General features: G+C 68.3%; 47 protein-coding genes (1 of these 47 only partly in view). 27 read left to right on the top strand and 20 right to left on the bottom strand.

Features of this window, described 5'->3' with window-relative positions; genetic code table 11:
• The 9 genes from H9Q09_RS09265 to H9Q09_RS09230 all read left to right on the top strand — a co-directional run.
• A protein-coding gene (locus H9Q09_RS09265; protein WP_244495409.1) for a formate dehydrogenase subunit alpha crosses the window boundary here: on the top strand, positions 1–185 show its final stretch. It extends 2,764 nt beyond the left edge of the window; the window shows 185 of its 2,949 coding nt (coding positions 2,765–2,949); its start codon lies off the left edge, out of view; the stop codon is at positions 183–185.
• A 15-nt stretch (positions 186–200) separates the two neighbouring features.
• Positions 201–797, top strand: coding sequence for a formate dehydrogenase FDH3 subunit beta (fdh3B, locus tag H9Q09_RS09260; RefSeq protein ID WP_009210417.1), 597 nt, complete (start codon positions 201–203; stop codon positions 795–797).
• Positions 798–915: 118 nt separating this feature from the next.
• Positions 916–2,091 carry a formate dehydrogenase subunit gamma gene (locus tag H9Q09_RS09255; RefSeq protein WP_246716076.1) on the top strand — a complete coding sequence of 392 codons (1,176 nt, stop codon included), beginning with the start codon at positions 916–918 and terminating at the stop codon, positions 2,089–2,091.
• A gap of 19 nt (positions 2,092–2,110) precedes the next feature.
• Positions 2,111–3,514 carry a c-type cytochrome gene (locus H9Q09_RS09250; RefSeq protein ID WP_246716075.1) on the top strand — a complete coding sequence of 468 codons (1,404 nt, stop codon included), beginning with the start codon at positions 2,111–2,113 and terminating at the stop codon, positions 3,512–3,514.
• A complete protein-coding gene (locus H9Q09_RS22665; protein WP_280137472.1) occupies positions 3,511–3,639 on the top strand; it encodes a hypothetical protein in 129 nt (42 codons plus the stop codon). Before H9Q09_RS09250 ends, H9Q09_RS22665 begins: the two co-directional genes overlap by 4 nt.
• 125 nt (positions 3,640–3,764) lie before the next feature.
• Positions 3,765–3,956: a DUF6494 family protein gene (locus H9Q09_RS09245; protein ID WP_187390801.1), complete on the top strand. Its 192-nt coding sequence runs from the start codon at positions 3,765–3,767 to the stop codon at positions 3,954–3,956.
• Entirely contained in the window at positions 3,953–4,720 is a 768-nt protein-coding gene (locus H9Q09_RS09240) for a biotin/lipoate--protein ligase family protein (RefSeq protein ID WP_024350242.1), read from the top strand. Before H9Q09_RS09245 ends, H9Q09_RS09240 begins: the two co-directional genes overlap by 4 nt.
• Entirely contained in the window at positions 4,720–5,769 is a 1,050-nt protein-coding gene (locus H9Q09_RS09235) for a DUF6352 family protein (RefSeq protein WP_187390800.1), read from the top strand. Before H9Q09_RS09240 ends, H9Q09_RS09235 begins: the two co-directional genes overlap by 1 nt.
• A 13-nt stretch (positions 5,770–5,782) precedes the next feature.
• Entirely contained in the window at positions 5,783–6,082 is a 300-nt protein-coding gene (locus tag H9Q09_RS09230; protein WP_155898444.1) for a hypothetical protein, read from the top strand.
• 3 nt (positions 6,083–6,085) lie between these two features.
• Here the strand turns inward: H9Q09_RS09230 and H9Q09_RS09225 are convergent, their stop codons facing one another.
• Positions 6,086–8,128, bottom strand: a complete 2,043-nt coding sequence (locus H9Q09_RS09225) for a 4Fe-4S binding protein (protein ID WP_024350239.1) — start codon at positions 8,126–8,128, stop codon at positions 6,086–6,088.
• Between the two features lie 89 nt (positions 8,129–8,217).
• On the opposite strand from H9Q09_RS09225, the gene H9Q09_RS09220 reads away from it, so the two are divergent.
• A complete protein-coding gene (locus H9Q09_RS09220; protein WP_024350238.1) occupies positions 8,218–8,766 on the top strand; it encodes a DUF3305 domain-containing protein in 549 nt (182 codons plus the stop codon).
• Positions 8,759–9,508 (top strand): DUF3306 domain-containing protein, encoded by a 750-nt coding sequence (locus H9Q09_RS09215; RefSeq protein ID WP_051141561.1) that lies wholly within the window; start codon positions 8,759–8,761, stop codon positions 9,506–9,508. The genes H9Q09_RS09220 and H9Q09_RS09215 overlap by 8 nt, the downstream gene beginning before the upstream one ends.
• 12 nt (positions 9,509–9,520) lie before the next feature.
• On the opposite strand, the gene H9Q09_RS09210 is transcribed toward H9Q09_RS09215, so the two are convergent.
• On the bottom strand, positions 9,521–9,811 hold the full coding sequence (locus tag H9Q09_RS09210; protein ID WP_024350236.1) for a DUF3144 domain-containing protein: 291 nt from the start codon (positions 9,809–9,811) through the stop codon (positions 9,521–9,523).
• 120 nt (positions 9,812–9,931) lie between these two features.
• On the opposite strand from H9Q09_RS09210, the gene H9Q09_RS09205 reads away from it, so the two are divergent.
• Positions 9,932–11,092 carry an Mrp/NBP35 family ATP-binding protein gene (locus H9Q09_RS09205; protein ID WP_024350235.1) on the top strand — a complete coding sequence of 387 codons (1,161 nt, stop codon included), beginning with the start codon at positions 9,932–9,934 and terminating at the stop codon, positions 11,090–11,092.
• A 73-nt stretch (positions 11,093–11,165) separates the two neighbouring features.
• On the opposite strand, the gene glp is transcribed toward H9Q09_RS09205, so the two are convergent.
• Positions 11,166–12,422, bottom strand: coding sequence for a gephyrin-like molybdotransferase Glp (gene glp, locus H9Q09_RS09200; protein ID WP_187390799.1), 1,257 nt, complete (start codon positions 12,420–12,422; stop codon positions 11,166–11,168).
• A 156-nt stretch (positions 12,423–12,578) separates the two neighbouring features.
• On the opposite strand from glp, the gene H9Q09_RS09195 reads away from it, so the two are divergent.
• On the top strand, positions 12,579–13,472 hold the full coding sequence (locus H9Q09_RS09195; protein ID WP_187390798.1) for a formate dehydrogenase accessory sulfurtransferase FdhD: 894 nt from the start codon (positions 12,579–12,581) through the stop codon (positions 13,470–13,472).
• Positions 13,462–14,091: a molybdenum cofactor guanylyltransferase MobA gene (mobA, locus tag H9Q09_RS09190; protein ID WP_187390797.1), complete on the top strand. Its 630-nt coding sequence runs from the start codon at positions 13,462–13,464 to the stop codon at positions 14,089–14,091. Before H9Q09_RS09195 ends, mobA begins: the two co-directional genes overlap by 11 nt.
• A 3-nt stretch (positions 14,092–14,094) precedes the next feature.
• Here mobA and H9Q09_RS09185 read toward each other — a convergent pair whose 3' ends face one another.
• Complete coding sequence (locus H9Q09_RS09185; RefSeq protein WP_187390796.1) at positions 14,095–16,056, bottom strand: molybdopterin biosynthesis protein; 1,962 nt, start codon at positions 16,054–16,056, stop codon at positions 14,095–14,097.
• Positions 16,053–17,171: a molybdopterin-binding protein gene (locus H9Q09_RS09180; protein ID WP_187390795.1), complete on the bottom strand. Its 1,119-nt coding sequence runs from the start codon at positions 17,169–17,171 to the stop codon at positions 16,053–16,055. Before H9Q09_RS09180 ends, H9Q09_RS09185 begins: the two co-directional genes overlap by 4 nt.
• A 352-nt stretch (positions 17,172–17,523) precedes the next feature.
• Here H9Q09_RS09180 and putA point away from each other — a divergent pair, with 352 nt between their 5' ends.
• Both putA and H9Q09_RS09170 read left to right on the top strand, forming a co-directional pair.
• Positions 17,524–21,186: a bifunctional proline dehydrogenase/L-glutamate gamma-semialdehyde dehydrogenase PutA gene (putA, locus tag H9Q09_RS09175; RefSeq protein ID WP_187390794.1), complete on the top strand. Its 3,663-nt coding sequence runs from the start codon at positions 17,524–17,526 to the stop codon at positions 21,184–21,186.
• A gap of 129 nt (positions 21,187–21,315) precedes the next feature.
• Positions 21,316–22,641, top strand: a complete 1,326-nt coding sequence (locus H9Q09_RS09170) for an amidase (RefSeq protein WP_187390793.1) — start codon at positions 21,316–21,318, stop codon at positions 22,639–22,641.
• A 43-nt stretch (positions 22,642–22,684) separates the two neighbouring features.
• Here H9Q09_RS09170 and H9Q09_RS09165 read toward each other — a convergent pair whose 3' ends face one another.
• The 11 genes from H9Q09_RS09165 to H9Q09_RS09115 form a co-directional block, all read right to left on the bottom strand.
• Positions 22,685–23,851 carry an amidohydrolase gene (locus H9Q09_RS09165; protein WP_187390792.1) on the bottom strand — a complete coding sequence of 389 codons (1,167 nt, stop codon included), beginning with the start codon at positions 23,849–23,851 and terminating at the stop codon, positions 22,685–22,687.
• A gap of 10 nt (positions 23,852–23,861) precedes the next feature.
• On the bottom strand, positions 23,862–24,704 hold the full coding sequence (locus tag H9Q09_RS09160; protein ID WP_246716074.1) for an SDR family oxidoreductase: 843 nt from the start codon (positions 24,702–24,704) through the stop codon (positions 23,862–23,864).
• A 94-nt stretch (positions 24,705–24,798) separates the two neighbouring features.
• The gene (locus tag H9Q09_RS09155; protein WP_187390790.1) at positions 24,799–24,981 is read right to left on the bottom strand and encodes a hypothetical protein; all 183 of its coding nucleotides are present in this window, start codon (positions 24,979–24,981) and stop codon (positions 24,799–24,801) included.
• A 143-nt stretch (positions 24,982–25,124) separates the two neighbouring features.
• Complete coding sequence (gene ggt / locus H9Q09_RS09150; protein ID WP_187390789.1) at positions 25,125–26,744, bottom strand: gamma-glutamyltransferase; 1,620 nt, start codon at positions 26,742–26,744, stop codon at positions 25,125–25,127.
• 29 nt (positions 26,745–26,773) lie between these two features.
• On the bottom strand, positions 26,774–28,801 hold the full coding sequence (locus tag H9Q09_RS09145; protein WP_187390788.1) for an alpha/beta hydrolase domain-containing protein: 2,028 nt from the start codon (positions 28,799–28,801) through the stop codon (positions 26,774–26,776).
• An 11-nt stretch (positions 28,802–28,812) separates the two neighbouring features.
• Positions 28,813–29,799, bottom strand: a complete 987-nt coding sequence (locus H9Q09_RS09140; RefSeq protein ID WP_187390787.1) for an oligopeptide/dipeptide ABC transporter ATP-binding protein — start codon at positions 29,797–29,799, stop codon at positions 28,813–28,815.
• Positions 29,796–30,827, bottom strand: a complete 1,032-nt coding sequence (locus tag H9Q09_RS09135) for an ABC transporter ATP-binding protein (protein ID WP_187390786.1) — start codon at positions 30,825–30,827, stop codon at positions 29,796–29,798. Before H9Q09_RS09135 ends, H9Q09_RS09140 begins: the two co-directional genes overlap by 4 nt.
• Positions 30,824–31,720 carry an ABC transporter permease gene (locus H9Q09_RS09130; RefSeq protein WP_187390785.1) on the bottom strand — a complete coding sequence of 299 codons (897 nt, stop codon included), beginning with the start codon at positions 31,718–31,720 and terminating at the stop codon, positions 30,824–30,826. Before H9Q09_RS09130 ends, H9Q09_RS09135 begins: the two co-directional genes overlap by 4 nt.
• Positions 31,721–31,725: 5 nt before the next feature.
• On the bottom strand, positions 31,726–32,643 hold the full coding sequence (locus H9Q09_RS09125) for an ABC transporter permease (protein WP_024350219.1): 918 nt from the start codon (positions 32,641–32,643) through the stop codon (positions 31,726–31,728).
• 51 nt (positions 32,644–32,694) lie between these two features.
• Positions 32,695–34,239, bottom strand: coding sequence for an ABC transporter substrate-binding protein (locus H9Q09_RS09120; protein ID WP_187390784.1), 1,545 nt, complete (start codon positions 34,237–34,239; stop codon positions 32,695–32,697).
• 23 nt (positions 34,240–34,262) lie between these two features.
• Positions 34,263–36,104, bottom strand: a complete 1,842-nt coding sequence (locus tag H9Q09_RS09115) for a CocE/NonD family hydrolase (RefSeq protein WP_187390783.1) — start codon at positions 36,102–36,104, stop codon at positions 34,263–34,265.
• 106 nt (positions 36,105–36,210) lie between these two features.
• On the opposite strand from H9Q09_RS09115, the gene H9Q09_RS09110 reads away from it, so the two are divergent.
• Together H9Q09_RS09110 and H9Q09_RS09105 are read left to right on the top strand one after the other, a co-directional pair.
• Complete coding sequence (locus tag H9Q09_RS09110) at positions 36,211–37,143, top strand: LysR family transcriptional regulator (RefSeq protein ID WP_187390782.1); 933 nt, start codon at positions 36,211–36,213, stop codon at positions 37,141–37,143.
• A 101-nt stretch (positions 37,144–37,244) separates the two neighbouring features.
• The gene (locus tag H9Q09_RS09105) at positions 37,245–38,636 is read left to right on the top strand and encodes a M20 family metallopeptidase (RefSeq protein WP_187390781.1); all 1,392 of its coding nucleotides are present in this window, start codon (positions 37,245–37,247) and stop codon (positions 38,634–38,636) included.
• Positions 38,637–38,710: 74 nt separating this feature from the next.
• Here the strand turns inward: H9Q09_RS09105 and oiaX are convergent, their stop codons facing one another.
• A complete protein-coding gene (gene oiaX, locus H9Q09_RS09100; protein ID WP_187390780.1) occupies positions 38,711–39,958 on the bottom strand; it encodes a 3-oxo-isoapionate-4-phosphate decarboxylase OiaX in 1,248 nt (415 codons plus the stop codon).
• 141 nt (positions 39,959–40,099) lie between these two features.
• On the opposite strand from oiaX, the gene H9Q09_RS09095 reads away from it, so the two are divergent.
• The 7 genes from H9Q09_RS09095 to nanR all read left to right on the top strand — a co-directional run bounded on the left by H9Q09_RS09095 (position 40,100) and on the right by nanR (position 47,971).
• Positions 40,100–41,044 carry a D-ribose ABC transporter substrate-binding protein gene (locus H9Q09_RS09095; protein ID WP_024350213.1) on the top strand — a complete coding sequence of 315 codons (945 nt, stop codon included), beginning with the start codon at positions 40,100–40,102 and terminating at the stop codon, positions 41,042–41,044.
• A 75-nt stretch (positions 41,045–41,119) separates the two neighbouring features.
• Positions 41,120–41,764 carry a DUF2291 domain-containing protein gene (locus H9Q09_RS09090; RefSeq protein WP_210315284.1) on the top strand — a complete coding sequence of 215 codons (645 nt, stop codon included), beginning with the start codon at positions 41,120–41,122 and terminating at the stop codon, positions 41,762–41,764.
• 1 nt (position 41,765) lies between these two features.
• Positions 41,766–43,325: a sugar ABC transporter ATP-binding protein gene (locus tag H9Q09_RS09085; protein ID WP_187390778.1), complete on the top strand. Its 1,560-nt coding sequence runs from the start codon at positions 41,766–41,768 to the stop codon at positions 43,323–43,325.
• Positions 43,325–44,395 carry an ABC transporter permease gene (locus H9Q09_RS09080; protein ID WP_187390777.1) on the top strand — a complete coding sequence of 357 codons (1,071 nt, stop codon included), beginning with the start codon at positions 43,325–43,327 and terminating at the stop codon, positions 44,393–44,395. Before H9Q09_RS09085 ends, H9Q09_RS09080 begins: the two co-directional genes overlap by 1 nt.
• 12 nt (positions 44,396–44,407) lie before the next feature.
• Entirely contained in the window at positions 44,408–45,427 is a 1,020-nt protein-coding gene (locus tag H9Q09_RS09075; protein ID WP_187390776.1) for a Gfo/Idh/MocA family oxidoreductase, read from the top strand.
• Positions 45,424–47,220, top strand: a complete 1,797-nt coding sequence (locus tag H9Q09_RS09070) for a hypothetical protein (RefSeq protein WP_187390775.1) — start codon at positions 45,424–45,426, stop codon at positions 47,218–47,220. Before H9Q09_RS09075 ends, H9Q09_RS09070 begins: the two co-directional genes overlap by 4 nt.
• Positions 47,221–47,224: 4 nt before the next feature.
• Positions 47,225–47,971: a transcriptional regulator NanR gene (nanR, locus tag H9Q09_RS09065; RefSeq protein WP_187390774.1), complete on the top strand. Its 747-nt coding sequence runs from the start codon at positions 47,225–47,227 to the stop codon at positions 47,969–47,971.
• A gap of 24 nt (positions 47,972–47,995) precedes the next feature.
• On the opposite strand, the gene H9Q09_RS09060 is transcribed toward nanR, so the two are convergent.
• Positions 47,996–49,366 carry a four-carbon acid sugar kinase family protein gene (locus H9Q09_RS09060; protein ID WP_246716073.1) on the bottom strand — a complete coding sequence of 457 codons (1,371 nt, stop codon included), beginning with the start codon at positions 49,364–49,366 and terminating at the stop codon, positions 47,996–47,998.
• A 106-nt stretch (positions 49,367–49,472) separates the two neighbouring features.
• Between H9Q09_RS09060 and H9Q09_RS09055 the strand changes: the two genes are divergently transcribed.
• Both H9Q09_RS09055 and H9Q09_RS09050 read left to right on the top strand, forming a co-directional pair.
• Entirely contained in the window at positions 49,473–50,300 is an 828-nt protein-coding gene (locus H9Q09_RS09055) for a phosphogluconate dehydrogenase C-terminal domain-containing protein (RefSeq protein ID WP_024350205.1), read from the top strand.
• 398 nt (positions 50,301–50,698) lie between these two features.
• Positions 50,699–53,104 (top strand): ATP-binding protein, encoded by a 2,406-nt coding sequence (locus tag H9Q09_RS09050; protein ID WP_187390772.1) that lies wholly within the window; start codon positions 50,699–50,701, stop codon positions 53,102–53,104.
• A gap of 42 nt (positions 53,105–53,146) precedes the next feature.
• Here H9Q09_RS09050 and H9Q09_RS09045 read toward each other — a convergent pair whose 3' ends face one another.
• Both H9Q09_RS09045 and H9Q09_RS09040 read right to left on the bottom strand, forming a co-directional pair.
• Positions 53,147–57,037, bottom strand: a complete 3,891-nt coding sequence (locus H9Q09_RS09045; protein WP_187390771.1) for a PAS domain S-box protein — start codon at positions 57,035–57,037, stop codon at positions 53,147–53,149.
• Positions 57,038–57,208: 171 nt separating this feature from the next.
• Complete coding sequence (locus H9Q09_RS09040) at positions 57,209–57,583, bottom strand: response regulator (protein ID WP_187390770.1); 375 nt, start codon at positions 57,581–57,583, stop codon at positions 57,209–57,211.
• Positions 57,584–57,671: the final 88 nt, after the last annotated feature.

Below are 57,671 nucleotides of genomic sequence, written 5' to 3'. Positions count from 1 at the left end.
TGGTGTTCACGCCCTTCCACTTCGGCGGCTATTTCCAGGGCAACGATCTGCGCGGGAAATATCCCGATGGCGCCGACCCTTACGTGCTCGGCGAAGCCTGCAACACGGCACAGACATACGGCTACGATTCGGTGACGCAGATGCAGGAAACCAAGACCACGCTCTGCCGGATCGAACGGGCGTAAGGGAGGATCAGACCAATGGCACGAATGAAGTTCCTCTGCGACGCCGAGCGCTGCATCGAATGCAACGCCTGCGTGACCGCCTGCAAGAACGAGCACGAGGTTCCGTGGGGCGTGAACCGCCGGCGCGTCGTCACCATCAATGACGGCAAGCCGGGCGAGCGGTCGATCTCGGTCGCCTGCATGCACTGCTCCGACGCGCCCTGCATGGCGGTCTGCCCGGTGGACTGCTTCTACCAGACCTCCGACGGCGTGGTTCTCCACTCCAAGGACCTGTGCATCGGCTGCGGCTATTGCTTCTACGCCTGCCCCTTCGGCGCGCCGCAATATCCGCAGGCGTCGAATTTCGGTTCGCGCGGCAAGATGGACAAGTGCACCTTCTGCGCCGGCGGTCCGGAAGAGGACAATTCGGCGGTGGAGTTCCAGAAATACGGTCGCAACCGTCTGGCCGAGGGCAAGCTGCCGCTGTGCGCCGAGATGTGCTCGACCAAGGCGCTTCTCGCCGGCGACGGCGACACGGTGTCGTCGATCTACCGCGAGCGTGTCGTGGCCCGCGGCTTCGGCGCCGGCGCCTGGGGCTGGGGCACCGCCTACGACCAGAAGCTGGGCGGCTGACCCAGCCGCATATGCACTTTTGGCGGACGGCTCCGGCCGTCCGCCGCCCGACCATGACCGGTGGCGCTCCGCGTTGCCCATTCCCGCCGCATCTTTCACCCGAACGGGGATAGAGGACATGCCTAGCCTCAGAGCGTCTCTCGCTGTCTTGTCACGCTCCGCCCCGCTACGGCGTCTCGCAGCTCTCGTGCCGGTCCTCGCCATCGCCGTCCTGATGCTGTTCGCCGCAGCCGGCACCGGCCAGGCCCAGAGCTCGGTCCGGCCGCCGGACAACGCCTCGCCGACCGGCGGCGCCGTCCCGGGCGACGCGCTCGGCACCACCTCCGACGCCGAAATCTGGAGGTCGGTGCGCCAGGGCATTTCTGGGGGCGTCTCGATCCCCGACAAGAAGGCCTCGGTGCTGGTGCAGTCCGAGGGCGAATCCTGGCGCCTCCTGCGCAACGGCCCGATGTTCGACTATCTCGGACTGGCGATGATCGGCATGCTGGTCCTGCTCGCCGTCTTCTTCGCCGTTCGCGGCCGCATCCGCGTCCAGCACGGCCTAGCCGGCGTGACCATCAAGCGCTTCGGCCTGATCGAGCGCACCGCCCATTGGGTGATGGCGCTGTCCTTCATCATCCTCGCCATCAGCGGGCTGAACATCTCCTATGGCCGCGAGCTGATCATGCCGCTGATCGGCAAGGAGCTCTTCGGCCCGATGTCCGGCTTCCTAAAGATGTCGCACAACTACGTCGCCTTCGCCTTCATGGCGGGGCTGGTGGTCGCCTTCGTCCTGTGGATCGTCCACAACCTTCCCTCGCGCGCCGACTTCGTCTGGCTGATGAAGGGTGGCGGCTTCTTCTCCAAGGGCGCGCATCCGCCGGCCTGGAAGTTCAACGCCGGACAGAAGGTCATCTTCTGGCTGGTGATGATCGGCGGCCTGTCGCTCAGCGTCTCGGGCTGGGCCCTGCTGTTCCCGTTCGAGCACGGCTTCTTCGGCGACACCTTCACCGCCCTTGCCGGCATCGGCCTCGACGTGCCGGCCTGGCTCGGCCTGCCGCAGCCGCCCTATTCGGTGATCCAGGAGCAGCAGTTCAACACCATCTGGCACGCCGTCATGGCGGTGTTCATGGTCTGCGTGATCTTCGGCCACATCTATATCGGCACGATCGGCATGGAAGGCGCCTTCGATGCCATGGGCAGCGGCGACGTCGACCTGAACTGGGCGCGCGAGCATCATGCGCTCTGGGTGGACGAGGTCCTGAAGAAGGACGGCCGCCCCGAGGCCGGGGCGCATCCCGCACCTGCGGAATAGCGGCCGGCGTGACGCGATCATGCGCCCCGCTTTGAGACTGGCGGCGGTTGCCGCCGCGGCCATCCTCGCGATGCTGTCGAACCCGGCCGGCGCGGACGCGCTGCCGGAGCGGCTGATCGGGCACGGCGGCCCGGTGAAGGCGGTCGCGCTGTCCGACGACGGCACGCGCGCGCTGACCGCCTCTTTCGACTATTCGATCATTCTCTGGGACATGACCGGCCCGGACGGCACCGTCGCCGCCCGGCTCGCCGGCCACGATGCGGCGGTCAACGACGTCGCCTTCGTCCCCGGCACGGACAAGGCGGTCTCGGTCTCCGACGACGGCTCCTTCGCCATCTGGGATCTTGCGATCGGCGAGCTCGAACAGCGGATCACCGATACGCCGGTCAAGGTGCTCGACGTCGCCGTCAGCCCGGACGGCCGCTTCGCCGCCGCCGCGCGCTGGGATGGCACGGCGCGGATCTTCGACATTGCGGAGGGCCGCGAGATCGCGCGCGCCGAAGGCCATCAGGGCAATGTCAACGCGGTCGCCTTTGCGCTGGACGGACGGCAATTGTTCACCGCCGGCTATGACGGCGCGATCCGCGCATGGCCGCTCGAAGACGGCCGCATCGCCGGTTCGTCGCGGGTGCTCTACACCCATGGCTGGGGCGTCAACGTCATCACCCCCCTGCCCGGAGGTACCCTGCTCGCCTTCGGCAGCCAGAACGGCGTGACCGGTCTCGTCGACCTGCCGACGCTGGAAACCGTGGAACTGGCTGCCAAGGAGAACCCGGTGCTGTCGATCGCCGCGTCACCGCGGGCCGGATGGTTCGCGACCGGCAGCGCCGACGGGCGCATCCGGGTCTTCGACATCGAGACCGGCACGCTGGTCGAGGAATATGGCGACGTCTACGGCCCGGTCTGGGGCCTGTCCTTCACGCCGGACGGCAAGGAGCTCTACCGGGTCGGGCTCGACGATTTCGCCATCCTCTGGCAGGTCTCGCCGCGCCAGCGCATGGAGGCGATCCAGTCGGTCTATCCGCGGCGGTTCCAGGCGCATGGCACGGACGATCCCGGCGAAAGCGAGTTTCTGCGCAAATGCTCGGTCTGCCATACGCTGACGCCGGATGACGGCAACCGCGCCGGGCCGACGCTGTTCGGCCTGTTCGGACGCAAGGCCGGCACCGTCGAAGGCTATGCCTATTCGGAAGCGTTGACGGAATCGGATATCGTCTGGACCGAGGACACGGTATCACAGCTGTTCGACCATGGACCCGACGTCGTCACGCCGGGCACGAAGATGCCGGTGCAGCGGCTGAAGAGCGTCGAACGGCGCGATGCGCTGATCGCCTATCTGAAGCGGGCGACCGCAACCGACGCCGAAACGCCGCCGCCGAGCGGGCGACCGGCACCAGAACCGGGGGAGACCACACCACAATGAAGGCATTCCTGCTAAGCGTGGCCATCGTGCTGCTCATCGGGCTGGGCGTCGGCCTCCTGCTCAACACCGAGCTGGAACAATCGGCCAGCGAAGCCTATTCGACCGAGAACGTCCGGCTGCAATAGGCCCGATCGACCGCGCACGCACGCGTCGCGGGACGCGGCGGCACGGTGCCTTCACACGCCCGGTGAGAGACCGATCATCACGCGGAGCGCCGCCGGCGGCACCGCGACAGCAAGGAACAGGACCGATGAGCGAAGAAGCCTTCAACATGTCACTGCGCAAGTTTCTCAAGCAGGTCGGCGTGACCTCGCAGCGCGAGATCGAGGAACTGGTGCACTCCGGCAAGGCCGGCTCGGGCCCCTTGAAGGTGCGCATGCATCTGACCGCCGAGGGTGAGCCGTTGGACCATGTCGTTGAGGGTGAAATCCAGCTGCCGTGACGCTCAGCCAGATCGACATCGCGCCCCTGGCGGACCCTGAATTCCCCCCCGCCTTCACCGGCCACCCGGTGGCTGCGGGCGTCGACCCCTTCGCGGCGGCGATCGATGCCGCGCGCGCGCAATCCCATGGCGCGGGCGATCTGTTCTGGAGCCGCGACACGGACTGTGCGGCGGCCGCGCTGATCCTGGAGCCGGACGTCGCGCTCGCCAAGGCCGCGCAGATGCTGCCGCTCCTGATGGTGGCGATCGGCGACGCGCTGGGCGGCATCGGACCGCCGAATCTGGCGCTGACCTTCCGCTGGCCCGGCACGATCCTGGCCAATGGCGCGACCGTCGGCGCCGCGCGCCTGCATGTTCCAGAACCGCGCGATCCAGACGGGATCCCCGACCACATGGTCGTCGGCTACGCGCTGACCATCGAGGCGTCGCGGAACGGCCCTGCCGAGCCGGGCCACGATCTGGCCGCGACCGCCCTGATGGAAGAAGGCTGCGGCGAACTCGACCGCACCCTCATCGTCGAGGCGGTGGCGCGGCATTTCCTGTCGTGGATCGACGGATGGACCCATGACGGGTTCCGTGCCGCGCATCAGAGCTGGACGTCCCGCGCCGATGCGATGGGCGAGACCGTGGACATCGTCCTCGGCGGCGTCCGGCATTCCGGCACCATGATCGGCCTCGACGACGCCGGCGGGGCCCTGTTGAAGACCGATGGGCGCACGGTGCTGCTGCCCCTGACCGATGCCGCAAGCGGAGCCGATTCCTGATGCAGATGCCTGCGAAACCCCTCGCGCCACAGGGCCGTGTCGTCTGGAAATCCGCCGGCCTGCATCTGACCCACAAGCTGGACAATGGCTGGCTCGCGGTCACACCGGATTTCCTGCGCGCCTACTACACCCGGCCGGAAATCCACCCGATCGAGGAAAGCTGCGACAACGAGCATCGCCTGTTCGAGCGGCTGATGGAGACGCCCGACGCGACGGTCACCGAGGCCGATCTGGCGGCGCTCGCCGATGCCGACACGGCCGACAATTACCGCATGCTGCTGGCCTATCGCGACCATCTCCTGCGGCACGGTTCCATCGAGGCCGGCTATCTCGCCCTGTTCCGTCCGGAGGCACCGCGCGTGCCGCCGGTCTTCATCGAACAGCTGGTGCACCTGATCCTCGGCGGGCTTCTGGCCGAGGAAACCGACCCCTTCGTTCTGCGCGCCGCCGAACTGTTCTTCCGCGACCAGATGGCGACGACGGGCGACGGCCAGCTGACGCTCGCCGACGCCGAAGTGGTCGAGATGTATTCCGAATCCGGTGGCCTTGGCGGGCTGGGCTCGCTTCTGGCCGAAGCCGGCACGCCGATGCGCGAAGTCTCGCTCGACGTGCTGAGCGAGGAGAATTGCGAGACCTATTGGGGCCGGGCCGACCAGTTCAATTTCGCCCTCGATTTCCGCTTCACCCAGCCGGGGCAGGATGCGCTGGCGCGGGTGATCGAGCGCTGGGTTGCGCATTTCCTGCACCTGCCGGTGCGGGTCCAGGCGATGCAGTCGATCACCGACCAGCACTGGTCCTGGCATGTCGGGCTTGATGCCGAGGCAACGCAGACCCTGAACGGGCTCTACGAGGGCGAAACGGTCGACGAGGACCGCATCGGCCGGATCGCCGCGCTGTTCCGCATGGAATTCAAGGACGACGACCGGATCCTGCCGACCATGCGGGGCAAGCCGGCCTATCTCGGCGTGGCGGTGAACCCCACCGGTCTCATCCGGCTGAAGCCCCAGAACCTTCTGACCAATCTGCCCCTCACCTCCGGCGTCCAATGATCAAGGAATCGACATGACGACTTCATCACACAGCGTCGCGAACTCGCCCTGGATGCGCCTCGTGGCGCTGGTCTTCGCGATCGCCCTCGCCGCCCTCGCCTTCCTCGTCTACATCCAGACCGAAGAATGGGTGGCCGGTGTCGAGGAGCGGGGCGAGGAGCTCGGCACGCTGCGGGTCGATCCCGACGTCGCGGCCTGCGTGGACAAGCGCTTCGCCGACATCGACGTCATGGTCCAGCAGGATCTGATCACCGCCGAAGCCGCCGAGAAGTCGCGCGCCGATGCGCGCTCCCTCTGCTACCAGCGCAACTGATCCTCAGTCGGTGGTGAGGAAGTCGTCGACCGTCAGGCCGCGTCGGCCGGCTTCCAGATAATCATCGGTGGTGCGGACCTTGGGCCGCTGGGCGATGGCGAAGGGGTCGCCGCCGTCGGCCGCCAGGGCTTCCAGCCGGCAGCTCTCGCACATGCTCAGAAGCGCCACCCGCTCCTCGGTCTGGAACATCCAGTGCTTGCCGCCGAGCGTTTCCCTGACCCGGTCGAGCATGCCGCGCGCGGCGAAGGGCTTGCCGCAACAGGTGCATTCGGCCGGTTCGTCCTCGTTCAGCGTCACCGGCTGCATCACCGTCGGCGCCAGATTGTAGCGCGGATCGAGCGTGATCGCGATTTCCGGACAGGTCGCGGCACAGATGCCGCACTGGACGCAGGCCGCCTCCACGAAGCGCAGTTCCGGCTTGCCCGGCGTGTCGCGCAGGGCGTCGGCCGGACAGGCCGAGACGCAGGCCATGCAGAGCGTGCAGCGTTCCTTGTCGACGAGAATATTGCCGTAGGGCGCCGATGACGGCAGGCGGATCAGATCGTCGGCCGGGCCTGAACCGGCGGCTGCGGCGATCGCGATGCCGGCGCGCGCCACCTCGCGCTTGCCGCCGACCGGCGCGAACGCCGTGCGGGCGATCTCGGCAGCCTCCTGCCGGTCATACAGCAGCGCCTCGACGATTTCCGGATCGCGCTCGGCGACGATCCGCACCCGGTCGGGCGCATGGCCGAGCCCGGCGAGCAGCGCCTCGGTCAGCGCGATTTCCTCGTGCAGCGCGTGCAGTTCGCCCGATTTGCGCGGATCGACCAGGACCGCCAGCGAGCGGAAGCCGGCGGCCAGCGCCGCGACGATCAGGTCGTGGCCCAGCGCCGTCGTCGAATGCATCTCCAGCGGAATGACGTTGGCCGGCAGGCCGCGACCGAAACGCGCCATGGCGTTGATCAGCGATGCGCCATGCTCGCGCTCATGCACCATCAGCACGGGCGCCTCGCCGCCGGCGGCCAGATAGGTGCGGGCCAGCGTCTGCACCCGTTCGATCGACTGGGCACGCGCCGGATAGTCGTAGGAGACCGCGCCGGTCGGGCAATGGGCGGCGCAATTGCCGCAGCCACCGCAGATCGCCGTGTCGATCAGGATGTTGTCGCCGTCGGGCGAGATCGCGCTGGGCGGGCAATTGTCGATGCACTTCGTGCAGCCGGTCTTCTTCGACCGCTCATGGGCGCAGATCGACGCGTCGTAGCTGACATAGATCGGCTTCTCGAACTCGCCCTCGTAGCCGCTGGCGTCGAAGACGCTCCGCATGACCGCCGCCGGATCGGCGGGATCGGCGCGGAAATAGCCGTCGCGACCGGTCGGGCGGGCAAAGAGCGGCGCGTTGCCGCTCATGTCGAAGAGGACGCTGCAGGACGATTTTGCGCCATTGCGCGGCAGGGCGAATTGCGGCTCGCCGCGCGACGACGGCAGCATGGCGGCGTAATCGTCGACGACGATGTCGAAACCGCCGAGCGTGCCGGTGGCCGAAACCACCCGGCCGCGGAAGACCGGGAAGTCGAGCACTTCGGGCAGCAGGATGTCGTCGGCATCGGTCAAGAGCAGCGTGACCGACAGCGTGCGGTTGAGCAGCGTCGCGGCGTCCAGGGCCGCCTGCCCCCGGCCGGTCACCAGGCACAACCCGTCACTTTCGATGGCCCGCAGGCGCGCCGGCGCCACCGGCAGCGAGGCCGCGCCGATCAGCGCCGCCATCTTCGGCGCGATCGACGCCTTGTCGGCGGTCCATCCGGCCATTTCGCGAATGTTGACGAAGGCGGAAACCTCGCGCCCCTTCTCCTCGGCGATCTCGGCGAAGAGCGGGCTCTCCTGGGTACAGGCGACGACCACGGGCGCATCGCCCTCCATGGCGCCCTCGAAGGTGCCGATCTGGCTGCGGCACAGATGCGTGTGAACCGGCAGGTCCACGCCACCGAGGGCACGGCCGATCGCCCTGCCGTCCACCTGCATGGTCTTCTCGCAGTTGCAGACCAGAATCCGTTGGCTCGTCGCTCTCATGACTTCTCCCTTTGTCGATGAGGAATAACACGTTACGCTGTTTATGGCGGGTGAAAAACGAGCTCGCGGACTGCGAAAGGTGCGCCAATTTGGCCCGTGAACTGACGATCATGCTGGGTGTTCTGGCCGAGCGGCGCCGATCCGTCTCGCGCTGGGCGAAGGAGTACTGGATCCCGGTGGGAATCGCCCCGGCATCCGGCGGCCTGACCACCGGCGACGTGATGCTCAGCGACGACGAGCGGACGCGCTATTTCATGGGCGTGCATGCGCTCACCTGCCATGCGGCCGATACCGAGGCGTATGTGCACAATTTCAACAGCCAGGTGCCGGCGCTGTTCATCGTGCTGCGCCGCTCCCCGTCGGAAGATGGCCACCCGCTGCCGTGGTTCGTCCACAGCGTCACCGCCTCACCCTATCTCGCGCAGGATTACGACGACAGCGGCGAGGACATCGTCGAGCGCGTCCCGATGCCGCCGGACATCACCGAGACGCTCAAGGACTTCGTGAACCGCTATCACCAGGAAGAGGAGTTCAAGAAGCGCCAGCGCGACAAGCTGGATCTCGAGGACCACAAATTCGGCAAGGACCCGATCTTCCTGCAGCGCGAGAAGCCGGCCGGAGGCAATCTCGATGGCTGATGGCACGGGCGAAAACGACAGCTTCCTGTCGCGCTGGTCGCGCCGCAAGCGCGAGGTCGAGGCGGCCGAAGCCGCCGAGGCGGCGGACGCTCAGACGCCCGATGTCGTCGATCCCGAGGCCGTTGCCCGCGAGGCCGAGGAGCTGGAGCAGAACCGGCTCGCGGCGGAAGCGGTCGACATCGATTCCATGAAGGCCGGCGACGATTTCGGCCTGTTCATGAAGCGCGGCGTGCCGGAGCTTCTGCGCCGCAAGGCTTTGCGCAAGCTGTGGCGCTCCAATCCGGTCTTCGCCAATCTCGACGGTCTGAACGATTACGACGAGGATTTCCGCAATCCCGCGCACAATCGCTACACCTCGCTGTGGCAGCTCGGACGCGGCTTCCTGAGCACCGAGGAGCAGAGCACCCAACAGGCGACCGGCCGCCTGACCCGGCCCGAGCCCGAAGCGGATTCCGTGGCGGCGGAGGCGGAGGATCAGGGCGACGCGGACGCGGTCGCAGACAGTGCGGCAGATGCGCCCGTAGACGCCGCCGTCGACGAAGACTTGGGGGCCGAGCCGCAGACCGCCGTCGCCGAAGCGGGCCCGCAGGCTGCCGGCAACGACGGGCGGCTGATCACGGAGGAGACGGGCGTGTCGATCGCCGCCGTGCCGGAGCCCGAACCGGTCGAGCGAATCGAGAGCCGGGCACAGCCACAGCCGCAAGCGCGGCGCGTGTCGATCCGCCAGCGCCTGCAGGGTTAGGCCGGCGGCGAATCAGAGGTTCGGATCGGCCAGATGGTTGCGGAGCATCTCCTTGTAGGTGGCCGCCATCTCTTCGATGTAGACCTCGTGATCCTCCACTTCCCGCACCTTGTTGCCGACAAAGGCGTTGTAGCGGGCCGCGGCGTAGAGAAACGCCATGTGGATGTCAGTCGCCAGAACCTTCTGGTTGGCGCGGTTGGCCACGTCGATGAAGCGGTCCGCCAGCTTCAGGAAGGCGTCCGGATCGAGCGTCGGCGGCGTGCCTGCGGCGCGGCGCTGCTTGCGGTTTCCCTGGGATTCCAAGTCTTCGGGCCTCCGTTCGCGCTGTGAGGTCCGCGCCGATCCGCCCCGGGATCGCGATTGGCCAGGAGCGGCATTTGCCGTAAGAGACGCGGGACCCAATTCATAGCAGCGAGAGACCCTTTGGCAATCGACAAGGCAGACATCCTGGAGCAGCTCAAGCGGGTGAAGGGACCGGATCTCACCGGCAACATCGTCGATCTCGGGCTGGTCTCCGACATCTTCGTCGCCGACGGCAAGGTGTTCTTCTCTCTCACCATTCCGGCCGACCGCGCGGAAGAGCTGGAGCCGCTGCGCGCCGCCGCCGAGAAGGCCGCGTCCGGCGTTCCGGGCGTCGAGAAGGCAACCGTCGCGCTGACCGCTGAAGCGACCAAATCCTCGGCCCGTCCGGTCCGTCCGGCCCCGAGCCCGGCGCAGGCCGCTTCGGTGCCGCCGCCGATGGCTGCACGCGCACCGCAGCCTCCCAAAGCGCCCGAGAAGGCCGGCGTTCCGGGCATCGGCGCGATCATCGCGGTCGCCTCGGGCAAGGGCGGCGTCGGCAAGTCGACCACCTCCGTCAATCTCGCCCTCGGCCTGCAGGCGAACGGCCTGAAGGTCGGCATCATGGACGCCGACATCTACGGCCCGTCCATGCCGCGGCTCCTGCACATCTCCGGCCGTCCGCAGAACGTCTCGGGCCGGATCATCCGGCCGATGGAAGGCTACGGCCTGAAGGTCATGTCGATGGGCTTCCTCGTCGACGAGGAAACCCCGATGATCTGGCGCGGGCCAATGGTCATCTCGGCGCTAACGCAGATGCTGCGCGAGGTCGAATGGGGCGAACTCGACGTGCTCGTCGTCGACATGCCGCCGGGCACCGGCGACGCCCAGCTCACCATGGCGCAGAACGTGCCGCTGGCCGGTGCGGTCATCGTCTCGACGCCGCAGGACCTGGCGCTGATCGACGCCCGCAAGGGCCTCGCCATGTTCCGCAAGGTGGACGTGCCGATCCTCGGCATCGTCGAGAACATGAGCTATTTCGTCTGCCCCGATTGCGGCGGCCGGCACGACATCTTCGGCCATGGCGGCGCCCGCAAGGAAGCCGAGCGCATCGGCGTGCCCTTCCTCGGCGAAGTGCCGCTGGACATGCAGATCCGCTCGACCTCGGATGGCGGCACGCCCATCGTCATGTCCGAGCCGGACAGCGTGCACGCGAAGACCTATCGGGAGATCGCCCGGACCGCCTGGGAGCGGGTCGGCGAGGAACGCCGGATGGTCAGCGCGCCGTCGATCGTCTTCGAATAGGCGGCCGGTTCAGCAAGCGGCAGCCCGGTGATCAGCGCTCCGGGCCGCCGCCGATTGCCCAATCCCTGCCGGTTCAGAACAGGCTGGCATAGGGGATGAAACCGACCGTCTCGCCCGGCGCGACGGCGACGACATCCTCGCCCAGTTCGACCAGGCCGTCGGTGTCGACCAGCGAGGACAGGAGGCCCGCCCCCTCGCGCGGGAACTTCTGCACCTCCAGCGTGCCGTCGGCGGCGCAGCGGAGGCTCGCGCGGACATATTCGCGCCGGCCGAGCTTCTTCCTGTACGCAAAGGCCGCGCGCACCGGCGTTGCCACCGTCGCTTCGGGCTCCGCCCCGGCCAGCGCCAGGATCGCCGGGCGGGCAACATGGGCAAAGGTCACGAAGCTGGCCACCGGATTGCCCGGCAGGCCGATCAGCGGCGTGCCGTCGATCACCCCCATCGCCACCGGACGCCCCGGCTTGATGGCGATACGCCAGAACACCATCCGGCCCGTGCCCTCGACCGCGTCCTTGACGAAATCCGCCTCGCCCGTCGAGACGCCGCCCGAGGTCAGGACCAGATCGTGGTCCCTTGCCGCCGCGCGCAAGGTCGCAGAGATCACTTCGCGGTCGTCCGGCAGGATGTTGAGGTCCGAGACCGCGCAGCCGAGGCGCCGCAGCATCGCCATCAGCATGAAGCGGTTGGAATCGAAGAGCTGCGACGCGGCGCGTTCGGCGCCCGGCGCGACGATCTCGTTGCCTGTGGAAAAGATCGCCACCCGCACGGGGCGGCGAACCGTCAGCTCCACCTGCCCCAGCGCCGCAGCCATGGCGATGTCCTGCGGCCGCAGCCGGCGCCCCGAGCACAGCACAATGGCGCCCGTTGTCACATCCTCGCCGGCCGGCCGCATATTGGCCCCCGGCTTCAGGCCGGCAGGCAGCAGCACCGCCCCGTCGGGCTCGACGCGCACATCCTCCTGCATGAAGACGGTATCGGCGCCGCCCGGCATCGGCGCGCCGGTAAAGATGCGCGCGGCTTCGCCCGGCTGGACGGCCTCGGCGGAACGCGAGCCCGCCTGGACGCGGCCGCCAATGGCGAAGCGGAGCTCAGCCTCCTGCGGCAGATCGGCGCTGCGGATGGCGTAGCCGTCGACGGCGGAGTTGGCGAAAGGCGGCAGCGGCATCGGCGCGACGAGATCGGCGGCAAGGATGCGGCCATCGGCCTCGGCCAGCGGCACGGCCTCGATGCCGGCCAGCGGCTGCAACCGGGCGGCGATCAGCGACACGGTCTCGTCGACGGTCATCATCGGCCCGCCGAATGCGAAGCAATCGTCCGAAAGTTGCGCCATCCCCGCACCCGTTCATCGCATCGGCCGCCGCGGTGACCGCGCGACCGGTCCGGTCCCTATATGAGCGCCGGATCACATTCTACCCTTGCACGACACGCCGGACGCCCGCACACCATCGGATGCGCCGCCCATGCACCAGCCTATCGACAGGACCCCATGTCAGACACCGACGATCGGCCGACCGTTGCGACCATCATGCCGGAGCCCGGCAATCCGCGCCTGACCGAGCGCGTTACCGGCCTCGACCAGACCGGGGCGCAGGTGGCGGTCTCGGTGCCGGTCGAGCGGGCGCTGACGCTCTATCTCAACGCCCAGGAGATCGTCACGATGATGACGATCAACGACTATCCGGAATATCTGGCGCTCGGCTATCTCCTCAACCAGAACATGCTGAAGCCCGACGATGTCGTCACCGGCCTCGACTATGACGACGATCTTGAGGTCGTGGTGGTGCGCACCGAGCGCGGCACCAATTACGAGGAGAAGCTGAAGAAGCGGACCCTGACCTCGGGCTGCGCGCAGGGCACGGCCTTCGGCGACCTGATGGAAGCGCTGGACGAGATCGAACTGCCGGCCGCCAGCCTGCACACGTCGTGGCTCTACGAACTGGCGAAGACGATCAACACCACCCCGTCGCTCTATCTGGAAGCCGGCGCCATCCATGGCTGCGTCCTCTGCGTGAAGGGCCGGCCGCTCTGCTACATGGAGGATGTCGGCCGCCACAACGCAGTCGACAAGATCGCCGGCTGGATGTTCCGCCACGGGGTCGATCCGGCCGACAAGATCCTCTACACGACCGGCCGCCTGACCTCGGAAATGACCATCAAGACCGTGCGGATGGGCATTCCCATCCTGGTGTCGCGGTCGGGCTTCACCGCCTGGGGCGTTGCGCTGGCGCGGCAGGTCGGGCTGACACTGATCGGCCGGGCCAAGGGCAAGCGCTTCGTGGCGCTGTCGGGTGCCGAGCGCATCGTCTTCGACCAGGATCTCGCGACGGTGGACGACGAACCGAAGCGCAGCAGACGCAAGGGCGCAGACCATGACAACTGACAATGCGGCGCCGGTCGGCGTGATCCTCGCAGGTGGCCTTGCCCGGCGCATGGGCGGCGGCGACAAGCCGATGCGGACCATCGCCGGCCGACCGATCCTCGCCCATGTGATCGAACGCTTCGCGCCGCAATGCGACGGAGTGATCCTCAACGCCAATGGCGATCCGGACCGGTTTTCCGGCTTCGCCCTGCCGGTGGTGCCGGACAATGTCGAGGGCCATCCCGGCCCCCTCGCCGGCATTCTCGCGGCGCTCGACTGGACGGCGGAACACCGGCCGGACGCGGAGTGGGTTGTCAGCGTCGCCGGCGACTGCCCGTTCCTGCCGCGCGATCTGGTGGCACGGCTCGGTGCCGCACGCGATGCCGAAGCCGCCGACCTTGCCGTCGCCGCGTCGGGCGAGCGCACCCATCCGCCCATCGGCCTGTGGAAGGTCGCCCTGCGCGGCGCCCTTCGCGAGGCGCTGGTCGGCGAGGAACTGCGCAAGATCGACCGCTGGACCGCGCGCTACAGGCTGGCGACCGTCTCTTGGCCGGCCGAACCGGTCGATCCGTTCTTCAATGCCAATACGGTCGAGGATCTCGCCGACGCCGAGGCGTTGGCGCGGCAGACCGCCGACTGAGGGTCAGGCCGGCCGGAAGCCGGCTTCCTCCAGCGCGTCCCGCGCCGCCGGCGAGGCGAGCGCGGCGAGAAACGCCTGCACCGCGGGCCGGTCCCGCCGCGCCGTCACCAGCGCGAAATCGTAGGCTTCCTCGGCCAACGGCAGGAAACCGAGACCGGCCGCCTTCGCCACAGGCGCGATGGTTACGCCCCAGTCCGCCCGGCCCTGCACGACGGCCGCAGCGACCGCATTGTGGGATTTCGGCTGGTTCCAGTAGCCGTCCGGCCGTGCCGTGCCCAGCAGCCGGTCGATCAGGATGCGCGTGCCGGCGCCCTGGTTGCGGTTGACCATCAGGCAGTCCGGATCAGCCAGCGCCGCCGCAACCGCGTCGTCCGCCGAGCGGCCGGCAAAGCGCGGATCGCTCTCCCGGAAGACGATGCCCTGCATGCGCCGCCAGCCGGGCACGAGCTCCAGCCCCTCGGTCAGGAAGGGCTCATTGTAGCTGTCGCTGCGCGGGTCGAAGAGATGGATCGGCGCCAGATCGCATTCGCCGCGCTTGGCCGCCGCGAGCCCGCCCAGACTGCCGACGGCGAGCGTGCGCACGGCCCGCCCCTCGTCTGCCAGCGGCGCCAGCACCCGGTCGAGCCCGGTGCAATGGCTGCCGATGATGACGAGATCGGGAATGCGCAGCGACGGCGTGAACAGGGTGACGGACGCCTCGGTCCCGGCCGGCAGATGATCGGCCAGCGCCTCGATGCGCAGGAAGCCAGCGGCCTGGGTGAAGGAGGTGATCGCACCCGAGCCCTTGCCGGTCGGATAGGCGATCAGCTCGCCCTCGCCCTGGACCAGCGAGACCATGGCGAATTCGGTGCGGCCGAGTTCGGAGGCTATGCGCAGCGGGACGCGCGCCGTCACCTGCGTCTCCGTCCGCGGCGGCAGGCCGCCCATGCGGCGCAGGACCGGCGCGACCATGTCGTGGAAAGTGAACATCGCGGAGGTCGGAAAACCCGGCAGGATGACCACCGGCTTGCCGTCGCAGACGGCGAGGCACAAGGGCTTGCCCGGCTTCAGCGCCACGCCGTGGGCGACGATGCCCGGCGCGCCGAGGCGGTCGATGATGCGGTGGCTGACATCGCCGGCCCCCTTGGAGGTGCCGCCCGACAGGACCACCATGTCACTGTCCGCCAGCGCTGCCCGCAGCACGGCCTCGAGCCCCGCCTCGTCGTCGGGAAAGGCGCCAAGACGCGCCACGTCGCCGCCATTCTCGCTGATCGCCGCCGCGACGATCGCACCATTGGTGTCGTAGACCGAGGCCGGCTTGAGCGGTTCGCCCGGCTGCACCAGTTCGTCGCCGGTCGACAGCACCGCGACGCGGACCCGGCGTGTCACCGGGATTTCGGCGATGCCGCAGGCGGCCAGCATGCCGATCTCGCGCGAGCCCATGACGGTGCCGGCGCGCAGCAGCGATTCGCCGGCGGCCATGTCCGAACCGGCATGGGAGACGAACTGGCCCGGCGCCGCCGGACGCCTGATCTCCACACCGCCGTCGCCGGCCGGTTCGGTATGCTCGACCATCACGACCGCGTCGGCGCCGCGCGGCACCACGCCGCCGGTGGCGATCGGCGTCGCCGTCCCCGGTGCGACCGGCAGGGTCGGCGCGACGCCGCAGGCCAGCGTTTCGGCATTCAGGGACAGCCGCACCGGCCGGCCCTGCCCGCTCGCCGCGACATCCGCGGCACGCAGGGCAAAGCCGTCGACATTCGCGCGGTCGAAGGGCGGCACGTCGATGGGCGACAGGATGTCGATCGCCGAGACGCGCCCCAGCGCGTCCGCGAGCGCGACGGTCTCGCGCGGCAGCGGCCGCGGAAACAGCGCCGCCTCGAAGCGCTGCAACGCCTCTTCCCGCGACAGGATCGACAGGAATTGCTGCTGGTCGAGGCCCGTCGTTGCCGTCTCGGTAGGCGCGTCGCGGGGATCGGTGGTCATGGCGCCTCGTTGAGGAGTGAGCCGGACAGCATGGTGCCGGCGGCATGGCCTTCGCTGGAGGCCGGCACAAGGCACCAGGCATCGGCGGCGGCCATCTCGGCGAGCGGCAGGGCGCCGCAGGCGAGCGGCGTCCAGTCATCGTCCGAGCGTTTCAGGAGAGCGAGTTCCATCATGCCGATGGCCGAGGATATCTTGTGGGTCAGCCGGCGCGCAACCATCGGCCGCGGACGGGCACCGGCAAGGCGCGCCAGCAGCGTCTCCCCGAGCGCAAGCCACACGGCCATGGCCTGATCCGGCTGTCCCGGCAGCGCCACGACCGGCACCGGGCCGATCCGACCAACGGCTGCGGTCCGGCCGGGGCGAAGCGCGAGCCCGTGGGCGTGAAGCGCGCCTGCGCGGGCAAGCGCCGCAGGCGTTGCGTCGTCGGGCCCGGCGCCGGTACCGCCGATAACGACCACCAGATCCGCCGCTCCCGTCATGGCGGCGGCGATGGAGGCCGCGTCGCGCTCGCTCGTTATCCGTATTGTCTCGGCTCCGGCCGCTACCGCCCGTGCGGCGATCAGATCGGCGGTCAATCCGATGCCCTCGCAGGAGAGATCAACGAGCCGCAGGCGCGGCCGACGGACGGGCAGGGTCGCAAGGCCGAGGGCCCGCGCGCAGGCGATATCGAACGCCGAAATGCGCTGCCCCGGCTGCAACAGGCCGGCACCCGCGGCGATATCGTCGCCGGCCCGCCGCACACCCTCGCCGGGAATGGCTTCGCAGGTCACCTGCGCGAAGGGGCCGTCCGCCTCGACCCATTCGGCGTCCACGACGCAGTCGCAGCCCTCCGGCATCGGCGCGCCGACTGCAATCCGGCTCGGCGGCACGGCCAGCATCGCCGGCGCATAGGACGACGCCCCGACGAGATCGGCGGAGGCCAGCGCCCAGCCATCCAGCGCGGCCTCGTCGCGGTCCGGCACGGCGTGCGCAGCCGACACCGCGTTGGCCGCGATCAGGCCGCAAGCATCGGCCAGCGCCGTGTCGAGGGGGGCAACGGCCTCCACGCCATCCAGCAGCCATGCCGTGACGGTCTCGACATCGGCCAGCGATCCGCCCGGTCCATGAACCGTCATGCGCCGTGACCGCAGGAGGCTGCGCGCAGGCCTGCCGGATCGCGACGGCCTGTCGGCTGGCCGTCAGACAAGCGAGCGCAGGCGCGCGCCGGCGTCGGGGTGTGGAGGGAGATCATCGGATATGGCACGTCGTTGTCATGTCGCGGCGGCAGCCGCCTGCGACGAGATTACCGTCTTTGCCGGGTCGGGCAAACCCGTGAACCAATAGAGGCCTTGCATCTCGCACTGCACAACAGGCGGTGCGCCCCTCCCTTGTTTCCGCTATGGCGGTCGTGCAGTCTCGTCCAGAACCCATTCACGCCGCTGCCCAGCATTCGTTGCGCGCGCGTCTGTCAGCCAAGCCAGGTGACGCATGACTCCAGAAACGACCGCCGCCCTTCGTGGCACCGGTGACCGTCAGGCCGTGCGGCAGCGCTACGGCGAGGACGAGGCCATCGTGGTGAAGGATCTGGCCGCCCGGATCAGCCTGAGCGAGGCCGACCGCGCAGCCATCAGCGCCGCCGGCGCCGACATCGTCCGGCGGGTGCGCCGCGAGACATCGCCCAGCATGATGGAGAGCTTCCTCGCCGAATACGGCCTGTCCACCGAGGAAGGCGTCGGGCTGATGTGTCTCGCCGAGGCGCTCCTGCGCGTGCCCGATGCCGAGACCGTCGACGAACTGATCCAGGACAAGATCGAGCCCTCCGACTGGGGCGCGCATCTCGGCCACTCGTCCTCCTCGCTGGTCAATGCCTCGACCTGGGCCCTGATGCTGACCGGGCGGATCCTCGACGACGATCCGAGCCGCCCCGCCGCGGCCCTGCGCGGTCTCGTGCGACGGGTCGGCGAGCCGGTCGTGCGCCGCGCTGTCGCCCAGTCCATGCGGCTTCTGGGACGGCAGTTCGTGCTCGGCCAGACCATCGAGGAAGGCATGCGCAATGCCCGCGAGCGCGAGCGCCAGGGCTATACCTATTCCTACGACATGCTCGGCGAGGCGGCCCGGACCGAGGCCGATGCGCTGCGCTACCTCAAATCCTATTCCGACGCGATCGCCTCCATCGCGAAGGCCGCCAAGGGCGACGTGCGCTCCAATCCCGGCATCTCGGTCAAGCTGTCGGCGCTGCATCCGCGCTACGAGACCACCCATCGCGACACGGTGATGGCGACGCTGGTGCCGCGAGCGCTGGAACTCGCCCGGCAGGCGGCGAAGGCCAATATCGGCTTCAACATCGACGCGGAGGAGCAGGACCGGCTGGACCTGTCGCTCGACATCATGGAGGCGGTGCTGGCGGACGAGAGCCTGAAGGGCTGGGACGGCTTCGGCGTCGTCGTCCAGGCCTATGGCCGCCGCGCCGTGCGGGTCATCGAATATCTCGACACGCTGGCGCGCCGGCTCGACCGGCGGATCATGGTGCGGCTGGTCAAGGGCGCCTACTGGGACACCGAGATCAAGCTCGCCCAGGAGATGGGCACGCACACCTTCCCAGTGTTCACCCGCAAGGTGAACACCGATCTCAGCTACATGGCCTGCGCCCAGATGCTGCTCGACCGGCGCGACCGGATCTACCCGCAATTCGCCACCCACAACGCCCATACCTGCGCCGCCATCCTGAAGATGGCCGGCAATGATCGCGACAGCTTCGAATTCCAGCGCCTGCATGGCATGGGCGAATCGCTGCACGACATCGTCCACCGCCAGAACGACACGCGCTGCCGCATCTATGCGCCGGTCGGGGCACATCGCGATCTCCTCGCCTATCTGGTGCGCCGGCTCCTGGAGAACGGCGCCAACAGCTCCTTCGTCAACCAGATCGTCAACGAGGCCATCGCGCCGGAAGACATCGCCCGCGACCCGCTGTCCGAGGTCGAGGCGCTGGGCGAGGCCATCGCCAACCCGACCATCCGCACACCCGCCGAACTCTTCGCGCCCGAACGGAGGAACTCGAAGGGCTTCCGGGTCAACGAGCCCGCCTCGATCACCCCGCTGATCGAGGCCCGGCAGGCCTTTGCCGACGCGGTCTGGACCGCCCGGCCAATGCTGGCCGACGATCTCCCGGTCTCCGGCGAAGGGCGCACGGCCACCTCGCCGGCCGATCCGGGCCGTATTGTCGGCACGGTGCATGAGGCCAGCGTCGAGGACGTCCACCGGGCGCTCGCCGCCGCCGAGGCGGGCTTTGCCGCCTGGTCCGCCGTTCCCGTGGCCGAGCGCGCGGCGACCCTGCGCGCCATCGCCGATCTCTACGAAGCCAACATCGCCGAGCTGACCGTCATCGCCACCCGCGAGGCCGGCAAGACGCTGTCCGACGGCATCGCCGAGATCCGCGAGGCGGTCGATTTCCTGCGCTACTACGCCGACGAGGCCGAACGTCTCGAGGTCGAGGAGCCCGGCACGCCGCGCGGCATTTTCGTCTGCATCAGCCCGTGGAACTTCCCGCTGGCGATCTTCACCGGCCAGATCGCCGCGGCGCTGGCCGCCGGCAACGCGGTCCTCGCCAAGCCCGCCGAGCAGACGCCGCTGATCGCCACCCGCGCCGTCGAACTGATGCGCGAGGCCGGCCTTCCTGCCGCGGCGCTGCAATTGCTGCCCGGCGACGGCCCGAATGTCGGCGGCCCGCTGACCTCCGACAAGCGGATCGCCGGCGTCTGCTTCACCGGCTCCACCGAAGTGGCGCAGATCATCCACAAGGCGCTGGCCGCCAATGCCGGCCCCGATGCGGTGCTGATCGCCGAGACCGGTGGACTGAACGCCATGATCGTGGATTCCACGGCGCTTACCGAACAGGCGGTGCGGGACATCCTGATCGCCTCGTTCCAGAGCGCCGGCCAGCGCTGCTCGGCGCTGCGCATGCTCTATGTGCAGGAGGACGCACGCGACCGGCTGCTGCACATGCTGGAGGGGGCGATGGACGCCCTCGTCGTGGGCGATCCGTGGCGGATCGACACCGACGTGTCGCCGGTCATCGATGCCGACGCCCGCGACGACATCACCGGCTATGTCGCAAGCCGCAAGGCCGCCGGCCAGGTGCTGAAGACCCTGCCGGTGCCGCAGGACGGCCTCTATGCCGCCCCGTCGGTGGTCAGCGTCGGCGGCATCGACGACCTCGAACGAGAGGTGTTCGGGCCGGTGCTGCATGTGGCGACCTTCAAGGCCCGGGAGATCGACGGGGTCGTCGACGCCATCAATGCGCGCGGCTACGGCCTGACCTTCGGCCTGCACACCCGGATCGACGACCGGGTGCAGCAGATCGTCGAGCGCATCCAGGTCGGCAACACCTATGTGAACCGCAACCAGATCGGCGCCATCGTCGGCTCGCAGCCCTTCGGCGGCGAAGGCCTGTCGGGCACCGGGCCGAAGGCGGGCGGGCCGTTCTACGTCGCCCGCTTCCGCCGCACCGAGCCCGCCGAGGACCTGCAGGCACCCGCAGCGCCGGAGATTCCCGCTGCGAAAATCGCCGAGGCCATCGCCAGGCTCGACGCCCGCAACTGGGCGGCCCGCGGCGACCGCGTGTCGGTGCTGCGCCGGGCGCTGTCCGGCAAGGACGGTGTCATACGCCGCGCCTGTTCGGCGGTCGGGGCCTTCGATCCGGGTCCTTTCACCCTGCCGGGGCCGACGGGCGAGAGCAACCGGCTGAGCCTCTATCCGAGGGGCACCGTCCTCTGTCTCGGCCCGACGGCGGAGATCGCCCTTGCGCAGGCCGTCCAGGCGCTGTCCGCCGGCTGCGCGGCGATCATCGTGGCGCCCGGCGCCGCGGCACTCGCCGGGCCGGTGATCACCGCGGGTGCACCGCTCGCGGTGTTCGACGGCACGCTGGCACCAGGAGACCTCGAACATCTCGACGGCATCGACGTGGTCGCCGCCGCGGGACGCTCGGACTGGACCCGCGCGCTGCGCAACGCGCTGGCCGCCCGCACCGGAGCGATCATTCCGCTAGAGACTGCGATCATCGGCCCGAGCCGCTATGTCGTCGAACGGCATCTGTGCATCGACACGACAGCGGCCGGCGGCAATGCCAGCCTGCTCGCCGCGGCCGAATAGGTCTTTCGACGCAACCGGCGCGGCGACATCCCGTCGCCCGCCGCCCTATCTGCCGGAACGCCCCGCGCCCCTGTCGGCGACAGGCGGTCTCCGGTGCCATGGAACGGCCTTCGGCCGTCAGACGAGGAAATGCCCGTGAACCAGTTTTCGCCCCTGCGCCGCGCCTCCGGGCGCCTGACCTTCCGTGCCGCCGATCGCGCGTCCCAGGCCATCGGCCGGGTCCTGGATCTCGACGAGGATGTGGCCGGCCGAATCTTCACCCGCTTCGACGCCGGGCGCGTCGTCGCCGAGGCCGAGGCGCTGGACCTTGACCCGGCGCGCCTCGCCGGGCCGCTGGCCGGCCTTCTCGTGGCAATCAAGGATCTCTTCGACGAGGAGGGCGAGGTCACGACCGCCGGCTCCGTCCACTTCGCCGGCAACGCCCCGGCAACGCGCGATGCCGTCGCCGTGGCGCGGCTGCGGGCGGCCGGCGCCATCGGCTGCGGGCGCACAAACATGTCGGAATTCGCCTATTCCGGCGTCGGGCTCAACCCGCATTACGGCACGCCGGGCAACAGCCACGATGCCGAGCGCATTCCCGGCGGTTCGACCTCGGGCGGCGCGATCGCCGTTGCCTTTGGCATCGCCGATTTCGCACTGGGCTCCGACACCGGCGGTTCGGTGCGCATCCCCGCCGCCTTCAATGCGCTGGCCGGTTTCAAGCCGACCCAGGCGGCCGTGCCGCTCGACGGCGCCTCGCCGCTGTCGGGCACCTATGACAGCGTCGGCCCGCTGGCGCTCGACATCGCCACCTGCGCGGCGGTCCATGCGGTGCTGTCCGGCGAAGACCGGCCGGTGCCGTCCACCGGCGACAAGCCGCTGCGGCTCGGCGTGATGCGTACGCTCCTGACCGACGACATGGACAAGCAGGTCAAGGCCGATTTCGAGGCCGCGCTGAAGGCGCTGCGCGACGAAGGCATCGAACTGGTCGATGTGGAACTGGCCGAGATCGCCCAGGCGGGCGCGGTGAACCGCATCCTCGTCGCCAGCGAAGCCCACGCCATCCATCGCGGCTATCTCGACGCGCTGGAGACGGCCGGCGATCCCCGCGTCCTCAAGCGCATCCGGGCCGCCGAGAGCTTCGGCTCCGGCGAAGTGGACGCTGCCCGGCAGACCCGCGCCGAGGCGATCGTCGCCTTTGCCGATCTCGCCGATGGCTTCGACGCGATCATCGCGCCGACCGTGCCCATCGTGCCGCCGCTGATCGAAGAGGTCGAGGACGATTTCGACCGGCTGAATGCGCTGGTCCTGCGCAACCCGTCGACCATCAACTTCCTCGACGGCTGTGCCGCGACGGTGCCGATGCACCGCTCCGGCGAGTTGCCGACCGGCCTGATGATCTTCGCACCCGGCGGACGCGACTGGCATGTGCTCGACGTGGCCGAAGAGGTCGAGGCCATCGTCGGCGACCGCTGAATTTGTCGCGGCGACTGGTTCGTTCCGACCGGTCGCCGCGCCCTCAGCCGAGAACGTTGCGGATGGCGCGCAGGAAGATCCGGGCGCCGAGCCCGATCAGTTCGTCCGGGAAGTCGTATTGCGGCGTGTGCAGGCCGGGATGGTCTTCGCCCGATCCCAGCAGGAACATCGCCGAACGGGCCGTCGCGCCGAACCGTCCGAAATCCTCCGAGGCGCGCATGGGCAGAAGGCTGGCGTCATGGGGCACGCCCTCCTCCTCCAGCGCCCGGCGCAGGATGGCGGTCGCCTCGCCGTCATTGACGCAATGGGCGAAAATGTCGTCGTAGCGGATCGCGACGCCGAGGCCGGACCTCTCCGCAGCATCGCGCACCAGCGCTTCGGCGCGGCCGACCAGATCGCCCATGCGGGCGTCGGTGAGGGTCCGCAGCGTCGCCCAGAGCTCGGCCGAACCCGGCGCGATGCCGGCTTCGCGTTCGCCCATCGACGCATGGGTGATCGTCACCAGCGAGAAATCCGCGTCGAGGTCGCCGCCACGGCCGAGCGCCGTCAGTCCGGGCATGAGCTCGCAGAGCGCGGTCATCGGCGAGCGCCCCTGATCGGGCGAGGAGGCATGAGCCGTGGTGCCCGACAGCGTGATTTGCAGGCTGCGCGAGGCACAGTTCGCCGGCCCCTCGATCAGCGCCGCCCGGCCGCGAGCGATGCCCGGCATGTTGTGCAGGGCGATGGCGATATCCGGCGCGATGGCGTCGAAGGCCGGGTCGGCCAGCACCGCCGCTGCGCCACTGCCGTCTTCCTCGGCCGGCTGGAACAGCAGGACCGCGCGCCCTTGGCCGGGACGTTGCCGGCCAAGGGCCAGCGCGACGCCGGCCAGCGTCGCCATATGGCCGTCATGGCCGCAGAGATGCGAGGTTCCCGGCCGCGTCGAGCGCCAGGGACGGTCCGACTTCTGCTCGATCGGCAGGGCGTCGAGCTCGGCACGCACCATCAGCGTCGGCCCCGGCCGACCGCTGTCATAGACCGCGGCGACGCCGTGGCCACCCAGCCCCGTCACCAGCCTGTCGGGCCTGGTTTCGCCGAGGAAGGCGGCCACCCGGCGCGCCGTCTCGGCTTCCTCGCCGGAGACCTCCGGTTCCCGGTGCAGCGCGTGGCGCAGGTCGCGCAGCACGCCGAGATCGGCGGCGGACAGGAGCCGCTCGGCGGCGTTCTCCATCACCCGTCCCTCAGCTGTTGCGGGCGTTGCCGCGCAGGGTCGGCAGGCCGATGCCCGTCGCCCCGAAGCCGCCGTCGACGCCGAGGATCTGGCCGGTGATGTAGCTCGCCCGTTCGCTGCAAAGGAAGAAGATCGCCTCGGCGATCTCTTCTTCGAGGCCGTAGCGATTGAGCGGCACCGTGTCGTGGTAGTCGGCGCGGATGGCGGGGCTGTGCACCGCCTTGGCCATGGCCGTGTCGACCGGCCCCGGCGCCACGGCATTGACGCGGATGCCGAGCCCCGCCAGCTCCACCGCCTGCTGCTTGGTGAGATGGGCGAGCCCGGCCTTGCTGGTGCCGTAGGCGACGCGCAACGTCGAGGCGCGCATGCCGGAGATCGAGGTGATGTTGACGACGCTACCGCCGCCGGTCTCGGCCATGATCGGCGCGGCCTTCTGGGTGCAGAGGAACGGCCCGCCGAGATTGACCGCCAGCGAGCGCTGCCAGTCCTCGAAGGACGTTTCGAGCATCGGCTTGAAGACGGCGATGCCGGCATTGTTGACGAGGGAATCGAGCCGGCCGAAGCGCTGGATCACCGCGTCGAGCGCGGCGGCGACCTCATCGGGGTCGGCGACATCACAGGTCACGGCGAGCGTGCGGTCCGGCTGGTCGAGCTCCGCGGCCGCGGCCTTGAGCGTCTCGCCGTCGATATCGAGCAGCGCGACCTGCCAGCCTTCGGCTAGAAACCGCCTGGCGGTCGCCAGCCCGATGCCGCGTCCCGCGCCCGTGATCAACGCGACCTTGTCCTGATGCTGCAACGCTCTGCCCTCCCCGGATGAATTTCCAAGGCAGACATACCGTTGCGGCGCGTCCATGGCGAGGGCTGGCGACGCCGCCCGGCCGAAGCCCGCACGCCGCCGCGCGGTTTGCGGCGTCAGCGGTCAGGAATGTTGGGTGGGGAGAGGCTGCCTAGCGGCCCTGGGCCATCTGCCTGGGCCATTCGACGCGATCGCAGCCCCAGCGGGCATCCTCGTGTTCGAGCCCGGCCTTGGCGTAGAGACTGTCGATGCTCTCGACGAGCGACTGCTCGATCGCTTCTGCTTCGGTGATGTGGCCGCGCTCCAAAGCGCTCACGATCTCGGATGCCAGCATGTCACGATCTTTCGTTTGTTACTCGTGTGCCAACGCGGCACATGCCGGCCGGTTCCGAAGAAATGCTCCGTTCGGTCATGTCACGTACCGCTGCGGCATCCGGCCGCAGCCGGCCCCGGTTCCGGCACAGCCGGGCGAAGGCTTCAGCCAAGGCCGTAGGCCACCCCGTCGCGGCCCGGATCGGCGGCGCCCTCCAGCGTGCCGTCGGGGCGAATTCCGACGGCATGGACCCAGCCGATCGTGTGTCCGTAGGGATTGCGGATCACCTCGTAGCCCTGGCTCTCCAGTTCGCGGGCGACGGAGCGCCGGATGCGATTGGAGACGTCGATGGGATTGCCGGTCGAGGAAAAGCGCGGCGCGGCCACCGCTTCGCCCACGGACATGCCGAAATCGACGACGTTGAGGATGGTCTGCAGGACGCCCATGACGATCTGCGTGCCACCGGGAGCGCCCAGAACCAGTTCCGGGCGCTCGCCATCGAAGACGATGGTCGGGCACATGGCGCTGAAGCGCGACTTGCCGGGTGCGATGCTGCCGGCGCGCCCCGGGCGCGGATCGAAGACGCCCATGCAGCCATTGTAGAGGAAGCCCAGCCCGTCGGTGATGATGCCCGACGGCATGCCCAGCGAATGGGTCATGGAAACGCAATTGCCGTCGCCGTCGACCACCGACAGATGGGTCGTGTTGACCGGCACCGCGTTCGGCGCCTGCAGCCGCGGCACCTCGGCGCGCACGCCGGCGCGGATCTCGCCGGCCAGTTCGCGCGCATAGGCCTTGTCGGTCAGATGCGCCAGCGGCACGTCGAGGAAGCGCGGATCGCCGACATGGCGGTCCTTGTCGATGGTAGCGCGCTTCATCGCCTCGCAGACGGTGCGGATGTAGTCCGGCGAATTGTGCCCGAGCGCGGCGAGGTCGAAATTCTCCAGGATGTTCAGCATCTCCACCAGCATCACGCCGCCGCCCGGCGGTTGGTTGGTGGTGATGCGGCGGCCGCGATAGCTGGCGGTCAGCGGTGCGTTGCGCTGCGGGGCATAGTCGGCGAGATCGTCGCCCGACAGCAGCGCGCCGTTGGCAGCCATGTCGGCGGCGATGCGGGCGCCGATCTCGCCGGTATAGAAATCCTCGGCGCCGTGTTCGGCGATCCGCCGCAGGGTCAAGGCGTAGTCGGGATTGCGGATCGGCTCGCCGACCGTCAGCGGCGTGCCGTCGGGGTGGCAGTAGAGCGCGCGCCCGGTGGCGCTGAAGGCAAGGCGCTCGGCCGTCGCCGCGCGGCCCATCTTGGAGCCCTCCATGAAGAAGGTGTACATGGCCGGGCGCACGAAATAGCCGTTCTCAGCCCAGTCGATCGCCGGCTGCAGGATGGTCTCCCAGGGCAGGCGGCCATGGGCCCGGTGCACCTCTTCATAGGCGCGCAGGGCCGCCGGAACGCAGATCGCGCCATAGCCGAGATCGTTGACCCGGTCCTTCAGGACGAAGCCGAAGCCGTCGCGCGTCTCGCCTTCGACGCGGTCTTCCCACATGTCCGGGCGGGCAGCCTTGGGCGCCGGGGCATGGAAGTCGAGATATTCGTGCAGCCCCTTCCCCGGCATGTAGAGGCCGAGACTGCCGAAGCCGGCGATGCCGCACATCAGCGGATCGACGACCGTCTGGGCCAGCGCGCAGGCGATCGCCGCGTCGACGGCATTGCCGCCCTTCTCCAGCATCTCGACGCCGGATTCGGCTGCTTCGGGCTGCGGACAGACGACCATCGCCTGAGACTGCATGCTGTCGCTCCTGTCGGGGATCGGAATGGTCAGAGACGCACGAGGTGGCGCGGCCGGCCCCATTCGCCGGCATCGGCGACCGCGCGGGAGACGTCCTCGCGCAGCATCAGCCCGTCGGCGACCAGCGCCTCCGCCGCCTGGCGGATCGCCGCCACATAGCCGTCGGCAGTGCCGTAGCGGGCAAGGACCGAGCGCCGGGGGTCGCCGGTCTGGCCGCGTTCGTCCTCGCTGTCGGGAAACGGAATGTAGCTGCCGGTGATGCCGACCATGGCGCCATGTCCGACGTCGCGGCGGCGCACGCTCCAGCCGGTATAGGTGCCGAGCGGCGCCTGGACCATCGGCGCGCGGATGCCGGCCAGATCGTTGCCGTCGCCGTCGACGGCCGGCACCTGCACCGGATAGCACTCGCCGGCCAGAATCTCCGGCGGCTCGTTGGCAATCCGCCCGGCATCGATGTCGGGTCCGAAGTCGAGCCGCTCCAGCTTGCTCGGGCCACGTGGCAGCGCGACGCCGGGAATATGCGGGAACGCCGCCCGCCACATGTCCTCGGCAACCAGCGTTCCGTCGCCGCGCGCCGGAATGCGGCTTGCCGGCGGCGGCGTGCCCTCGCTCGCCCAGGCGTCGAGATTGTCGAGCCCGGCGCGAAACAGCATCGAGGTGGCGACGACGTTGAAGCATTCCTGCGCCAGTCCCTTGGCGGGCGCAGTGACGAGGGGCGAGGCGTAATGCTGGGAGCTCGCCCACAGATACACCCGGACATTGTCCGGCTGGGCTAAGTCGCGGCCCTTGGTGTCTGTGTGCACCAGCGAGGCCCGGCGGTGCCAGTATTCGCAGGCGGTGTCCGTATGGATGACCAGCGGGTCGGTGTCCGGCCGCTTGAGGATGGCGTCCTCGCAGCCCGAATAGTGATCGGTGGACATCGCATAGGAGAAGGGAAAGCGATCGGCGGGCGAGAAATGGTTCTCGTGTTCCTGGCCCGGCAGCAGCACCAGATTGGCGAAGCGGTGGTTCATCCACATCTTGCCGGCACCGGCGACGTGCGGCATCACGCCGTCGAAGACCTTGCGGTTCTTCGCATCGGCGTTGAAGCCGAGATACAGGAAGTCGCGGATGCAGCGCCCGGTCTGGGAACGGCCCCAGGCATAGGCCTTCTCGACCCCGACGCCGTTGTCGCGCAGGGGATTGGCCTGCCCGCTGGCGGTCGTCTCCCCGTGCTTCAGGAAGCTGACGAAATCGCGCACGGCGACATGGCCGACGCCGAGAACCAGCGGGTCGCGGGCCTCGTAGACGATCTCGTAGATCCAGCCGGTCTCGAAGCCGTCCGGCAGGAAGACATGGCTGTCGGAGGCGATGATCGCCTCTTCCATGCCCTGATTGTCGACGCCGCCGCCGCGCTCGGTGCGGGCAAACGCCCAGGCGTCAGCCGGGATCTCCTCGCGCACGCTGTGGGCGTAGCGCCGACGGGTCAGCCGCGCGGTGCGGGTGTCGAGCGAGACGGTCGGATAGCTGCGCGTCGAGACCAGCGAACTCAGGGGGAATACCCGCGTGCCGGGCTCCACCGCGATGAACTCCGAGCGGGTCCGGCCGGTGATCGGACGGCCGTTCTCGCTCGCCACCGGTGCATCGAGCAGCATGCGGCCATTGCCGGGCAACAAGTCGCCCTGCCAGGCGAGCCAGCCGACCGAATAGCCGCGCCGCATCAGGAAGCCGTTGCCGGCATCGGCGCGGCTGCGCGGGTCGTTGGTGGACGGCGCGTCGTTGAAGAACTGCAGCGCGCGCTTGTTGCCGCGATTGCCGTAGTCGAAGAACAGCCGGCGATTGCCGCGCGACAGATCGACCGGCTTGAGGATGCAGAAATCGGCCTCGAAGACCACCCGGCCCTCGGCATCGACGGGGGCAAGGCCGATATCGGTGACGACACGCTGGGCCTCGGCCGCGGGATCGACCCGGAAGATCACCCGGCCGGACAGCCGCTCGTAGGGACCGGCGGCGCCGAAGCTCTCGCCCTCGGCGAAGAGGCAGCGCTCGTCCAGCCGGTAATCGATCTCTGAATCCATATGCGGTCCCCTCAGCCTGCCGCGCGCGCGGGATGCGCCGCGGCGCCGAAATTGTTCGGGTGGTGACAGCGAAAGACCGGGTCGATGCCGGCCGGGTTCGGATCGACCTCGGCGCACAGCGCGTCGGCCTTGGGGCAGCGCGGATGGAAGGCGCAGCCGGAGGGCGGATTGACCGGGCTGGGGAACTCGGCCTCGAGGCCGAGTTCGGGCAGGCGAGCGCCGGCGCGCGGCGGCAGCACCGCCTTCAGGAGGGCGTCGCTATAGGGATGGCAGGGTCGCTCGAAGATGGCGTCGGCATCGCCGCGCTCGACGATCTGGCCGAGATACATGACCGCCACCTCGTCGGCGAGGTGATGCACCACGGCGAGGTTGTGGCTGATCAGGATCATCGTCAGGTTCAATTCCTGCTTCAGCCGGTGCAGGAGATTGAGGATCTGGCTCTGCACCGAGACGTCGAGGGCCGAGGTCGGCTCGTCGCAGATCAGGATTTCAGGCTCGCCGATCAGTGCCCGGGCGATCGCGACGCGCTGGCGCTGGCCGCCGGAGAGCTGGCTGGGATAGGCCTCGACCAGATGCCGCGGCAGCCCGACCTCGCCGGCCATCTCGTGGACGCGCGCGCGCCGCGAGGCGGCCGTGCCCTCGCCGCGCACCTTCAGCGGCGCGCCGATGATCGCCTCGACCGACATGCGCGGATTGAGCGAGGAATAGGGATCCTGGAACACCGGCTGGATCAGCCGGGCCCGGGCCAGACGCTCGTATTCCTGGATCGGCCGGCCGGACACGAGCACGGTCCCCGCGGTCGGGTCCTCGATGCCGAGGAGAATGCGGGCGAGCGTGCTCTTGCCGCAGCCGGATTCGCCGACGAGGCCGAGCGTGCGGCCGCGGTCGACGCTGAGATCGATGCCGCGCAGGGCCCGCAGGGTCGCCTTCTTGCGGAAGGCGCCGCCGACGGCATAGTCGCGCGTGACACCGCGCATGCTGAGAACGGTCTCGCTCATGAGCTTGCCTCCGACTGCCGTGTCCAGGCTTCGGGATCGCGTCCGCTGCCGTCGGCTGGCAGGACGCAGCGCATCAGATGGCCGTCGCCGGCGTCGCGCAGCGCGATCGGCCCTTCGGCGCAGGGCGCATGGGCATAGGGACAGCGCTCCAGGAAGCCGCAGCGCGTCAGGTCGCCGGTCTGGCGCGGCACCACGCCCGGAATGAAGCCCAGCGTTTCGCCGCGCCGGGTCTCGTCCGGCACCGGGATCGAACGCATCAGCCCCTCGGTATAGGGATGCAGCGGGCGGGCGAGCACTTCGTCGCAGGTCCCCGCCTCGACGACCTCGCCGCCATACATCACGACGATGCGGTCGGCCATGCCAGCGACCACGCCGAGATCGTGTGTGATCAGGATCAGGCCGATGCCGGTCTCGCGCTGGATGTCGCGCAACAGCCGCAGGATCTGGGCCTGAATGGTCACGTCGAGAGCCGTGGTCGGCTCGTCCGCGATGATCAACTCGGGCTCGCACAGCAGCGCCATGGCGATCATCACGCGCTGGCGCAGGCCGCCGGAAAGCTGGTGCGGATACTGGTTCAGCCGCTCCTCGGGCGACGGGATGCCGACCTTGCGCAGGAGCTCCAGCGAGCGTTCGCGGGCGGCGCTACGCGAGACCTTGCGGTGCTGCCTCAGGATCTCGGCCATCTGGGCGCCGATCCGGTAGCAGGGATCGAGGGCCGTCATCGGATCCTGGAAGATCATGGCGATGCGGTCGCCGCGCAGCTTGCGCCAGCGCCGCGGCGAGGCCTCGCTCAGGGATTCGCCGTTGAGGTCGATGCGCTCGGAGGTCAGCCGCGCCTGGCGCGGCAGAAGACCCATGATGGCGAGCGCCGTCAGGCTCTTGCCGCAGCCGGATTCCCCGACGATGGCGACCGTCTCGCCCTTGGCGACGCTGATGTCGATGCCGCGGACGGGGCGCAGCACGGCGTCGCGCACGGGAATCTCGACCTTGAGGCCGGACACTTCGAGGATGGGGGCGGTCATGCTCATGCCTTGCCCTCCGGCGTCGTGACATCGCGCAGGGCATCGCCGACGAGGTTGATCGCGAAGATCAGCAGCACCAGCGCGGCGCCCGGCACGGCGATCATCCAGGGGCGGAACAGGAGCTGGCTCTTGGCTTCGGCCACCATCAGCCCCCAGGACACGTTCGGCGGCTGGACGCCGAGGCCGAGGAAGGACAGCGCCGCCTCCAGAAGGATGGCGTGGGCCAGTTCGATCGAGGCGACGACGATCAGCGGCCCCATGATGTTGGGCAGGATTTCCCGGATCAGGATGCGGGTGGTGGAGCTGCCGATGGTGCGCGCCGAAGTGATGTATTCGCGCGAGGCCAGCTGCTGGGTGGCGCTGCGCATGACGATGGCGAAGCGATCCCAGAGCAGGAGCCCGATCACCATGACCAGCAGCGACAGCGAACTGCCGACCAGCGCCACGACAACCAGCGCGACGAGGACGACCGGCAGCGTCAGGCGGATGGTGATGATGAAATTGACCACCAGATCGACCCAGCCGCCCCAGTAACCGGCGGCGACGCCCATGGCGGTGCCGATGGTGCCGGAGATGAGAATGGTCAGGAAGCCGATCATCAGCGAGATGCGGGCGCCGAAGAGGAGGCGCGTGAGATAGTCGCGGCCGAGCCCGTCGGTGCCCAGCGGATGGGCCCAGCTGCCGCACTCGGCCCAGACCGGCGCGACGAAGCGCTGACCGAGATCCTGGATCGATGGATCGTAGGGCGTCAGCCACGGCGCGAAGATGGCGGCCAGGAAGATGACGAGGATGATCAGCCCGCCAACCCAGAAGCTGCCATGCCGGAGGGCGCGGCCGACGGCCACGCGGGTCGGCGAGACCGCGATCTGGAGAGGCGGAGCGTGGGTGACTGGGGGCATGGAACTCACGAGATGCGGATCCGCGGATCGAGGGCCGCGTTGAGGAGGTCGGCGACGAGGGTCAGGATCGCGTAGGCGACGGCGATCAGCAGCAGGATCGCCTGGATCACCTCGATGTCGGCGCGCTGGATGGACTCCCAGGCGAGATGGCCGATGCCCTTCAGGGAGAAGATCGTCTCGATGACGATCGAGCCGCCCAGCATGAAGCCGAGCTGGACCGCGGCGAGCGAGACCACCGGCACAATGGCGTGGCGCAGGCCATGGCGCACCACGACCCGCCACGGCGTCAGGCCATAGGCGCGGGCCGTGCGCACATGGTCGGCCTGCATGACGTCGAGCATGCCGGAGCGGGTCAGGCGCATGATCGCCGGGGTGGCGTAATAGCCGAGCGCCACCGAGGGCATGATGAAATGCGCCCAGGTGGAATCGCCGGAGATCGGCAGCCAGCGCAGATAGACGCCGAAGAGATACATCAGGCCGAGCGCGAAGAGGAAGGACGGCAGCGCCTGGCCAGCGACCGCCAGCCACAGCGAGATGCGGTCGATCATTGTGTTGGGGCGCAGCGCCGCCAGAACGCCGAGCGGAATGGAAAGCGCCAGCGCGAAGGTCAGCGCCAGGACGCCCAAAGTCGCGGTGACCGGCACGTGCTCGGCCAGGACATCCACCACGTCCATGCGCAGGTAATAGGAGCGGCCGAAATCGCCCTGCAGGAGACGACCGATCCAGTCGAGATATTGCAGGATCAGCGGCCGGTCGAAGCCGAAGAGTTCACGCACCGCCGCGATGTCGCTGGCCGAAGCCCCCTCGCCGGCCATCGCCGCCGCGGGATCGCCGGACATGTGGACGAGCAGGAAGGCGATCACCGAGGTGACCGCCACCACGAGAAACGTCACCAGCAGGCGTTTGAGAATGAAGAAGAGCATTGAGCCTCGGGTCGGTGGCCGGGGAGCCTGACGCTCCCCGGCGGACGCTGTTTATTTCCACTTGGCGAGATAGAAATGCGCCATCTCGTCGGGGGTCACCGGATAGTCCAGGTCCTTGTTGAACGCGTAGGTCCGGCCATAGATGAAGAGCGGGATGTAATAGGCTTCGTCCGCGATCTTCTTGAGCGCCTTGGAGTAGAGCGCCTTGCGGGCCTCCGTATCCGTGGTCGTCTCGGCTTCCGTCAGCCAGTCGCGCACTTCCTCGTCGCGGGCGTAGTCGTCCGGCCCGAACTGGAAGTAGTAGCCGGTCGAGGCCGAGGCATCGAGCATGCCGTTGGAACCGAAGGTCAGATGCGCGATCTGGGTCTCGTCGCCGGCGATCAGCGGACGCAGAGCCCGCCACTGCAGGAACTGCAGGTCACCCTTGATGCCGACGGCGCGCAGGTAGTTCAGCACCGCTTCCGAATGGGGCCGGTCGCGATAGGCGTGGAACGGGACCTCGAAGCCATCGGGGTAGCCCGCCTCGGCCAGCAGTGCCTTGGCCTTCTCCGGATCGTAGGGGTACTGGGTGACATCGGTCTCGCAGCCGAACTGCACCGACACGCACATGGACTTCTGCACCGTCGAGCCTTCGCCGACGAGGTTCTCGGTGATCGCCTCGCGGTCGATGGCATGGGCGATGGCCTGCCGCACGCGGATGTCCGTCATCGGCGTCTCGCCGGTGCGGCCGGCGGCGTCCAGCGCCAGGAACGACATGCGCATGGTCGGCGCCGAGACGACGGTGAGGTTGTCCATGTCGTTGAGCATGCCGGCATTCTCGGGCGGCACGCCCCAGATCCAGTCGACGCCGCCGGTGACGACCTCGGCGATCTGGGTCTCCGGGTCCTTGATGGTCCGGTAGATGATCTTGCCGATGGACGGCTTGCCCTTCGGGCTGTCCTCGAAATAATCCGGGTTGAGCTCCAGGGTCAGCGACTGGCCGGCCTGGTAGTCGGTCAGCTTGTAGGGCCCGGTGCAGACCGGGTTGACGGCGCCCCAGTCGCGGCGCGTCGTTCCATCGGCTCCCGGCACTTCCGGCGCGCTGTCATAATGGCCGGCCGGATAGATCGGCGAGGTGCCCGACAGATATTCGAAGGCCGCCGGCGTCGGCGCCTTGGCGTGGATGCGGACCTTGTGGTCGTCCACCACCTCGACATTGTCGATCCAGTCGACGATCACGCGGATCTTCATGTCGCTGTCGGGCGCCGCGACATGGTTCAGCGTGTCGGCCACGTCCTGGGCGTCGAAATCGGTGCCGTCGTGGAACTTGACGCCTTCGCGCAGGTCCATCTCCAGCGTCTTGTCGTCGACCCATTCCCAGCTCGTCGCCAGCAGCGGCTGGTACTCGTTGGTCTCCGGGTCGCGGTGGATCAGGCTGTCGCACTGGGCGTAGGCGGTGATCAGCGCCTCGCGCTGGTTGCCGTAATAGAGGTCGGGCGTATCCATCTCGGTGGATGTCGCCCAGACGAAGGTGTCGTTGTCCTTGCCGGCCAAGGCCGGCGAGGCCGCGAGCGTCATCGCGCAGGCGGCCATCAGGGTATTCCTCAGCGTCTTCATCGTGCTTCCCTCTCCTGGTTTCCTCATCGCGGCTGGCTCGCCGTCATCGGCAGTTCGACTAGCGACCCGCCGGTTCCGCCTCGAACGATCGTCAATAGGGGCGGTCGCCCGTGCGGCAGCTGCACGTAATGATCGCAGTCCGCACCGGCGATCGAAAGGCGGATGCGGCTTCCGGCGCCGAACGTCCACGACGTCGGCAGCAGCGCAAAGCGCATCCGCGCCGGCTTGCCGGGCACCATCGGTGCGGCGCTGGCCCGGCTGAAATCGCGATAGGGCCAGGACCAGTCCTGATCGGCCGGTGCCGGCATTTCGTGCCGGTGCAGGGCCCGCAGCACGCCCTCGGTGACGTAGCGAACGGTGCCGTCGGCCTCGACCTCCGACAGATAGACGTGGATCACCGCATCGCCCTCGCTGGAGGCGATGGACAGGTCGACCACCGGATGGCCGGACATGCGCGCGGCGGCTTCGAGCGGCGCGCTGGTATAGGATTGCATCGCCGCGTCGCGGCCCTGCCAGTCGGCGTAATAATCGGTGGTGTTGAGGGCGGCGAGGCGCTCATGGCGCGTGTCGTTGCCGGTGCCGACGGTATAGTCCACCTGGTAGACGTCCTCGCCGGCCGCGCCCCTTGCGGACGCCAGACGACCGCCATCGTCCAGATGCAGGACCTGGCGCTGTTGATGCGGCGGCCATGCGTCGGCGGCCTGCCAGACGTCCTCATGCATGGAGAAATAGTGGATCGGTGCCTCGTCCTTCAGCCCGGTGTCGAGGCCCATCAGATATTCGTCGAAGAACCGCAGCACTTCGGCCAGGACGTCGAAGTCCGGAGCGGTGTGATCGCGCCAGGGCGACACATTGGTGCGCGCGCCATGGTCCCACGGCCCCAGTAGCAGATGCTGCCGGCGATTGGGGAGCGAGCGGTAGCGGGCGATGGCGCCATTGGCGAAGCCGGCCCCGTCCATCCAGCCCGAAATCGAGTAGATCGCCACGTCCGGCGCGATGTCGGCGGCGTAATGGTAAGGGCTGAAGGAGTGCGCCCCGAAGGACGGATCGTAGGGCAGCCGGTCGTCGGCGAAGGGAAACTCGCCGATGAAGTCCGGCATGTGGAAATTGCCAAGATGCTCGCGCACCGCTGCGCGGCAGAGCGTGCCGTCGCAATCCTCGTCCACCGGCTGCGGGCCGGCAAAGTCGGGATTGTCGAAATAGGGCTGGTTCGCCAGCACGTCGCGGCGGTCATGGTCGAGCCCGACCATGATGTCGTCGTAGCTCGCCGCCAGTTTGTTCAAAAGGACGCCGCCCGGATAGAGGTGATCGACCCAGGTGTTCCAGACCGCAAAGAGCGGCGCGATCGCCTTGACCGCCGGATGACCCGTACTGGCGAGGAAACAGGCGGCGGCGCCGAGATAGGAAATTCCGGTCGAGCCGATAGCGCCGTCGGACCAGGGCTGGGCGACGATCCAGTCGGCGATCTCGCGGAAATCCTCGCGCTCGGCGGGCGAGCGGAAACTGTCGCGGGTGCCGAAGCTGGCGCCGGTGCCGCGCACGTCGACCACCACCACCGCATAGCCGCGCGGCACGAAGGCGTCGCGGTAGCGCGCCGCGTTGGGGCTGGGCTCGGTGTCGGCGGAGGCCCCGTCGCGCAGCGCGAACCGGCGGTAATAGGGCGTCAGGATCAGGATGGTGGGAATTCGGTCCGGCCGTCCGGGCCCTTCCGGCAGGTAGATGTCGGCGGCGATCCGGCAGCCATCGCGCATCTCGATATAGCAGGAGGCAGGCCGGGCCGGCAGCGCGAACTGCGCGGGGCGCTCGTCCCGATAGCGCGACGGCGGCTTTCGCCAGGCGTCACCTTTCGTATCGCTATCAGACATCGGAACTCCGTACGCGCCTCTCAGGGTGGTCAGCGTACGGGGCCTGTGCCATGCGTCAATTTCGATCTTCGCAAGATCTCATGCGCAAAGCGAATGGAGTGAACTGGTGAATCTGAAGGGTCTGGAAGCCTTGCGCGCCTTCATGGAGGGCGGCTCGCTGAACGGGGCCGCCGAGCGCCTGCACCGCACGCAGCCCCAGGTCAGCCGGCTTCTGGCCGCGCTGGAGGACGAGGTCGGCTTCGCGCTGTTCACTCGCACGAAGCGCCGGCTGGTGCCAACCACCGAGGCGCGCGAATTCTACAGCCATGTGGAGCATGCGCTCTACAGCCTCGACGACGCCATGCATGCGGCGCAGCGGGTCAAGGCGCGCCAGCGCCGGCATGTGCGCATCCTGACCGCCCCGAACATCACCGGCGCGCTTCTGGGCGATGCCATCGCCACCATGACGGCGGAAGACCCCGGCTTCACGGCCGCCATCGATTCGCGTTCGCGCCTCGACATCGAGAAATGGCTCGGCCGCGAGCAGTTCGATCTGGGCATCACCGTCCTGCCGATGGACAATGACGCCATCGACATCGAGCCGATCGCCTCGATCCGCGCCGTCGCCGTGATGCGTCACGATCATCCGCTGGCCGGACGCCGCCGGATCCATGCCGAGGATCTGCGCGACCTGCCGCTGATCGCCAACGCGCCCCGTACCGTCATGCGGCAATCCCTGGACGCCGCGTTCCGCAAGATCAACGCCACGCCGACGATCCGGCTGGAGACGCCCAATGGCATCGTCGCCTGCGAACTCGCCGGTCTCGGCGTCGGCGTCGCCGTCGCCGACGGCTTCGTCGCCCGCTCCAGCCTCAAGCCCGGCATGGTGATCCGCCCGTTCGAGCCGGCAATCGAGCTGCACTACGTGTTCATCCTGCCGAAATGGCAGGCGCGCACGCCGACGATCAACCGGCTGACCTCGCTCGTGCGGTCCGCGGCGATCGAGGAAGCCGCGCTGGCCAACCAGCAATGGCTCGAATCCGAAGATAAGCCGGGCTGACCTTCATGCGCGGGGCGCAAGCTCACTTGTGTTTTTGGCATTTGACGCGGGAGCGCCCCGTGGCGAGGCTTCGCGCGAAGTCGAGGAGGAGAGATCTGCCCGTGAGTCGTGACGCCGCCATCGCCCTTGCCCAGGAATCGTTCGATTCCGGTCGTTTCCGCGCCGAACTCGCACGCCGCGTGGCGATGCCGACCGAGAGCCAGAACCCGGACCGGCGGGCGGAACTGCTGCGCTATCTCGAAGAGGAGATGACCCCGGCGCTGGAGAAGCTGGGCTTCACCACCGAGATCGTCACCGACGACAGCGCACCGGGCCCGTTCCTGATCGCCGAGCGCATGGAAGACCCGGCCCTGCCGACTGTGTTCGGCTACGGCCATGGCGACGTCATCCGCGGTCTCGATGCCGAATGGGAAGACGGCCTGTCGCCCTGGACGGTGACCGATCGCGGCGATCGCTGGTACGGCCGCGGCGTCGTCGACAACAAGGGCCAGCACGGCATCAATCTCGCCGCGCTGGAAGCGGTGCTGGAAACCCGCGGCCGCCTCGGCTTCAACGCCAAATACCTGATCGAGATGGGTGAAGAGGTCGGCTCGCCCGGACTGCATGCAGTCTGCGACACATATCGCGACCGGCTGAAGGCCGACGTCCTGATCGCCTCGGACGGTCCGCGCCTGTCGGCCGACCGGCCCACAATCTTTCTCGGCTCGCGCGGCGGCGTGAATTTCGACATCTGGATCGACGCCCGCGAGGGCGGCCGGCATTCGGGCAATTGGGGCGGTCTCCTCTCCAACCCGGCGGTGCAGCTTTCCCATGCCATCGCCAGCCTGGTGGGGCCGACCGGTCAGATCCGCATTCCCGAGATGGTGCCGACCCATGTGCCGGACGCGGTGCGCCGGGTGCTGGCCGATTGCGACATTACCGCCGGCGAGGAAGGCAAGATCATCGAGCGGGACTGGGGCGAGCCCGGCCTGACGCCGTCGGAGCGGGTCTTCGGCTGGTGCGCCCTGGAAGTGCTGGCCTTCGAGGCCGGCAATCCGAAGACGCCGGTCAACGCCATCCCGCCGCGGGCCTGGGCCCGGATGCAGCTGCGCTACGTCGTCGGCATCGATCCGGAGGCGGTGATGCCGGCGATCCGCCGCCATCTCGACCGGCAGGGCCTCGGCATGGTGCAGATCGGCCTGACCAGCGACGGCATCTTCAAGGCGACACGCCTCGATCCCGACGACGCCTGGGTCGGCTGGGCGGTGGATTCCATCGCCAAGACGACCGGCGCCAGGCCGGCAATCCTGCCCAATCTCGGCGGCTCGCTGCCCAACGACGCCTTCTCCGAAGTCCTGGGCATGCGCACCATCTGGGTGCCGCATTCCTATCCGGGCTGCTCCCAGCATGCGCCCAACGAGCACGTGCCCACCGGCATCGTGCGCGAGGGCCTGGCAATGATGGCCGGTCTCTATTGGGACCTCGGCGAGAACGCCCCCGCCGTCGAGCGTTAAGACGTCACGAAACAGGGCCGGGAGCCTGGTGCCCGGCCCAGCCTCCGCGATACGTCAGCGCGGATACGGGGCGCTCAGCCCCATTTGGTCAGCGAGGCGGCCAGTTCGGGATGGTCCCGCGCCTTGTCGGCCAGCGGCAGGCCCTCGGCCGCCGCGTCCCAGGCCTGGCGGATGGCGCGCACGCCGGCCGCCGGCCCCATCGGATGGCCATGGATGCCGCCACCGCCAAGATACATCAGGTCGAGCGTGCGGCCGGTGCGCTCATAGGTCTCGACCGCCTGGCCGCCCCACTGGCCCGAACAGACCACGGGCAGCGGCCGGTCGGCCTCGGAAAAGATCGGCGTCATGCAGTCTTCGAAGGAGCGCACGAAGCTCTCGTCCGGCTCCCAGTATTTCGCCTGGATGCCATTGATCTGGAACTGGTCGACGCCGAGCAGCCGCCAGATCTTCTGATAGGCCCGGAATTCGAGGCCGAGGCCCGGATGGCGGGTCAGGATGTCCCAGCCATTGCGATGGGCATGCAGGCACAGCGACGAGCGCTTGCGCAGGAAGCTCATGCCGCCATAGCCGATGGAGTTGATGTTGACGACGGCGGCGTTGCCGCCGGCCTCGACCACGCGGTCGTGGTTGCGCATCATCGTGTCGGGATCTGCCGACGAAATGCCGAAGGCGTACATCACCCGCTTGCCGGTCTTCTGCTCGTGATTGCGGATCACCGGCATGATGGCCGCGATGCGCTGCTCGAGCGGCGAATAGGCCGGGCTCATCAGCTTCTCGTCGTCCTTGATGAAATCGACGCCGGCAGCGCAGAGATCGGCGACGACCGCGGCGGTCTCGTCCGGCAGAAGCCCCAGGGACGGCTTGATGATCGAGGCGATCATCGGCCCCGTCTCCACACCCATCAGGCGGCGCGAGCCGGCGATGCCGAATTGCGGCCCGGGATGGCAGGCCCAGGCCTGCGGCAGGTCGATGTCCATGACGCGGATGCCGGTGACGCCCTTGACCGCGAAGACGCCGCCGATGGTGATGGTCATCAGCGCGGCGATGTCGGTGCCGACGGCCTCCAGCGGATAGGCAATGGTGACGTCAGCGCGGTGATACGGGCCCTGCCCCGCCGGATCGGGAATCGACGGGACGGCCAGCGGCTCGAACGGCGTGACCTGCTCGACGCGGGCGGCGCAGCGGGCGCGCACGGCCTCGGTCTCGGCCGGCAGTTCGGTGAAGGTGCCGGTCGACTGGTCCGACGCGATCTTGGCCGCCATCGCCTCGACGTCGCCGGCGCATTCGATGCGATAGGTCACCCTGATCATGTCGTCCGCCATCGCATTATCCTTCTTGTCGCACGCCATCTCAAATACTCATCATACCTGTTGACATAGTAATGACGATCTCTCAAGCTTCGGGCCGATCTAGGGAGGAGGGCATCCGCACCGGGTGCCACGAATGATCGGGAGGAGCCTTTCATGCTGTTGAACCGTCGTATTCTCATTTCCGCGCTGGCTGGCGCTGCCAGCCTGATCGCGATGCCGGCATTCGCCCAGGACAAGGGCCTGATTGCCATCATCACGCCGAGCCATGACAACCCGTTCTTCAAGGCCGAGGCCGTCGGCGCCGAGAAGCGCGCCCAGGAACTCGGCTACGAGACCCTCGTCCTCGTTCATGACGACGACCCGAACAAGCAGTCGGAAATGTACGACACGGCGATCGCCCGCGGCGCCAAGGCGATCATTCTCGACAATGCCGGCGCCGACGCCTCCGTCGCGCCCGTGCGCCGCGCCAAGGAAGCCGGCATCCCGTCCTTCCTGATCGACCGCGAGATCAAGGAAAGCGGCATCGCCGTCAGCCAGATCGTCTCCAACAACTACCAGGGCGCGCAGCTCGGTGCGGAGAAGTTCGTCGAGCTGATGGGCGAGGCAGGCAATTACGTCGAACTGCTCGGCCGCGAAGCCGACACCAATGCCGGCATCCGGTCCTCGGGCTATCACGACATCATCGACCAGTATCCGGACATGAAGATGGTGGCCCAGCAGTCCGCCAACTGGTCGCAGACCGAAGCCTACGAGAAGATGGAGACCATCCTCCAGGCCAATCCGGACATCCAGGGCGTCATCTCCGGCAACGACACCATGGCGATGGGCGCCTGGGCGGCGCTGGAAGCGGCGGGCCGCACCGACGTCATCCTCGTCGGCTTCGACGGCTCCAACGACGTGCGCGACTCGATCAAGAAGGGCGGCATCAAGGCCACCGTGCTGCAGCCGGCCTATCGCCAGGCCCAGCTCGCCGTCGAGCAGGCCGACCAGTACCTGACCACGGGCTCCACCGGCCAGCCGGAGAAGCAGCTCATGGACTGCGTGCTGATCGACGAGAGCAACGCCGACAAGCTCGAGACCTTCGCGCTCGCCGACTGACGCTCCCCGTCTCCCAAGACACGCTCGTGCCTGGCCATCGTGCCAGGCACATCACCGTTCAGGGGCAGGCCTGCCATGCGCAACAGAACCATCCGCACCACCATTCTTGCCGCCTCGGTCCTCTGCCTCTGCGGCTTCACCATCGTCTGGGACTCCGAGAAGACCGCCGGTGAAGGCGCGGTCGCCGCCACCGACGAGACCCGCATGGCGGCCTATGCCGAAGAGGCATGGGAGCCGAAGGTCATGCCGGAGATCGCCAGCCACGTCGTGCCGCTGACCGATCTGCGCGCCGCCATGGCCAGCGATCCTGACGCCGCCGGCGAACAATACGGCTTTCCCCGCGACGGCGAGACCAGCCCGTGGAACTTCGCCGTCTCCGGCGAGGGCAAGATCGTCGAAGCCAAGCTGAAGAGCCGTGCCGCCAAGCTGCAGGTCGACACCGACGGCGACGGCAAGGGCGACGTCACCGTCCAGCTCGGCCCGATCATCCGCGGCACGGCGCTGCGCGACGCCATGCCGTTCATCGTCTTCACCGATTTCCGCGACCAGATCGAATTCGCCAAGCTCGCCAATGCGCTGAACGCCGTCGCCCATTCGCGGCTGACGCTTCCCGAGGGCGACGTGGTCGGCCAGACCGCCCGCTTCGAGGGCGTCATCGCACTGAAGGGCGACGCGCAATCGGTCGAGCTGGTCCCGACCCAGCTCCAGATCGGAGAGTGAGATGGCCGACGCTGCCCATCCGATCGGCCTGTCGATCCGCAACGGCCTGAAGGTCTATCCGGGTACGGTCGCCCTCAAGGACGTCGATTTCGACCTCCATATGGGCGCCGTGAACGTGCTGGTCGGCGAGAACGGCGCCGGCAAGTCGACGATGATGAAGGTCATCGCCGGCGTCGAGCAGCTGACCCAGGGCACCATCCTGATGGACGGCGAGGAACGGGTGTTCCGCTCGACCGACGAGGCCGCCCGCCACGGCATCGGCATCGTCTTCCAGGAGCTCAACCTCTTCCCCAACCTGTCGGTCAGCGACAACATCTTCATTGCGCGCGAAAAGACCCGCGCCGGCGTCGACATCGACATGGCCGCCCAGCGCGAGGAAACCCGCCGCCTCCTGCGCCGGCTGGAGCACGACATCGATCCCGACACGCTGGTCGGCGACCTCAAGGTCGGCCAGCAGCAGATCGTCGAGATCGCCAAGAGCCTGGCCCAGGACGCCCGCATCCTGATCCTCGACGAGCCGACCTCGGCGCTGTCGGCCTCCGAGGTCGAGATCCTGTTCCGGGTCATCGCCGATTTGAAGGCCAACGGCGTCGGCATCGTCTACATCTCGCACCGGCTGGAAGAGCTGATCCGGGTCGGCGACTACATTACCGTCCTGCGCGACGGCGCCATCACCGGCGCCCGCTCGATGGACGGCGTCGACGTGCCCTGGATCGTGCGCAACATGATCGGCGAGGCCTCGAAGGATTTCGCCAAGGAGGTCGAGCACGATTACGGCGCCGAGATCTTCCGGGCCGAGCATATCTCGCTGCCCAACAAGAGCGGCGGACTGGCCGTCGACGACGTCTCCTTCTCGCTGCGCGAGGGCGAGATCCTCGGCGTCTACGGCCTGATGGGCGCCGGGCGCTCGGAACTGCTCGAATGCATCATCGGGCAGCAGCGCGACTATGCCGGCTCCTTCTTCATGCGCGGCGAGCACCTGGCCAAGCGCGGCGTCTCCGACCGGATCGCCCGTGGCCTCGCCCTTATTCCCGAGGACCGCAAGCAGGACGGGCTCGTGCAGATCCTGTCGATCCGCGAGAACATGACGCTCTCCAGCCTCGGCGCCTTCACCCGCGGCATCCACATGTCGCTGAAGCGCGAGGCCGAGACCGTCGCCGACTTCATCCGCCGCATGACCATCAAGATCGCCTCGCCCGAGCACGAGGTCTCCTCGCTGTCGGGCGGCAACCAGCAGAAGGTCGTCATCTCCAAGGCGCTGATGACCGACCCGAAGATCCTGCTCATGGACGAGCCGTCCCGCGGCATCGACATCGGCGCCAAGGCCGAGGTGTTCCGCGTCATGCGCAAGCTGGCCGCCGACGGCCTCGGCATCGTCTTCGTCACCTCGGACCTCGAAGAGGTGATGTCGCTGTCCGACCGGATCCTGGTGATGTCGAACGGCCGGGTGACCGGCGAGTTCAGCAAGGACGAGGCGACCGAAACGGCGCTCGTCGAGGCTTCGGCAATGGGGCACGCCCCCGACCACGCACCCAGTTCCGCCTTCAAGGAGGCCTCGTGATGACCGCCCAGACCGCCACCGCCGTTCCCCGCCGGGAGATGGACAGCACCTCGATGCTGCTCGTCATCCTGAAGGCGCGCACCTTCATCGCGCTGATCCTCGTCTTCGTCTTCTTCGCTTTCGCCGCGCCGAACTTCCTGTCGACGGCGAACATGGTCATCATGTCGAAGCACGTCGCGCTCAACGCCTTCCTCGCCATCGGCATGACCTTCGTCATCGTCTCCGGCGGCATCGATCTGTCGGTCGGCTCGATCGTCGGCCTGTGCGGCATGGTCGCCGGCTGGCTGATCCTCAACGGCATCGATCTGGGGCTTGGCTGGTCGATCCAGTTCAACACGATCGAGATCTGCCTCCTGGTCATCGTCGTCGGCGTGGCCGTCGGGGCGATCAACGGGTTCCTCATAACCAAGCTCAACGTCGCGCCCTTCATCGCGACTTTGGGCACGCTCTATGTCGCCCGCGGCGCTGCCATGCTGTCCTCGGACGGCCGGACCTTCCCCAACCTCAACGGCAACGCCGAATACGGCTCGGACACCTTCCGGATGATCGGCGCCGGCGACTTCCTCGGCATTCCGATCTCCATCTGGATGCTGATCGTGGTCGGTTGCGTCGCCGCCTATATCGCCAAGCGCACGCCGCTCGGCCGCTACATCTATGCCGTCGGCGGCAACGAGAAGGCCGCCGCCCTGTCCGGCGTGAAGGTCAACCGGGTCAAGTATTTCGTCTACATGTTCTCGGGCTTCTGCGCCGCGCTGGTGGGCATCATCATCGCCTCGCAGCTCGTCGCCGCCCATCCGGCCACCGGTGACACCTTCGAGCTCAACGCCATCGCCGCGGCGGTTCTCGGCGGCACGTCCATGTCGGGCGGTCGCGGCAAGATCGGCGGCACCATCATCGGCGCCTTCGTCATCGGCGTCCTGTCGGACGGCCTCGTGATGATGGGCGTCTCGGCCTTCTGGCAGACCGTGATCAAGGGTCTCGTCATCATCGCCGCCGTGGTCATCGACCAGGCCCAGCAGCGCGTCCAGAGCCGCGTCGCCCTGCAGGCCCAGGCGGCCCTCGGCAAGTAAGGAGAGTACCCCATGAAAGGCGCATTGATCGGCTGCGGCTTCTTTGCACAGAACCAGCTGCATGCCTGGCGCGACATCGACGGCGCGGAGATCGTGGCGCTCTGCGACCGCGATCCCGAGCGGCTCGCCGCCACCGCCGAGACCTTCGGCATCACCCGCACCTACACCGACGCGGCGGCGATGTTCGCGGCCGAGGAGCTGGACTTCGTCGACATCGCGACGACCGTCCAGAGCCACCGGCCGCTGGTCGAGATGGCCGCCGGCGCAGGCTGCCATGTCATCTGCCAGAAGCCCTTCGCCGAGACGATGGACGACGCCCGCGCCATGGTGGCCGCCGTCGAGGCCGCCGGCCGCACGCTGATGGTGCACGAGAACTTCCGCTGGCAGTCGGCCGTGCGCAAGGCGATCGAGACCGTGCGCAGCGGTGCCATCGGCACGCCCTTCTTCGGCCGCGTCGCCTTCCGTTCGGGCTACGACGTCTATTCCGGCCAGCCCTATCTGGCCGAAGGCGAGCGCTTCATCATCGAGGATCTGGGCATCCACATCCTCGACATCTCGCGGGCGCTGTTCGGTGACGTCGAGCGCATCGCGGCGACCACGAAGCGGGTCAATCCGAAGATCAGGGGCGAGGACGTGGCCACCATGCTGCTCGCCTACGAAGGCGGCGTGACCTCCGTCGTCGACTGCTCCTATGCCACCCGCCGCACGCCGGAAACCTTTCCGCAGTCGCTGCTGGAGATCGACGGCACCGAGGGCACGCTGCGGCTCGACGCCGGCTACAGCCTGGTCGTCCAGACCGGCGGCAACGAGACTGTGACCGATGTGTCGCCGCCCGTCCTGCCCTGGGCGGAGCGTCCCTGGCACAACATCCAGGAGAGCGTGCGGATCATCCAGCAGCACTTCGTCGCCTGCATCGACGCCGGCACCCAGCCGGAAACCTCGGGCGCCGACAATCTGAAGACCCTGGCGCTGGTCCAGGCCGCCTACCGCTCGGCCGAGACCGGCGAGACGGTGAGGCTGTCCGACATATGAGCGATCCGGTCGAACTCTACGGCACGGACCAGCCGCTCGAAACGGCGCGTTCCGTCGAGCTCGGCCCCGTCGCCTTCGCCTTTCGCAACGGCGCGATCTCCCACCTCACCGTGGGAGGCCGCGAACTCCTGCGGCAGGTGGCGTTCCTCGCCCGCGACCGGGACTGGGGCACGCTGTTTCCCGAGGCAGGTCCCGTGCGCGAGAGCCGCGAGGGCGATGCGCTCGTGCTCAACTGCGCACTCGCCTTCACCAACCCGCCGGGCCGGCTCGACGTGGACCTGACCATCCGCGTCCGGCCGGACGGGCTGGATTTCGAGGCCGTGGGCAAGGCGAGCGGCCGGTTCGAGACCAACCGCACGGGCTTCACGGTTCTCCACCCGATCACCGGCCAGGCCGGGGCGCCCGTCACCGTCACCCATACCGACGGACAGGTCGAGGAGGGCCATTTCCCCGAGCGCATCGCGCCGTGGCAGCCCTTCATGGACATGGCCGGCATCACCCATCGGATCGGCGACAAGGAATGCCGCTGCCGTTTCGAGGGCGACGCCTTCGAGATGGAGGATCAGCGCCAGTGGGGTGACGCCTCCTTCAAGACCTACAACCGGCCGATCGCCCTGCCCTGGCCCTACGACATCGCCGATGGCGAGGAACTGCGCCAGGCCGTGCGCCTGACATGGTCGGACGTCCCGGCAGCCGCACCGAGACCCGCCGCGCCGCCGGCCGCCGGAACGACGTTCCCGCAGACGGCCATCCTCGTCACCGCCGACCATGCCCGCCGGGCCGTCTCCAGCCCCGGCGATCTCGACGCGGTCCGACCGCAGCGCCTGCTCTGCCATGTTGATGCCAGCCTCAGCGACGTCGCCGGGCAGTTCGCCGCCCACGCCGCCCTGCAGGCCGCCGCGCCCTCCCATGGTTTCGACCTGGAGATGATCGCCGATTTCGGCGGCGATGCGGATGTCGATCCGGACCCGATCCTCGCCGGCTATGCCGACGCCATGTGCGCGGCGGGCTTTGCGCCGGACAGCGTCATGGTCTGCCCGTCGGTCGACCGGCAATCGACGCCGCCCGGATCGGCCTGGCCGCCCTGCCCGCCGCTCGACGCGATCCATGCCGCCGCACGCCGCCGGTTCGACGTGCCGCTGATGGGCGGCGGCATGGCGAGCTTCTTTCCCGAGCTGAACCGCAAGCGCCCGCCGGTGGAGATGCTCGACTTTGTCGCCCATTCGCTGTGCCCGATCGTCCACGACGCCGGCGACCGCGCCGTGATGGAGACACTGGAAGCCGTCGCCCACATCACCGCCTCGGCGCGGGCGATCATCGGCGATCGCGACTATCGCATGGGCCCGTCGACCATCGCCATGCGGCAGAACCCTTATGGCGCCCGCACCATCCCGAACCCGGATCGCCGCCGCGTCGCCATGGCCGACGACGATCCGCGCCATGCCGGCCGGTTTGCCGCCGCCTATGCGGTGGGGCTCGCCACCGCGCTGGCCCCGGCGGGAATCTCGGTCTGGACGCCGGCCGAACTCTACGGGCCGCGCGGCCTCTTCGCGCCCGACGGCAGCCGCCTGCCCCTGACCGAAGCGATCGCGGCGCTGGCGGCATGCGCCGGGATGGCGGTGGTGGCGAGCGAAGTGGACACACAACGCGCCCATCTTGCCCTGTCGGGCGCCGTGTTCGACGCAAACCTCACATTAGAACCCTTCGAAGACTTGCCACCTTTTGGTTGGAAGGTAAGAGACGACGTCGGCGCAACGCTGCGGCAGGGCGGCGCGACGAGATCGAAGAGGTAAAGCGGTGTTCCAGCTCGATTCAGGCCAGGAGGGCGAAAAGATCGTCCGGCGCAAGCTCTCGGATCAGGTGCTGGACAAATTGCGCCACATGATCCGGTCGCGCGAATTGCGCGCCGGCGACTACATGCCCTCCGAGCGCGCCCTGATGGAGCGCTTCGGCGTCGGACGCCCGGCGGTGCGCGAAGCGCTGCAATCGCTGCACAATGCCGGCCTGATCACCATCAGCCATGGCGAGCGCAGCCGGGTCAACGAGATCACCGCCGGCACGGTTCTCGACCAGACCGACGAGATTGCCCGCCTGCTGCTCAACGCGGTGCCGTCGAACCTGGAGCATCTGAAACAGGCACGGCGCATGTTCGAGCTCGGCATCGTCCGGGTGGCCGCCGAGAACGCCACTGACGCCGATGTCGCGGAATTGCGCGAATTGGTGCAGCGCCAGCGCTCCCTCCTCGGCGGCGACCCGGTGCCGTTCATCGAGGTCGACATGGCGTTCCACACGCGCATCGCCGACATCGTCGCCAACCCGATCATCTCGGCCGTCTCGGTCGCCATGCTGCGCTGGCTGTTCCAGTACCACACCTCGCTGCTGCACTGGTCGAACAACGAGGAGATCACCCTGACCGAGCACGACTGCATCGTCGACGTGATCGCCGCGCACGATCCCGACAAGGCGGTGGAGACCATGCGCGGCCATCTCAACCGCTCGCTCGACTTCTACAGTTTCGGCGACGGCGAGGCGCCGCCGCGCTGATCGCCCGGGCCCAGTGACTGCGGTTCAACCGCGCGGACCGCCGCCGTCCCTGATCCAGCCGAAGAAATCCTCCGAGCCCATCTGGCCGCCCTTCAGGGCGATCTGCAGCCCGTCATGGGCGCCCTTGCCATAGGCGGTGGACAGCGACGCGCCCGGAATCGTCGGGGCACAGGCGACCAGCGCGTCGAGACCCAGTTGCCGCATGCCATGACCCGAGGTGTCCCCCCCTGAGATGACCGCACGGCGGATGCCGGTCTCGCTCAGCGTCCGGTCGAGGATCCGGCCCAGAGCCTCGCCGATGCGCCGGTTGGCGATCTCGATGGTCAGGCCGCTCTGCGAAACCGTCGACCGGAAGGCCCCGACCGCCTTGTCCTGGTTGCCGAGCGCCGAATGGACCAGCGGGCTGGCGCCATTTGCGGCCGCCGCGCAGGCCGCCGCGACGAGCCGGTCTTCCTCCGCCGCCAGTTCCGCCGGCGAACCGCAGACGCGCGTCGCGTCGAAGGGCAGCAGCGCGAAGCCGTTGGCGCCGGCCCAGGTGAGCTGCGCGCCGGTCATCGGCGACACCGATCCTGAGATCACGGCGATCCGGTCAACGCGCCCGGCGCTGCCGGCCGGTTCGGCCGGAACGATCAGGCCGATCTCCAGCCAGTGGCGCAGCAGCGCGAATTCGATGCCCTGGCTGCCGACCACGAAGCCGAGCCGGTCGCGGTTTTCCCACAAAAGCCGCCCTGCCGCCGTCTCGCTCGCCGGCTCCATCGAATCGATCGACAGGAGCCGCGCACCGTCGCGCAGGGCCGCCTCCAGCCGCGGCTGCGGGCCGGACCACAGCGCCTCCAGGTCGATCAGCGCCGAAGGCAGCGACGTCTGTTCGGCCAGATGCTTCAGGAGATCGGCCTCGTGCATCGGCGTGACCGGATGGTCCGACATCACCGGATGCCGGTCGAGCCGGTAGACGCCGTCGAAGGTGCCGGCGAAGAGATGGCCGAAGGCCTGGTAGCGGCGCATCTGCGGCGCGGCGGTCAGGATCGGCACCGCGCCAGCGGGACGAATGGCGAGGCCGAGATCGATCGCCTTGCCGATATTGCCGGTCTGCGGCGAGGAATCGAAGGTCGAGCAGACCTTGTAGTGCAAGATCGGCGCGCCGAGATCATGCAGGAACTGCAGCGGGGCCGGCATGTGCTCCGCCATCCACTCCGGCCCGTGGCTGCGCGCGGTGGAGGCGATGCCGATCGCCCGGCAGTCGCTGAAGCGGGCGAGCAGATCGGCGTCCGGAACGTCGCTGAACAGCACGGTCGGCACGCCTGCAAAGGCCAGCGCTTCCATCACGGCGGCCGATCCCGTGAAGTCGTCGCCGTACCACGTCACCCACGGCGTGACGGGCTCTTTCTCTCGCATGAAGCTACCTCGGAGGCCCGCTGCGGGCGTTGACAATTCGGTCCTATTGTTATCTCATCATACCAGTTTAGGAAAGGTCCCGTCGGACCTTGGAGGAGTGTAGACAATGACTACTGTGGCGCTGTTCGGCGCAGGCGGCAAAATGGGCGTCCGTCTTTCCCGCAATCTGGCCAAATCGGATTTTGACGTCCGTCATATCGAGGTCGACCCGAAGGGCCAGGAGCGCCTCAAGGATGCGATCGGCGTCGATTGCGTCGACCAGGAGACCGGACTGGACGGCGCCGACGTCGTGATCCTCGCCGTGCCGGACACGGTGATCGGCAAGGTCGCGTCGCTGGTGGTTCCCAAGGTCGCGCCGGGCACGATCGTCGTCGTTCTCGACGCCGCGGCCCCCTTCGCCGGCCATCTGCCGGAGCGGGCCGACATCACCTATTTCGTCACCCATCCCTGCCATCCGCCGATCTTCCACAACGAAGAGACCGAGGCCGGCCGCAAGGACCATTTCGGCGGCGTCGCGGCGCAGCAGGGCGTCGTCAACGCGCTGATGCAGGGCCCGCAGGAGCATTACGAGATCGGCGACAAGGTCGCCCGCGCGATCTATGCGCCGGTGGCCCGCACCTATCAGGTGACCGTCGAGCAGATGGCCTATCTGGAGCCGGGCCTGTCGGAGACGGTCTGCGCCTCGCTGCTGGTGGTCATGCGCGAAGCCATGGACGAAGTGGTCAAGAAGGGCGTGCCGCATGATTGCGCCCGCGACTTCCTGCTCGGCCACATGAACATTCTCGGCGCGGTGATCTTCGACGAGGTCGACGGCGTGTTCTCCGACGCCTGCAACAAGGCCATCGAATTCGGCAAGCCGATGCTGATGCGCGACGACTGGAAGCGCGTCTTCGACCGCGACGAGATCGCCGCGAGCATCCAGCGCATCACCTGAAGCACGACGCTTCATCGACATGACAGGAAACGGGCGCGTTGCAGGACGCGCCCGTTTCGTTTGTTGCGACGGGGCCGGCCCGGTTGCCGGCTCGCCCGGGCCCGACGGGGCCCCTCGGGAGTGGCGGCCGCGTCAACCTCAGATGCTGTGCGGTCGACGAGCCCGCATGGGGGGCCAGACAGAGCCGGCGCATGGCGCGGCAGCCTCCCGCGCCGCATCGGGGATGACACAGTCGCCCGCTGCAACGCGCCGTCCGTAGCGCCCACCAGCCTCGCAACAGCTTCGAGCGAAAGGATTCGCTTACGGTCTTTGCCGGTTTCGCCGTGCTTGTGGTACCGCTGCGCCAGATAGATCGAGGGCGCTTCACATTCGGCCCGGATCGGCAGACTGCGAGCAGCATGACCCCTCTCTGGCAATCCCTCTTCGCCAATCTGGCGCTTGTTTCGATTCTCGTGCTCGCATGGGATTTCGTCACCGAATGGACGACCCGGCTGTCGCCGAAGATCCAGTCCCTGCTGCTCGGGCTGATCCTCGGCATCGGCGCCGTCGTCTCCATGGCCTCGGCGCAGCCGCTGATCGCCGGCTTCATCGTCGATCTGCGCGCGCCGCTGGTCGCTGCGGCCGGCTTCTTCGGCGGGCTGCCGGCGGTCATCATCGCCGGCGTCGCTGCCCTGTTCTATCGCGTGTATCTGGGTGGCGCGGGCGCCATGGCCGGCGTCGCGGACATCGTCATCACCATCGTCGTCGGACTGGCGGCCTATTGGTGGACACGCACGCGTCCGCGCACGATCAACGTCATCCTGGTCTTCGGCCTGGCGGTGGCCTTCGGCCGGCTGGTGGCGTTCCTGGCGATCCCGGCGGATCTGCGGCTATCGCTCCTCGCCCGCACCGGCGTGCCCTTGCTGGTGCTGACCTTCATCAGCGCCGTCCTTATCGCGGTCGTCCTGCAATGGCAGGCGCGCCGGCGCGAACTGTCGGCGACCAACGCCATCTACCGCGCCATGGTGCGGGAGCTTCCGGACTGCCTCAACGTGAAGGACGTGGACGGGCGGTTCATCGCCGCGAACCCGGCCACCGCCGCCATGATGCGGGTTCGCGGTGCCGCCGACCTGATCGGCAAGACCGACTTCGATTTCTACCCGCCCGAACTGGCGGCGCGCTTCCGGGCGGACGAGGTCGCCATGCTGGAAAGCGGCAAGGCGATCCGGACCGACCAGATGACCGTGTTCCCGGACGATTCCGAAGGCTGGCTCAACACGCTGAAGGCGCCGTTCCGGGACCGTACGGGCGAGATCGTTGGCATCATCACCTATAATCGCGACGTCACCGAGCAGAAGCGCAATGCCGCGGTGAAGAACGAGTTCATCGCCACGATCAGCCACGAGTTGCGCACGCCGCTGACCTCGATCCGCGGCTCGCTCGGCCTGATTACCGCCGGCGTCACCGGGGAATTGCCGCCCAAGGCCGCGCACATGGTCGAGATCGCCTACAACAACAGCGAACGGCTGGTGCTGCTGATCAACGACATTCTCGATCTGGAGAAGCTGGAATCCGGCAAGATGCCGTTCGACCTGCAGCGCACGCGCTTGCGCCCCCTCCTGGAGCAGGCGATCGCCGCGAGTTCCAGCTACATGCCCGAGCGCCGCGTCACCATCCGGCTCGTCGACGAGGCGCCCGACATCGAGGCGAAGACCGACACCAACCGCATGCATCAGGTCTTCGCCAATTTCCTGTCCAACGCGATCAAGTTCTCGCCGGTCGACGGGACCGTCACCGTCACGATCGCGCGGCACGGCGACGACTGGGTGCGCATGTCGGTCTCCGACGAGGGCCAGGGCATCCCCGAATCTTTCCGCAAACGCATTTTCGGCAAGTTCGAGCAGGCCGACGCCACCGACAATCGCCAGAAGGGCGGCACGGGGCTCGGCCTCAGCATCGCCAAGACGATCGTCGAGAAGCTGGGCGGCAGGATCAGCTTCGATACCGGCGACAGCGGCACGACCTTCCATGTCGACCTGCCCGAACTGGTCGCCCGGCAGAACGACCCGGCCGGTGTCATCGATCATCGCCCCCGCGTTCTGGTATGCGAGGACGAGGCGGATATCGCCGAGATCGTCGCCGCCCATCTCGACGCGCAGGGGTTTGCCAGCGACATCGCCCCGGGCATCGCCACGGCGCGGACGCTTCTGGCGAACTTCGAATATGTCGCGGTGACGCTCGACATCCGGCTGGCCGGAGACAGCGGCATTGAGCTCTTCCACGAGATCCGCCGGTCGCCGCGCAATCCCGATCTGCCGGTCCTGGTGATCTCGGCCGTGGCCGACGAAACGCGCGAAGCGCTGAACGGATCGGCCGTCGGCATCATCGACTGGCTGGCCAAGCCGATCGACACGGCCAAGCTGCGGGCCGCGCTGGACCGCGTGGCGATCCGCTCGCCCGAGAGCCGGCCGCGCATCCTGCATGTCGAGGACCATCGCGACGTCACCGAAGTGCTTGCCGGCGGGCTGGGCGGCGATGTCTGCGTCACCTCCGCCCGCACGCTGGAGGCGGCGCGCGAACTGGTGGCGCGGCAGCCCTTCGAGCTGGTCATCCTCGACATCAACCTGCCGGACGGCTCCGGCCTCGATTTGTTGCCGGACCTGTCGTCGGACGTCGCGGTGATCATCTTCTCGGCCGACGAGGTCGATCCGAACCTGCCCCGCCGGGTCAATGCGACCCTGACCAAGACCCGCTCCTCGGGGCTCGACGTGGCGCGGCTGGTGCGCAGTTACCTGCCAAGCGGGCCGCAATCCGGCGGCGCCTGATCGCCGCGCGGCTGCGGGGCCGTACGCCCCGCCGGCCGGGTTCTAGGCGCTGAGTCTTCCCGGCTCCGGGGCTTCGCTCTCGCCGCTCGCCAAGGACAGGATCGACGCGACGATGCGGGTTTCGGTCACCCGCGACTTCACCAGGATCTCGTCGACCCGGTCGTCGTCGATCATCACGTCGGCGGCCGACAGCACGAGGGTGGGCACGCGCCCGCCGTCAGTACGGCTGAGCTCGTCGAGAAACGCCAGTCCGTGGCCGTCGGGCAGCGTCAGGTCGAGCACCGCGAAGTCGAAATGTCGGTCCTCCAGCGCCTGCCGCGCCTCGGCGAGGCTGCCGGCACTGACGAGTTCCACCTTGCCGCGCAGCATTGCCGACAGGATCTCGACGAAGTCGCCGTCGTCTTCCAGATGCAGGCCGACCGGCAGGCCGCGCGGCCCGTCATACGCGGCTTCCGCCTCCGACCGTCCGGGCGGCAGGACCGCCGGCTCGGCTGCCTGGCACGGCATGTCGATCCAGAACCGCGCGCCCGCCCCCGGGACATTGGCGAAGTCGATCGTCCCGCCCATCGTCTCGATGATCTGACGCGTGATGTGCAGGCCGAGCCCGGTGCCGCCCTTCTCGCGGGTGGCCGAGGAATCGGCCTGGGTGAAGCGGTCGAAGATGCGCGACTGGAACTCGGCGGGGATGCCGGTGCCATGGTCCGTGACCGAGATCCGGATCGCGCCGTCGATCGGCTCGATGGCCACGTCGATGACGCCCCCCTGCGGCGAGAATTTCGCGGCGTTGGACAGGAGATTGGCCAGAACCTGCTGGAAGCGGGCCGGATCGACCGGGATCCACGCCTCTCCCTCGCCGGTCGCGGTGAACGCGACGGAGACGCCGAAGCGCTCGAAATAGGGCTGGTTGGCTTCGATCGCCTGGGTGACCGCCGCGTTCGGATCGACGAGGACGGTCTCGAAGGCCATCATCCCGGCGGTGATCTTCTCCAGATCGAGAATGTCGTTGATCAGGGCGACCAGCCGCTCGCAATTGGCGACCGCGATGGTCAGGAGACGCGTCGCGGCCGGCGGAACGTCCTTGGCCATCACGCCCTGGATCAGGCCGAGCGAACCGCGGATCGAGGTCAGCGGCGTGCGCAGCTCATGGCTGACCGTGGCGACGAACTCGTTCTTCAGACGGTCCATCTCCTTGCGGTCGTTGATGTCCTGGACGTGGGAGACGAGATAGGCCTGGCCGTCGTGGTCATGCACCAGCGACACGCTGAACAGGCACCAGAGCGCGCGGCCGTCGCGATGCAGGAAGCGCTTCTCGACCTGGTAGGTCGGCAGCGTCTGGGCAATCATCTGCGCCATCTGCTCGCGGTCGATCCCGACGTCGTCGGGATGGGTCACCGCGGCCAGATCGCGCTCCATGAACTCGGCCTCGCTGTAGCCCAGGAAAGCGCAGAGCGCCTGGTTGACCCTGATCCAGCCGCCGTTCAGGTCGAGCATGGCCATGCCCACCGGCGCGTCGCGCAGGGCGAGACGCACTCGCTCCTCGCTGGAGCGCAGGGCCGCCTCGGCGGTTTTCAGCTCGGTGATCTCCGATTGCGTACCGATCACCCGCATCGGCTTGCCGGCCTTGTCGCGCTCGATGACCATGGAATCCGAACGCAGCCAGATCCAGACATTGTCCTTCCGGCGGATCCGGTATTCCGCTTCCGACCGGAAGGTCCCGGTGTCGTAATAGGCGTCCTCGACCGCCTTGAGGGCCGGCAGATCCTCGGGATGGATGCGGGCCAGCCATTCGGCCCGCGGCTCGATGTCGTCGTTGGGCGAGAAGCCCAGCATCTGTTTCCAGGTGTCGGAGACGAAGGACTGCCCGCGGCGGAAGTCGATGTCGAAGACGCCGATGCCGGCCCCTTCGAGCGCATGGTTCCAGCGGCGCTCGTTCGCCTCCAGCGCTTCGACCGCCAGACGCTGCGCCGTCACGTCCCGGATGATCAGCGTATGGCGCAGATCGCCGGATTCGGTCGACCAGTCGTTGCGCTGCACGTCGAGATACAGGCGCTTGCCGGCCTTGCTGCGCGTCTTGATCACCACCGGCGAATCCGACGCGGCCTCGCCCTCGCCGACCGCCGTGGCGAGCGTTGCGGCGGTGATGGCGTCGCAACTGAGAATGGTCTCCACGTGCTGGTTGCGGATCTCGTCGGCGGTGTGACCGAAGATGGCCTCCACGGCGCGGTTGACCGAGAGGATCCGGCCGGCGCAGTCGAGGACGATGAAGCCGACCACGGCGGTGTCGACGATCGCGCGGTTCTCGCGTTCGCGCGCGGCGATGGCGTGGGTCTTCATCTCGACGATGTTGCGGATCGATTCCTCGCGGCGGGCGTGGGAGTACAAGAGCGCGCCGAACAGCACCGTCAGAAGCATGCCGCCGACCAGGATCAGCGTCGCCTCGTTGCTGGCAACGCTCGCCTCGAAACCGGGCGTGCTCTGCCAGGAGACCGTCCATTGCTGCCCCATGACCGGCAGCACCTTCTTCACCTGATAGGCCGGCTCGTGCCCCCCGGACCCGGCGGCCTTGCTGGAATAGATCAGCTGTTCGGGATCGGCCGTGCCGCCGTCATAGACGCTGAGATCGACGCCGACGCCTTGGCTTGCGGTGAGATTGTCCATGAACAGCGGCGCGATGAAGGGCGCATAGACCCAGCCGAGAAAGGCGCGGCGCCGTTCGGTGATGCTGCGCAGCGGCCGGCCATTGGCGTAGAGCGGGCGCAGCAGCAGGAAGCCGGCGCTCTTTGTGGTGTCCTGCACCAGGAAAATCCGGCGGGTGATCACCGCTTCGCCGGTGTCGCGGGCACGCACCGCGGCCTCGTAGCGATTGGTTTCGAAGGCGATGTTGAGCCCGAGTGCCTTCAGGTTGCGATCGCGCGGCTCGATATATTTGATGACGAACCTTGCCGGTGCCGGCGTGTCGGGATGCACCTGCATCGGCCCCACCCCGTCGCGGAACGCCTGGTCGAGGAAGCTCTGCAGGCCGCCCAGGCCGACCGGCTGGATGAAGCCGATGCCGTTGATGCCGGGCAGGTTCTCCTCGATGTTCAGGGCCTCGACGAAGGTCTCCCACTCCTGCGCGGTGGTCGATGCGGAGGCCAGGAACAGGCCCGAACCGCCGTCGAGGCTCTGCTTGTAGGAGGAAATGCGGTGCAGCAGCGCCTGAAGGCTGTCTTCGGCCAGCACCGCGAAGGACGCCTGGTTCTTCTGTTCGGAAATCTCCGTCGTCATCTTCCAGGCGTAGAGGGTCAGGGCAAGCGGGACGATCAGCGCCAGCAGCGACGGGGCGGTGAAACGCGTGACCGGCTGCCCCGACCAGCGCAGGCTCCAGTTCCGCCAGGGCGCGACCAGCGCGAGCGGCAGGACGATCAGCACGCCGGCGACATCGCCGAACCACCATGTGAACCAGTTGCGGGCCAGTGCCTCCGGGACAACGAGGCCGGCGAAAGAGAGCGCTCCAACGCCGATCGAGGCGGCGACGAGGCACGGCAGCGGCCCGGCGCACAGCGCGAAGAGGAGCAGATCGCGGCGGCTCGACAGATTGACCGGCAAGCCGAAGACCTTGCGCACAAGGCCGGCCGCGACCAGCGCCTGGATGGTCGAACCAACCGCGATCGCGACCGCGACGGCAATGCCGGTCGCCGCGATCCCGTCCGGCGCGGCCGCATGACCGGCGCTCAGATTGACGATCAGCGAGCCGAGCAGCACGCCCGGCCAGAGCCCGGCTCCGTAGAGCAGCAGCGCCGCCACGGCGATACCCGAGGCGGGCCACAGAACCGTCGCGTAGCCCGGCGGCACGGCGAGGAGCAGCCCCAGCCAGCCCGCCAGGCCATAGAGAATGATCACGATCGCCAGACGGATCGGATAGAGCTGGGTAAGACGGTGCAGGCCGGTCATGACAGTATCCCCGCGCACCGGACGGCAAGTGTCGACCGGGCAATGCTAGGCGAGCATTCCGTCTTTCCTTTGAGAATAGCTTAAGCTGACGCGACGAGATTGCGCCCTGCGACAAGTCGGCAGTCCTCTACCCCGTCCGTCGGCATGATCGGCCGTGTTCCGGCAGACCGGTCAGCGGTCCAGGTAGCTGCGGGCCTCGCCGGCCAGCGCCATCGGATCGAACGGCTTGGGGATCACGCCGAGGGCGCCGAGACCCAGAAAGCGCTCGACATCGGCCGATTGCGTGCGGGCGGTCATGAAGACCACCGGCACCTCGGCGGTGCGCGCGTCTTCGCGCAGGCGTCGCAATGTCTCGGGTCCGTCCATGCCCGGCATCATCACGTCGAGCAGCACGAGATCGGGCACCCATTCGCTGGCCACCGCCAGGGCTTCGGCGCCCGAGCTCGCGCCGCGGACCTCGAAGCTCGGCTCCAGTTCGAGACACATCACGGCGATTTCCCGGATGTCAGCCTCGTCGTCGACATGGAGAATGCGATGGGTCGTCATGGATATCTTCCTGTCCTGACAGTCTCCGGTACGGCGCATGCCCGGCCCTTCGCGAGGGGTGCGGACGGCGCCCTGCCCGCAATGGCAC

Origin of the sequence: Aurantimonas sp. DM33-3, from assembly GCF_014334315.1 — a bacterium.
In the GTDB taxonomy this organism is placed as follows: Bacteria; Pseudomonadota; Alphaproteobacteria; order Rhizobiales; family Rhizobiaceae; genus Aurantimonas; species Aurantimonas coralicida.
The sequence above is the reverse complement of the archived record's forward strand: the minus strand, read 5'-3'. Positions and strand labels throughout refer to the sequence as shown.

Excerpts from the sequence above, each read along its gene's own strand:
- H9Q09_RS09135 (WP_187390786.1), bottom strand. The coding sequence starts at position 30,827 with ATGAGCATGACCGCCCCCATCCTCGAAGTGTCCGGCCTCAAGGTCGAG.
- H9Q09_RS09060 (WP_246716073.1), bottom strand. The coding sequence starts at position 49,366 with ATGCGAGAGAAAGAGCCCGTCACGCCGTGGGTGACGTGGTACGGCGAC.
- H9Q09_RS09155 (WP_187390790.1), bottom strand. The coding sequence starts at position 24,981 with ATGCTGGCATCCGAGATCGTGAGCGCTTTGGAGCGCGGCCACATCACC.
- H9Q09_RS09180 (WP_187390795.1), bottom strand. The coding sequence starts at position 17,171 with ATGACGGTTCATGGACCGGGCGGATCGCTGGCCGATGTCGAGACCGTC.
- H9Q09_RS09040 (WP_187390770.1), bottom strand. The coding sequence starts at position 57,583 with ATGACGACCCATCGCATTCTCCATGTCGACGACGAGGCTGACATCCGG.
- H9Q09_RS09160 (WP_246716074.1), bottom strand. The coding sequence starts at position 24,704 with ATGGACGCGCCGCAACGGTATGTCTGCCTTGGAAATTCATCCGGGGAG.
- H9Q09_RS09050 (WP_187390772.1), top strand. The coding sequence starts at position 50,699 with ATGACCCCTCTCTGGCAATCCCTCTTCGCCAATCTGGCGCTTGTTTCG.
- H9Q09_RS09250 (WP_246716075.1), top strand. The coding sequence starts at position 2,111 with ATGCGCCCCGCTTTGAGACTGGCGGCGGTTGCCGCCGCGGCCATCCTC.
- fdh3B (WP_009210417.1), top strand. The coding sequence starts at position 201 with ATGGCACGAATGAAGTTCCTCTGCGACGCCGAGCGCTGCATCGAATGC.
- H9Q09_RS09120 (WP_187390784.1), bottom strand. The coding sequence starts at position 34,239 with ATGAAGACGCTGAGGAATACCCTGATGGCCGCCTGCGCGATGACGCTC.
- H9Q09_RS09215 (WP_051141561.1), top strand. The coding sequence starts at position 8,759 with ATGGCTGATGGCACGGGCGAAAACGACAGCTTCCTGTCGCGCTGGTCG.
- putA (WP_187390794.1), top strand. The coding sequence starts at position 17,524 with ATGACTCCAGAAACGACCGCCGCCCTTCGTGGCACCGGTGACCGTCAG.
- H9Q09_RS09140 (WP_187390787.1), bottom strand. The coding sequence starts at position 29,799 with ATGAGCGAGACCGTTCTCAGCATGCGCGGTGTCACGCGCGACTATGCC.
- H9Q09_RS09045 (WP_187390771.1), bottom strand. The coding sequence starts at position 57,037 with ATGACCGGCCTGCACCGTCTTACCCAGCTCTATCCGATCCGTCTGGCG.
- H9Q09_RS09170 (WP_187390793.1), top strand. The coding sequence starts at position 21,316 with ATGCCCGTGAACCAGTTTTCGCCCCTGCGCCGCGCCTCCGGGCGCCTG.
- H9Q09_RS09055 (WP_024350205.1), top strand. The coding sequence starts at position 49,473 with ATGACTACTGTGGCGCTGTTCGGCGCAGGCGGCAAAATGGGCGTCCGT.
- H9Q09_RS09245 (WP_187390801.1), top strand. The coding sequence starts at position 3,765 with ATGAGCGAAGAAGCCTTCAACATGTCACTGCGCAAGTTTCTCAAGCAG.
- mobA (WP_187390797.1), top strand. The coding sequence starts at position 13,462 with ATGACAACTGACAATGCGGCGCCGGTCGGCGTGATCCTCGCAGGTGGC.
- oiaX (WP_187390780.1), bottom strand. The coding sequence starts at position 39,958 with ATGGCGGACGACATGATCAGGGTGACCTATCGCATCGAATGCGCCGGC.
- H9Q09_RS09125 (WP_024350219.1), bottom strand. The coding sequence starts at position 32,643 with ATGCTCTTCTTCATTCTCAAACGCCTGCTGGTGACGTTTCTCGTGGTG.
- H9Q09_RS09165 (WP_187390792.1), bottom strand. The coding sequence starts at position 23,851 with ATGGAGAACGCCGCCGAGCGGCTCCTGTCCGCCGCCGATCTCGGCGTG.
- H9Q09_RS09095 (WP_024350213.1), top strand. The coding sequence starts at position 40,100 with ATGCTGTTGAACCGTCGTATTCTCATTTCCGCGCTGGCTGGCGCTGCC.
- H9Q09_RS09225 (WP_024350239.1), bottom strand. The coding sequence starts at position 8,128 with ATGAGAGCGACGAGCCAACGGATTCTGGTCTGCAACTGCGAGAAGACC.
- H9Q09_RS09070 (WP_187390775.1), top strand. The coding sequence starts at position 45,424 with ATGAGCGATCCGGTCGAACTCTACGGCACGGACCAGCCGCTCGAAACG.
- H9Q09_RS09185 (WP_187390796.1), bottom strand. The coding sequence starts at position 16,056 with ATGACCACCGATCCCCGCGACGCGCCTACCGAGACGGCAACGACGGGC.
- H9Q09_RS09195 (WP_187390798.1), top strand. The coding sequence starts at position 12,579 with ATGTCAGACACCGACGATCGGCCGACCGTTGCGACCATCATGCCGGAG.
- H9Q09_RS09090 (WP_210315284.1), top strand. The coding sequence starts at position 41,120 with ATGCGCAACAGAACCATCCGCACCACCATTCTTGCCGCCTCGGTCCTC.
- H9Q09_RS09235 (WP_187390800.1), top strand. The coding sequence starts at position 4,720 with ATGCAGATGCCTGCGAAACCCCTCGCGCCACAGGGCCGTGTCGTCTGG.
- H9Q09_RS22665 (WP_280137472.1), top strand. The coding sequence starts at position 3,511 with ATGAAGGCATTCCTGCTAAGCGTGGCCATCGTGCTGCTCATCGGGCTG.
- H9Q09_RS09085 (WP_187390778.1), top strand. The coding sequence starts at position 41,766 with ATGGCCGACGCTGCCCATCCGATCGGCCTGTCGATCCGCAACGGCCTG.
- H9Q09_RS09130 (WP_187390785.1), bottom strand. The coding sequence starts at position 31,720 with ATGCCCCCAGTCACCCACGCTCCGCCTCTCCAGATCGCGGTCTCGCCG.
- H9Q09_RS09115 (WP_187390783.1), bottom strand. The coding sequence starts at position 36,104 with ATGTCTGATAGCGATACGAAAGGTGACGCCTGGCGAAAGCCGCCGTCG.
- H9Q09_RS09255 (WP_246716076.1), top strand. The coding sequence starts at position 916 with ATGCCTAGCCTCAGAGCGTCTCTCGCTGTCTTGTCACGCTCCGCCCCG.
- H9Q09_RS09075 (WP_187390776.1), top strand. The coding sequence starts at position 44,408 with ATGAAAGGCGCATTGATCGGCTGCGGCTTCTTTGCACAGAACCAGCTG.
- H9Q09_RS09080 (WP_187390777.1), top strand. The coding sequence starts at position 43,325 with ATGACCGCCCAGACCGCCACCGCCGTTCCCCGCCGGGAGATGGACAGC.
- H9Q09_RS09230 (WP_155898444.1), top strand. The coding sequence starts at position 5,783 with ATGACGACTTCATCACACAGCGTCGCGAACTCGCCCTGGATGCGCCTC.
- H9Q09_RS09145 (WP_187390788.1), bottom strand. The coding sequence starts at position 28,801 with ATGGATTCAGAGATCGATTACCGGCTGGACGAGCGCTGCCTCTTCGCC.
- ggt (WP_187390789.1), bottom strand. The coding sequence starts at position 26,744 with ATGCAGTCTCAGGCGATGGTCGTCTGTCCGCAGCCCGAAGCAGCCGAA.
- glp (WP_187390799.1), bottom strand. The coding sequence starts at position 12,422 with ATGGCGCAACTTTCGGACGATTGCTTCGCATTCGGCGGGCCGATGATG.